We start from the raw sequence: 57671 nt of genomic DNA on the forward strand, positions 1-57671 counted from the left end.
AGCGCTCCTCATCGGTGAGCACCTCGTCACATCCTCTCCGAAACGCCGCGACAAAGATCGATGGTAGACGAAGTCCGTACGCGGCACGACAGTTACCGACATGGATATATTGCTCTTGCCTCGGCCCCCGCGCAGCGCTGTAGGATCCGCCCTCAGAGGGATGCGGACGGCCCACGGCGTCGCGTAGCCGCACGGCCGGACCGGCAGGGATCGGACGTTCGGGGAGGTTCCCTCTTGGATCCGGAGTTCGTGCCACCGGGACTCGACCTCACCCACAACCGACGGGCGCTGGCGACGATCCGGGACGCCATGGAGCAGACCATGGGGCTCGCCGCGAGCGTCCTGGTCCGGATACCCGACACCGCGCAGAAGCTGGCGCTGTCGCGGGAGATCTGGGCGCTGGCCCAGGGTGCCCAGCTCATCGACGAACGGATCGCCACCCTGCGCACCAGCACCTCCGACGGCGTCGTCCCGGACACCGCACGGGTACGCCTGCTCGACCGCGTGACCCGGATCCCCGACCCGCAGCGGCAACGGACGGCGCTGGTCGGGGTCTGCTACCCCGACCTGCGCGACCAGGTGTTCGCGCACCGCTCCCGACTGCTGACCGCCGCCGACGAGAGCACCGTCGAATGCCTCACCGACGTGCTGCACCGCATCGACGTGCTGCCCTACGAGCCCGCCCTCCGGCAGGAGGTCCTGTCCCGGCTGCCGAGCGAATCCGGCACGGACACCCCCTGCCCACCGCTTCCGGTGATCCCGACGCGGCCGGGACGCGATCCCGGCCTGCGTGAGGGCCGGGCGGTGCCCCCGGACGGGCCGGGCCGCTACGGCACCATCCTCTACGACATGGCGTACCGCATCGAGCTGTGCGCGACCGAGGTGTGTGCGGCGGTCCTGGCACACCACCCCGAGGCGCCGTGGGGCCTGCGCTACGACCTCGCCAAGCAGATCCGCGACGAGGCCCGCCACTTCGAGCTGTTCATGCAACGGGCCCACGAGTGCGGGCTGGCCCCCGGCGACCAGCCGGTGCAGTACGAGGTGTGGGACAAGTTCGTCCTCGGCCGCGACCTCGCGGAACGGCTCATCATCGAACAGCGCATCGGCGAGGGCGCGGCGCTGGACAGCGCGGAGAACGTGCACCGTCGGCTCAAGGCCGACGGCGAGGACCACGTCGCGATGGTGTTCGAGTACATCACCGCCGACGAGGTGACCCACGTGGCCAACGGCAACCGCTGGCTGCGTCACCTGTTGGGCAGCGAACAGGCCGTCCAGGAGGCCGAGGAACGGGTGTACCGGCTCCTGGAGGAGAACGACGCCGGAACGCCGTACAAACACCCGATCAACGCCGACGCCCGCCGGCTCTCCGGCTTCAGTACCGCAGAGTTGGCGCGGCTGCGGCGGCGGACCGGGAACGCGGACCACTGAGCGGCGGCGGCGCGTCGGCCGGCCACCACCGCTCCAGCACGCCGGCCACACCGTCCTCGCTGTTGGCACCGACCACCTCGTCGGCGACCGCCCGGACCTCGGGATGTGCGTTCGCGACCGCGAAGGACCGCCCGGCCCACTCCATCATCGGCAGGTCGTTCGGCATGTCACCGAAGGCGATCACCTCCGACCGGTCGACGCCGAGTTCCTCGGCGAGAGCGGCCAGCGCGGTGGCCTTGGTGACACCCACCGCGGAGATCTCCATCCGGGCGTCACCCGAACCGTGGGTCACCACCGCGAGGTCCCCGACCGCCGGCCGCACCAGCTCGAACATCGCGTCCGCCCCGAGCTCGGTGTGCCGCACCAGGAGCTTCACCGCCGGGCGCGCGAGCACCACGGTCAGGTCCACGATGCTCACCTCGGGCAGACCGATGTCCCACCGGGGCCGGTACCCGGGCTCGTGGACGAAGGCGTCACCGTACTCGGCCGCGAAGGCCGCGTCGGGCAGGATCCGCCGGATGTTCTCGGCGACCGCCCGCAGGCACGCCACCTCCATCGGGTACGACCGCAACACCCGCTGCGTCGGTACGTCGTAGAGCATCGCCCCGTTCGCGCAGACCACCGGCCCACGGTGCGCCGTCTCCGCCAGCACCGGCCGCAGCCAGCGCGGCGGACGACCGGTGACCAGAGCCAACGGCGTGCCCGAGCGGGCCACCGCGGCGAGCGTACGACCGGTGCGGGCGGAGACCGTCTCGTCCGGGCGCAGCAGGGTCCCGTCCACGTCGGTGGCGATCAGGCGAGGCGTCATTCGTGCTCCCTCCCGGTCGCCCCGGTGCGTCACAGCCGTCCGGGCAGCACCACGCCGTAACCGGACAGTCGAAGGTGTATCGCACCGACCAGGATGATCGCCAGCCCGCCCAACACGGCGATGTCCCGGGCGGTCATCACCGGGGTGCGGTAGCTGGTCCGGCTGCCCCGCACCGTGAACCCCCGGGCCTCCATCGCCAGCGACATCATCGACCCGTGCCGCAGCGCGTAGACGATCAACGGCACCACCACGGGCAGGAGCTGACGGACCCGGCGTACCGGGTTGCGACTGTCCGCCACGAAACCCCGCGCCGTCTGCGCCTCGATGACGGTGCCGGTGGCGGTGACGAACGCCGGCACCAGGCGCAGCGTGGTGGAGACCACGAACGCCACGGTGTACGGCAGGCGCAGGTGCACCAGCCCGACGGTGACGTCCTCGGTGCTGGTGCACGAGACGAAGAGGGTGCCGACCATCAGGACGACGACGAAACGCAGCGCCGCGGCGACGCCGTACAGCAGCGCCTCCCGGGTGACGGTGACCGGACCCAGCTCGAACAGCGTGGTGGCGCCGTCGATGGTGAACTGCCACAGGACGACGTTGACCACGAACACCAGCAGGTAGACGTTGCGGAATCGGCGCAGGTTGCCCAGGCAGCCGGCGACGGCGGACAGCCCCAGCACGAGCAACCCGACCGCCGCCACGTAGCGGGGGTCGTTGAACGCGAACGGCAGTCCGGCCAGGGCGAGCAGGCCCAGCAGCTTGGCCCGTGGATCGAGGGCGTGCACCGGCGACGAACGGTTGAGATAGAGGCTCTTGTACACGTCTCACCCGCCCACTCGGACGGCGGCGGCGAGTTCGTCGACCGTGAGCGCGTCCACCCGCAGTTCGTCGGCGAGGTCGAGCACGGGTGGCGGCAGCACCGACGCGGCGGCGAGCACGTCGCGACGCCGGAACACCACCTCGGGCGGCCCGTCGAGGACGATACGCCCGTCGGTCATCACGACGACCCGGTCGGCGTACTCGGCGACGAGGTTGGCGTGGTGGGTGACCATGACCACGGTCAGGTCGGCCCGGTTGAGGCGGCGCAGCAGCCGCATGACCGACTGCTGCTGCCGTTCGTCGAGGCCGGTGGTCGGCTCGTCCAGCACGATCACCCGAGGACCCATGGCCAGCACCGCCGCCACGGCCAGGCGCTGCCGGTCGCCCTTGCGCAGCAGGAACGGGTCGGTCCGGCGCAGCTCGGTCAGACCGACGTCGGCCAGCGCGGCCTCCACCCGGTCGTGCACCTCGTCGTCCGGCAGGCCGAAGTTGCGCGGACCGAAGGCGATCTCGTCCGCCACGGTCGCCGAGAAGAGCTGATGGTCGGGATTCTGGAACACGTAGCCCACCTGGCGGGCCACCTCGGCCCGGGGCAGGCCCCGCAGATCCCTGCCCAACACGTCTACCTGCCCCGAATCGGGCACGAGCAACCCACTGAGGACCTTGGCCAGGGTCGTCTTGCCGGATCCGTTACGTCCCATGACGGCGGTGAACTGTCCCTCTCGGATGTCCACCGACACGTCACGCAGGGCCAGCGTCCGACCGTCGGGATACTCGTGGTCGAGGTGCCGCGCGCTGACCACGGCCGGTCCGGGCTCCGCACGCGCCCGGGTCGGCCCCGCCGAGGGGCGCAGCGGCCCGATCAGCGGCACCGCCTCGGCCACGGTGAGAGCGATCTCGGGCAGCCCGAGCCGGTCGCAGACGTCGGCGACCTGTGGCGGCCGGACCCCGTGCCGGCGAAGCAGCGCGGGGTCCCGCAGGACGGTGTCGGCCGGACCGTCCACCACCACCCGGCCGCCCTCCAGCAGCACCACCCGGTCCGCGCCGGGCCCGCCGGGCGGACCCAGCACCGCCTCGGTGTCGTGTTCCACCAGGAGGAGCGTCCGGGGCCGGCCACCCGACCAGCGCGCCGCGCGGATCACCTCGACGCGACTGGCCGCGTCGAGATCGGTGGTCGGCTCGTCCAGGATCAGGATCTCCGGTTCGAGGGCCAGAGCGGCGGCCAGTGCCAGCCGCTGCTTCTGACCACCGGAGAGCGTGGCCGGTTCGCGGTCGCGTAGCTCGGTGAGCCGGAGCAGGCGCAGGTGGTCCTCGACCCGCTGACGCATCTCGGCCGTTGCGACCGCGAGGTTCTCCAGCCCGAACGCGAGCTCCAGGGTCACGCTGGTCGCGAAGAGTTGACTCTCGAAGTCCTGGAAGACGATGCCGATGTGCCGCGCCACCTCGGCGGCGGTCAGCTCGGTGAGATCCCGGTCGTCGAGGTGCACCGTGCCCTCCCGACGCCCCCGGACACTGCGCGGGATCAGGCCGGTCAGCGCCATGGCGAGGGTGGACTTCCCGGCACCGGCCGCGCCCAGCAGCGCGGTGAACTGCTCAGGTGGCAGGTGCAGGTCCACCCCGGTCAACGCCGCGGTGGAGGACCGCCGATAGGTGAAGCCCAGGTGCTTCGCGGTCAACGAGAGGGACATCGTCCCGTCAGAGGAGGAACGAGCCGAGGAGCACCGCCACGAAGGCGACGCCCACGACCGGGGTGAGCAGGTCGGAACCGCCGAGCTGGAGGCCGACGAGCCAACCGGCGATGCCGCCGACCGCGACGAGCGCCGTGCCCAGCAGCGCGCGTGGCCCTCGGCCCGGTGGCTGGTCGAGATCCATGATCTCGTCCCAGGTCACGCCCATCGCGCGCACCCGTCGGTGCAGGAGGAGGTACAGCAGACCGCCGACCCAGTTGCCGATCACGAAGTTGGCGGCCAGGGTGACCGCGACGACCCGGAACGGCACGAAGCCGAGCAGGTCCAGGCCCCAGGCGAGCACGACCGCGCTCGCCGCCGCCGCGACGACACCGATGGCCAGGTAGGTCAGCACCGGGCGGACCCGGTCACCGGCCGGCGCGTCCTCGGTGTCGGCGTCGTACGGCGCCGGGCGTGGACCGAAGCGGGACCAGAGGGTGAAACCGAGGTAGCCGAGCAGGGCGTTCGACAGGAAACCGAATACCGAGCCGAGTGCGAGACTGCCGGTGAACAGGTCACCGACAATGTTTCCGATGCCGAGGCCCCAGGCTCCCGCCGGGCCGAACAGGATTCCGAAAACCATCGGGAAGATGGTGCGGATCGAGAAGCTGAGCACGCCCGGCACCAGATCGATGCTGAACGGCGACAACGCGATGTACGCGGTCGCGTACAGGGCGGCAGTGACGGCCGTGAGGACCACCATCTGCGGGTATTTCCACATCAGGATGCACGACCGCATTGCGCCCCCCTAAGCCGATGGCGACGAACATAACGCCAACGATGATCACCGTCAACGTGTCGCCGTCGGCGCACTTCCGTGGTCGTCAATGAACGCATCGATCAGGTACGATCTCCCGACTGCCCGTAGCAGCGAGGGGGTTCTCGTGGACCGGCCCAGTGTCCTTTTCGTCTCGCTCGACACCGTCCGCGCCGACGTCGCGTACTCCGGGAGGTTCCCGGGTGTGGAGGGGCTCCGCCGCCGGGGCGTCACGTTCCGCCAGGCCGTGTCGTCCTGCCCACTGACTCCGGTCAGCCACGCCACGGTCTTCACCGGGCTGCAACCACCGAACCACGGCGTCCGTCACCTGTTCCGTGAACAACTGCGCGCCGACGTGCCCACCCTGGCCGAACGGCTGCGCGAGGTCGGCTACCGGACCGGCGCCGTCGTCTCCTGTCCCGGTCTCAACAAGTGGTACGGCATCGACCGTGGCTTCGACTTCTACGACGACGAGATCCCGCTGCTGCCCGACGGGCGGGACCCTCTCGCGGTGGGCGACGTGAAGCTGCGCGGGCTGGCCCTCAAGCGGGCGCCGATGGTCGCCGAGCGGGCCGGTGACTGGCTGGCCGAACAGACCACGCCCTTCTTCCTCTTCGCCCACTTCTTCGACGCGCACTGGCCGTACGAGCCGCCGGAGGACGTCGGCGTGGCCGTCGACAACCCCTACGAGGGCGAGGTCGCCTACAGCGACCACTATCTCGGGGTGCTGCTCGACCGGTTGGCCGCCGCCGGACACGACATCGACTCGATGCTCGTGGTCTGCTTCTCCGACCACGGCGAGGACCTCGGCGGCTGGTACTCCAACGACCACGCGGGGGAGCGCGGGCATCCGTACGAGGAGGGGCACGGCTGCCTGCTGCACGACGCCACCCAGCACGTGCCGATGATCTTCTCCGGGCCGGGGGTGCCGGCCGGTCGGGAGTTCCACGAGCAGGTGCGGCTGGTCGACATCATGCCCACCGTCCTGGATCTGCTGGGGCTGCCGGGGACCCCCGGCGACGGCGAGTCCATGGTGTCGTTCTTCCGGGATCTGACCGGCACGTCGCGGCCCGCGTACTCGGAGACCTACTTCCCCGAGGAGAAGCGCGAGGCGAGCGAGTACCGGGACCTGCGGGCGCTGGCCTCGGTCCGCATCGACGGCCGTGGCAAGACCATCTGGCAGCCGGTCGAGGGCGGCGCCGTCGACTGGTACGACCTGACGACCGACCCGGACGAGTTCCACCCCGTCCCGTTGGTGTCCCCGACGGTCGCCCCACCCGCCGTCCCGCCGGTGGTGGACTGAGCGCACGCCACCCCGGGCCGACGAGGACGCCCCTCGTCGGCCCGGGGACCGTCCGTGCGTCAGCCCCCGGCCGGAGACCCCGCCGCGATCTCGAAGAGCATCCGGTCGATGATCCGCCCGTCGGTCTGCTCCACCGCGTGCAACCGGCGGAACTCCGGTGACATGGACCGGTACACCCGGCGGATCGCCTCCCTGGCGTCCTCGTCGATGGCGCCGTTGTCCGACCAGACGTCGACGTCCTCGACCGAGACGTACCTGCGGGTCTCCACCTCCCCGCAGCCCGCCTCGCGCAGCAGTGCCGCGAGGTCGCCCGGCAGGAAGAAGTGTCGACGTACCGGGTTGCGCAGCCGCAGGATCTCGAAGTACTCGTCCCGGTCGTCGGTGCCGTAGGCGCAGAGGTTGATCAGGACGACCCGGCCGCCCGGTCGGGTCACCCGGGTCATCTCGGCGACCGCGGCCGGCAGCTCCATGAACTGGATGCCCTGCCGACAGACCGTGATGTCGAAGGAGTCGTCGGGGAAGGGCAGATCCTCGGCGGGTGCGAGGACGAGGTCGTCCAGCGACGGCCGGGCCTGCTCCGCCATGGCCGCGGTCACGTCGACGCCGACCAGTCGCGACACCCGTCCGCTGAACAGCCGGGAGACCAGGCCGGTGCCGCAGGCCACGTCGAGCACCGCGTGCTCCGGCCGTGGCGTGGTCAGGTCCAGTACGAGGCGGCCGAGTTCGGTGTCCGTGCACCAGGCGCTGGAGCGGTCGTAGCCCTGGGCCCGTGCCGTGAAGTGGTCGACGACGTCCTGATCGCTAATTGTCACTGTTCCCCCTGTCGTTTCCACAATTCGGGACCGGCCGTGCCGGCGTGGGGCCGCCGGGCGGTCGGGCGGGGCGGCGTTGCGGAACCGGCGCAACGCTCCCGAGCGGCCCTGCCGAAGGCTCACTGACATTGACGTTGGACTCTAGACGGGTGATGGTCGACGCGTCTATAGTTCGAACCACCGGGCCTGGTGAGCCAGGTGGCGATACGCCTGGCCAGCGTTAGACGACTATTCGGGATCGCCGATCCCGCACCCTCTCGACCAATTGAACTCCGAATCCGAATCCGGCGGTTTCCGCTCCGGTCGGCAATACTCTCAAACATTCGGGGGAGTGGAACGAAATAATGAGTGCCCTCACCGAGGAATTGTTCGACGAGATCCGCGCGGCGTTCATCGCCGAAGCATCGACCGTCCTGCGTCTGCAGTACTTCGCCCAGGTGTCCGAGATCGAGGGCTCGCTGGACTCCGCTCGGCTGTTCACCGAACTCGCCGAGAGCGCGGCCTGTGTGGCACACGGGCATCTCGACTTCCTACAGGCGGTGGCCGACCCGGCCACCGGACGACCGCTGGGCGACACCGATCTCAACCTCGCCGCCGCGCTGAGCAGCGAGATGGAGGCCGCGACCGTCCGCTACCCCGCGCTGGTGCAGCGGGCCCACGAGGAGGGACTGGCCGACGTCGCGAGCTGGCTGGAGACGCTGCGCGCCCTCAAGCACGCGCACCTGGCCAAGCTGGGCGCCGCCCACGAGGCGCTGCGCGGCGTACCGGCCGCGCCGCTCGGCGAGCCGGTCACCGGATGACCACCGGCCCGCAGACCGCCGATCAGGAAGTGAGCCAGCCGATGGAGTCCACGCAGGCCGCCCCGACGCCGCCTCCGGTACCCGCCGACAGGTACGACGCCAGCACGATCATGGTCCTCTCCGGCCTCGACGGCGTACGCCGACACCCGTCGATGTACATCGGTTCGGTCGGTGTGTCCGGCTGGCACCACCTGGTCAGCGAGCTGGTCGACAACGCGGTGGACGAGGCGGAGGCCGGACACTGCCGCGACGTCGAGGTCGTCCTGCACCGCGACGGCTCCTGCTCGGTCGGCGACGACGGTCGGGGCATCCCCGTCGACCCGCACCCGGAGCAGCACCGCCCGGCGGCCGAGGTGCTGCTGACCACCCTGCACTCCGGCGGCAAGTTCGAGGCCGGTTCCTACCGCACCTCGGCCGGCTTGCACGGCGTCGGACTCTCCTGCGTCAACGCCCTGTCCGAACGGCTGGAACTGGACGTCTGGCGCGACGGTGCCCACCATCGGCAGACCTACGCGCGGGGAGTGCCGACCGGCGACCTCGCACGGGTCGGCGCGTCCGACCGCACCGGCACCCGGATCCGTTTCCTCCCCGACGAGACGGTCCTGGAGACCGCGCAGTTCTCGGCCGCCCTGATCCGCAGCCGGCTGGAGGAGGTCGCCTTCCTGCACCCCGCGCTGACCCTGCGGCTGCGCGACGAGCGCACCGGCGAGGACATCCGGCTCAGCTACCAGTCCGGCGTCGGCGGGTTCCTCCGACACCGGCACCGCGATGCGGTGTGGGTGCACCCGGATCCGCTGGCCGTCCGCCACGAGACCGACGACCTGGCGCTCGACGCCGCCTTCTGCTGGACCGAGGGCTACACCGAGGACATCCAGAGCTTCGTCAACACCGTCCGGACCGACCACCACGGCACCCACGTGGACGGGTTGCGCGCCGCGCTGGCCGAGGTGATCAACGAGTACGCGACCAGCCGCGGCCTGCTCGACCCGACCGCGGGGGAACGGATCACCACGGTCGACATCCTCGAAGGACTGGCTGCGGTCGTGGCGGTGCGGATGCGCAGCCCCCGCTTCGACGGACAGACGAAGAAGCGGTTGCAGAGCAGCGAGGTCGCCGGATTCGTCCGTGCCGCCGTGTCAGCCGAGCTGACCCGACAGTTGGCGCTCGACGACGACCTGGGGCAGCGGCTGGTCAAACGTACGCTCGACTCCGCCCGCGCCCGGCTCGCCGCCCGGCTGGCCAGCCGCACCGCGCAGGTCCGGCGTCGCCGGATCGAGGTCGACTACGCCGTCTACCAGCGCCAGTTCGGCATCCGCTCGCGCAACTGGCACGACTCCTGCTCCTGGCTCACCGACGAGGGTCTGCTGGCCCAGCACGCGGCGCTGTGCGACGTCGCCCCGGACGCCCGGATGCTCGACGTCTGCTGCGGCAGCGGGGTGGTCGGCAACGCCTTCCGGGGCCGCGTCGGCGAGATGATCGGTCTGGACATCACCCCGGAGATGGTGGCGCTCGCCTCCACCCGGCTCGACAAGGTCCACCAGGGCACCGTCTACGACCTGCCCTTCCCGGACGCCAGCTTCGACCTGGTCGTCAACCGCGAGGTCCTGCACCTGCTGCCGAACCCGGAGAAGCCGGTGTCGGAGGTCTTCCGGGTGCTCAAGCCGGGCGGGCAGTTCATCGTCGGCCAGATCGTCCCGTACGCCGACGAGGACGCGTACTGGATGTTCCGGATCTTCAAGAAGAAGCAGCCGCTGCTGTTCCAGATGTTCCGGGAGCCGGACTTCCGGCGGCTGTTGCTGGGCGCCGGCTTCACCGACCTGGCGATGGAGGAGTACCTGCTCTGGGAGTCGATCGACAAGTGGATCGACACCCACGAGACGACCCCTGCGGCCCGCCAGGAGATCTACCGGCTGTTCTACGACGCTCCGGCCCAGGTGCGGGCGGTGCACCCGTTCGAGGTCGCCGCCGACGGATCGGTACGCGACCAGTGGCGCTGGTGCGTGTACTCGGTACGGAAACCGGTGTGTTGACCGGCACCGCGCCCGGGCTCGCCGGCAACGCCCACCTGGCGGACCGGCTGACCGAACTGCGCGCGCTGCGGCGGCCCGTGGTGCGGGACTTCACCGGCCGGGTCCGGGACCTGGTGGTGCTCGCCTCCAGCTCACGCAGTGGATCCAGCATGCTCGCCGAGATGCTGCGCCGTACGCCCTCGTTGCTGCACCTGCGCGCGGAGTTCAACCCGTACCTGCGGTTGGCCGGCCTGGTGCCGCCGAACAGCGGGACCGGCTCCGACCAGCTCGACGCCGCGCACCTGGCCGCCCTGCCGCCCGCCCGCCGCCGGGTCTTCGACGAGGAACTGTCGCTGGACGTCGGCCGACCGGACCCGAGCGTCGGGCCGGAACAGTTCCTCCTGGACGCGGCCTGGCGGTTCACCATCCAGTGGCCGACGATCGAGATCGACCTGGCCGACTGGCTCGACACGGCCCGTCGGGTGCTGGCCGAGCTGTGGTCGCAGCCCGACTTCGACCCCGCCCGCCTGTCGCACGCGGCCCGTTTCCACGCCCGACTGCACGCCGCTCTCGCCGTGCGCGGTGTGTCCGTCCGCACCGGCTACTACGACATGCCGCCGCACCTCGCCGGGCCGCCGTGGCGCCAGGACGTACGGGGTGCGCCCGGTGACCTGCTGGTGGAGGAACCGCCCTTCGTGCTCACCGTGGGCTGGCGCTACGCCACCGCACACGACCTCGCCACCCGCCCGCTGGTGATCAAGACCCCGAGCAACGCCTACCGGCTGGGCTTCCTGCGCGCACTGTTCCCGAACGCCCGGATTCGCGTCCTGCACCTGACCCGCAACCCGGCCGGATCCATTAACGGCCTCTACGACGGCTGGCTCTACCACGGCTTCCACGCCCACCGGATGGACCGGCCGCTGAACATCGCCGGCTACGGGCGGGACCGCCCCGAGGACCGCTGGTGGTGGAAGTTCGACCTGCCGCAGGGCTGGCAGGACTACACCCGGGCGCCCCTGCCGGACGTCTGCGCCCTGCAGTGGCGCTCCTGCCACCGGGCGATCCTCGACGACGCCGCCGCGCTGCGACTGCCCTACCTGCGCGTGCGGTTCGAGGACCTGGTGCGCACACCGCAGAGCCGGGCGGGCGTGCTGACCCGGATCACCGACTGGCTCGGGGTGCCGATGGACGGACCGCTCCGCACGATCGCGGCCGACGGACTGCGCGACCCGGTGGTCGCCACCGCGCCGCCGCAGCCCGGCCGGTGGCGGCGACGGGCGGAGCTGGTCCGCGCGGCGATCGGCGGACCGGAGCGGCGACTGGCCGAGGAGCTCGGATATGACGACGACGAATCCTGGATCTGAGACCACGGCGCCACCGCGCCCCAGCACCCTCGGTGGTGCCGGCTGGTCGCCCCGGCCGACCAGCCACGAGCAGGAGGTGGCGGCCGGTCGGCTCTGGGCCCGCTGCGGCTACCGGTCGGAGTCCGCGCCGCTGCGGGCGGTGCTGCTCGGCTGGCCGCCGGAGAGTCTGGCCCGGATCACCGATCCGGCCACCGCGCTGATGACCGCGCGGGTGGACCTCGGCGCCATGCGCGCGGAGACCGAGGCGGTCGCCGCGGCGTTCACCGACGCGGGCGTGGAGGTGGTGCTGGCCCGCCCGGCGGCGGACACGCCACCGAACTTCGTCTTCACCCGCGACCTGTTCGTCGCCACCCCGGCCGGAGTGGTGGTGGGCCGGACGGCCGCCGCGCAACGGGCGGGCGAGGAACGGCACGCCGCCGCCGCGTTGGCCGCCGCCGGATACCCGCTGCTGGCCACGGTGACGGGCACCGCCACGTTGGAGGGCGCGGACGCGCTGTGGCTGGACCGCGACACGGTGATGGTCGGGGTGGGGTTCCGCACCAGCGCCACCGGGGCGGAGTGCCTCCGCCGCGTCCTGGCCGACCAGGGCGTGCAGGTGGTCACCGTCCGGCTCGGTCCGGGTGTCCAGCACCTCCTCGGCGCGGTGACGTTCCTCGACGAGCGGTTGGCGGCGGTGCACACCGCCGCCGCGACCGACGATCTGCGGGCGCTGCTGCGTTCCCGGGACGTCCGTGCGGTGGAGTTCGCGCCGGACGACGAGCTGCTGCGGCGACGGGGGATGAACCTGGTGGCGCTGGGTCCCCGACGGGCCCTGATGCCGACCGGAGCGCCGGGCATCCGCCGTCGCCTGGAGGCCGTCGGGGTGACCGTCACCGAGGTCGGTGTCGACCAGCACGTCCGGGCCGCCGGGGCCCTGGGCTGTATGACGGGCATCCTGCACCGGGCGGACTGACGGACTGAGCACGGGAGCAGCGACGTGGGAGGCGAGATGACCACATCAGCGTCGGAACAGAACGTCGGCGGGGATCCGGCCGAGGAGCCGCTGATCCGCCTGGAGCGCTGGCACGCCACCTGGCCGGAGGACGACCCGCACGCCAACTTCCGCGACGAGGTCATGCGGTACGGCATGCTGGACCCGCTGGTGACCCTGCGCGGGATGTCCCGCAACCTCGGTATCCCGGTCGGCGTACTCGCCCGCTACGTGCTGGCGCGCTGGGCGACCGGTGGCAGCGAGGGACTGCTGGAGATCGGCCCGGTCATGGTGCGGCGACTGTGGCAGCCGATCGCCGAGGCGGAGGCCACGGACGACGACGCCCGGCGGCTGGCCGCGTACCACCAGGTGCGACAGATGATCTCCTGGCTGAAGGTCCCCCTCGACGACCCGGGCGTCTACCCGGTGGCCGGTGAGACCGACCGGACCGACGACGAGACGTCGCTAGATCGACAAAGCTCGATATAGTTGTCCTCAATCGCCGGGTGTCCCGACCGGACGGCCCGGCGGCGACGACAGGAAGGTCTCAGTCATGCCTCGTGTGCTATCCCTCGCTCCCGAGCTGTACGCCAACGCCACGAACTCCGTCGACCACCGCTACCAGGAACAGATGCGGGAACAGGACAAGACGCCGGTCCCCACCGACCCCACCCTGCCCCGGTTCACGCTGGTCGTCGGCCCCTCACCGTTCACCATGCCGCGTGGTTGGGAGTTCTTCCTGACGTCCCCCTACGAGGGGGCCTCCTACATCTCCACCGTCCTGCACAACGCCGGCTACCCGGTCCGGATCGTCGACGTCCGGTACACGCCCAACCCTCTCCAGGCCGCCTACGACCAGATCATCGGTCAGACCGACGTCCTGGGCATCTGCACCTTCGAGGACAACTTCCCGTTCTGCAACGAGCTGATGGCCATGGTCCGGGACAACGCCCCCGAGATCCCCATCATCTGCGGCGGCTCGCTCGTCACCTCGGTGCCCAACCTGTTCATGGAGCACACCGCCTGCGACATCGCGGTGATCAGCGAGGGTGAGATCACCATCCTCGACCTGATGGAGAGCTACGCCGCCGGCCGCTGGGCACAGGACCTGCCCACCATCCGCGGCATCCTCTACCGCAGCCCGGAAGGCGTCGTGAAGCGCACGCCGCCGCGCGGACAGATGATGGACCTCGACGCGCTGCCCCGGATGCGCCTGGAACTCTGGCCCCAGGCGCAGAGCCCGATGGGCCTACAGCCGCAGATCATCTCCTCCTACAGCCGTGGCTGCAAGATGGACTGCTCCTTCTGCTACCGCACCACCCCGCAGGTGCGTGCCAAGTCGCCGGAGAAGATGGACGCCGACCTGGCCTGGCTCAAGAGCCGCTACGGCATCGAGTTCAGCTTCTTCGTCGACCTGACGTTCAGCTCCCACCGTCGACAGACCATCGAGATCTGCGACGTCATCAAGGACCACGACCTGCGGTGGACCTGTCTGACCCGGTGTGCCGACATGGACAAGCCGCGGATCGACGCGATGCGTGACGCGGGTGCCGACATCATCCTCTACGGCGTCGAGTCCCTCGGCTCCGAAGTGCTGCGCGAGGCCCGCAAGGGCAACTCGGAGAACATCACCGTCCGGGCCATGCGGACCACGTTCGACGGCGGCGTACGGTTCGGTGCCCTGCTCATCGTCGGCCTGCCCAACGAGAGCGAGGAGTCGCTCAACCACATGGTCGAGTTCGCCGAGACGTACAACCACGTCACCCGGGTCAAGTACCTCTCCGCGATGCCCGGCACCACCGTCTACCAGCAGGCGCTCCAGTCCGGCCTGATGCGCAGCGAACTGGACCACGTCAACTGGCTCTCCATCGAGCAGGCCCTGCACGAGGACGAGTTCCTCAACGTCAGTGGACTCTCCGAGCAGGCGTGCCGCGACGCCTACAAGCGCGTCTACGACGCCTACCAGCCCGGCCCGGTGATGGACTTCCAGCACTGGCCCGAGAACTTCACCCACTTCCACCCCAACCCCGACGACGGGCTGACCCGCTCGACCTCGTACGCCGGCTCGGGCTGGCGGGCGCAGGCCAGCTCCGCGGGCGCGCCGCTGGTCCCCGGCTCGGAGCGGTTCACCCTGGACCAGGTGGCCACGCCGGAGGTGGCCGCCGCCGGAAGCAGCCTGATGGCCTGCGGCGCGAAGAAGGTGACCGGAGGACTGGTCACCGCCGGCGCGGCGTGACCACGGACGGCACCGGGCGGAGCGGACGCACCCGGAGCCCGGTACTGATCATCGGCACCGAACGCTCCGGCTCGAACCTGCTCCGCCTGGTGCTGAACGCACACTCCCGCATCGCCGTCCCACACCCGCCGCACTTCATGCGCTACCTGGCCCCGGTGGCCCACTGCTACGGCGACCTCACCGACGAGGACAACCGTCGACGGCTCGTCCACGACGCCTGCCTCCTGCTCGACCGGCACATCTCCCCGTGGCCGCACCGCGTCGATGCCGACCTGGCGGTGGCCCGGGCGAGCCCCACCCTCTTCGGCGTGGTCGCCGAACTCTACGAGCAGTACCGCGAGGCGGAGGGGAAGGCCCGCTGGGGCTGCAAGAGCACCTTCATGGTCGACCACGTCGCCGACGTGCTGGCCGAGTACCCGGCGGCCCGGTTCGTCTGGCTGGTCCGCGATCCCCGGGACGTGGCCGCCTCCGCCCGCCGGGCGGTGTTCGGACACTGCCACCCCTACCTCACCGGGCAGCTCTGGGCCCGGCAGCAGACCTCGGCCGCCGCCGCGCTGGCCCGCCACGGCCCGGACACGGTCCACCTGCTGCGCTACGAGGACCTGGTGCGGCAGCCCCGAGACATGATCACGCAGCTCTGCGCCTGGTTGGGGGAGTCACCGGAACCAGCGATCTTCGCCCACGACCGCACCCCGACGGCCCGGGCCCTGGCCAGCCTCTCGGAGTCCTGGCGCAACGCCGGCCGACCGGTGACCACCAGCAGCGTCGGCACCTGGCGCAGCCGACTGGCACCCGCCGAGGTCGGCCTGGTGGAGGCCGCCGCCGGGCCGGTCATGGCCGAACTGGGCTATCCCGTCGACGCCGTCTGGCCCGCCGTACCACCTCATCCGGCCCTGCTGCGCCTGCGCGAGGGCGTCCTGCGGGCCGGCGTCGAGTACCGGTCGCTGCGGCAGGACCGCAACGCCGTACGCCGGTGGCGACGCGACGCGACCGTACGCTGGATCCACACCCGCGCCCGCCTCGGTGCAAGGAAGGGTCCCCCGCTAACGCCTACGGCATAGCAGGGGACCCCTGCCAACCCTCGACCGAGCCGCCGGTCAGCGTCGCCCGGCGTAGCCCGCCAACACCTCCAGCAGCGCGTCGGCGTGCCGCTCGAACGTGTACTCCCCGCGCCGGGCCAGCACGTCGGCACCGAGCCGGTCCAGCCGCGCCCGGTCGTGCAGCACGTCGGCCAGCTCGTCGTACCCGTCGAAGAGGAAACCGAGCCCCTCCTGTCGCACGATGCGCTCCATGGCCTCCTGGCCGCCGCGCTGCTGCGCCACCGGCAGCCCGGCGGCCAGGTACGGGACCAGGCGGTTCGGTCGGTTCATCCGCTGGAAGCCCACCTCGTGGGTGCCCTGCGCCACCACGTGCATCAACCCGGCGTCGTACCGGGACCACTCGGCGACGAACCGCTCCGGCGGAATGTGGTCGTGCAGGTGCACGTAGCCGCTCTCGGCGAGCCGGGCGTACTCGGCGCGGGCATGCGCATTGTCCACACTCCAGATCGACTGGGCGTTCGGACCGATGTACTTGCCGCCGTAGATGTGCACGTGGACCCGGCGGCGACTCAACGCCGCACACAGCTCCCGGATGTCGGTACGACCCCGGGTGCTGGACACCCCACCGGCCACCAGCAGGTGCGGCTGACCGTCACGCTCGTGCAGCTTGCCGGTCAGGTCGTCGGTGAAGTACCGCGCCGGCAGGTAGTCCGGGTCCAGCAGGTGCGCCGACGCGTCGCTGACCCCGTACGCCCCACGGAAGTAGTCCAGCGACTCCTGGTTGATGTAGATCTGCCCGGCGGTCTCGGTCAACGCCCGTCGCTCCAGGTCGGCCGACTCGCAGAAGTGCTCCTTGTGATGCCGCACCACCGGCCCGACACCGGCGTCGAGCAGCTCGCCGAGCAACTGCAACGACCCGTCCCACACGTTCTTGAGGCTGTAGACCACGTCGACGCGGTGCTCCGCCGCGATCCGGGTCAACTCCGCGCCGGCCGGTCCCGCCGGCAGCCGGTACTGCGGCACACTCGACGGCAGCACGTCCGGCGTGGGCCGCTGGGCTGGTGCCGGCATCGTGACGTACGTCAACCGGTGCCCCCGCTCGGCCAACGTCATGATCCGCTCCGGATACCGGCCGAGCCGCCCGGCCACCAGGATGTTCACGCCGTTCCCTGCGCCGGGATCGAATCCGACCCGCCCGCACCCGAGGCATCGGCCGCCGTCGGTGTGTCGATGCCGAGCCCGGCGGCCACCGTGCACAGGTCCCGCCACGTGGCGTCGGGCAGCACCACCCCGTCGGCCGCCGCCCGGGCGCGCTGCTCCGGCTCACCCGGCACCAGCACCTCGCCGGAGTCCGGATCGGCCGGCACCGCCTTGAGCCGCCGCACCGTCGCCTCGACGAAGTCGTGCAACCGCTCCGGCGGCCCGAACCGGGCCGGGTCGACGGCGAGCACGAACAGGCAACTCGACCGTTCGGCACCGGCGAACCGGTCACCGTCGCTGAGCCCGACGGCGAGCAACTCGGCGATCACCGCGAGCGCGAAACCCTTGTGGCCCCCGAACGGCAACAGGTACCCGCCGGTGAAGAAGTCCTCCACCCGGGTGCTCGGCGCGCCCTGCGCGTCCAGCAGCCACCCCGGAGGCACGGTCTGCGCCCCGGCGGCGCGCGCGATCTGCAACTTCCCGATCGAGACCATGCTGGTGGCGAAGTCCAGCACCACCGGGGGCCGACCCGCCGCGCGCGGAACGGCCCAGGTGACCGGGTTGGTGGCCAGCGCACCGTCGGTCCCGCCGTGCGGTGCCACCTTCCACGGCCCCTGCCCCTCACCGCCGGTCAACAACCCGATCAGACCGGCGTCGGCGATGCGCTCGGACCAGCCACCCAGCCGCCCGGTGTGGTGCGCGTGCGACATCACCACCGCCGCCAGTCCGCTGTGTGCGGCCTTCTCCACCACCAGGTCCACGGCGTACCGGGCGGCCAGGTGACCGAAACCCCCCGCGCCGTCGACCACGGCGGTCGCGGGCGCGTCGTCGACGACGAACGGCCGGGCGGTCGGCTTCAACCGGCCCTGGGCGATGTCCCGCAGGTACGACGGCAGCTTGAGCACACCGTGCGAGCCGTGCCCGGCCAGGTCGGCACCGATCAGCGAGTCGGCGACGATCTCGGCGACGTCGTCCGGCGTGCCGGCCTGACCGAGCAGTGCGATTACCAGTCGACGGAGGTCTTCGACGGCGATGAGGGCCATGGGCGTCCTGTCGGGTGTCGGGTGTCGAGGGCAGACAGCCTTCTTAACCCATCACCGAGCCGTCCGGCAATCAATGTCCGTGAATGACAGTGATCGACGTCGACCGACGCCCGGTCACGCCCGACCGGCTGCCGCCTCGGCCTCCTGCGGGGTGAGCAGCGCCCGGACCCGGTCGGCACCGAGCGCCAGCAACAGGGTCGGCAGCCGAGGGCCGGTGTCCCGGTGCACCAGGAGCCGGTACACGAGACCGAAGAACGCCCGCTGGGCGGCCCGCAGTTCGGGGGTGGGTGCGGTGTCCAGCGGAAGCCCGAGCTGGCGCTTCGGCACCCCGTAGACCAGCGTGGTCAGCCCGTCCAGCGTCCAGTCGTCCGTCAGCCCCTCGGCGAGCAGCCGCAGGCTCTCCCGCTGCACCGGGTCGAGGGAGCCCAGCAACTCCCGGTCCGGCTCGGCGCGCACCTGCGTACGCTCCGCCGGTGCGACGTGCGTGGCCACCCAGTCGGCCGCGCGGTCGAGCCGGGGACGCACCTCGTCCAACGAGCCCACCGGCTCCTGCGGCGTCATGTCGCGCAGGATCCGCAGCGTCTGCGCCTCGTTGCCGGCGGTGATGTCGTACACCGACGCCAGGGTGCGGAACGACATCGGCCGCGCGGTCTTCGGCAGCTCCACCTCCGCGGTGCGCAGCGAACGGTCGAGCACCACCGCCTCGACCTCCGACGCGGTGCCCGCCCGAACCCGCCCCACCAGGGCGTCCCACTCGTCGTAGAGCCGGCTCACCTCCTGGTCGAAGGCCACCGTGATCGACTGGTTCGGGCGACGCCGCACGTACAACCAGCGCACCAGGGCCGGCTCCAGGATCCGCAACGCGTCGTCGGGTGTCGGGGCGGCACCGGCGGAGCCGCTGAGCTTGGCCGCCCCCTTGGTGCCGACGAACGAGTAGCCGCGATAGACCGGCGCCTTGCCGCCGTACACCCGGTCGACCACCTCGCCTCCGACGGTGTAGCTGGAACCGGGGGAGGAGTGGTCCACACCGGCGGCCTCGAACAGGACCTGCTCGTACGCCCACCGCATCGGCCAGTCGACCTTCCAGACCAACTTGCCCGGGTCCTGGCGGTCCAGCCGGGCCCGGTCCGAGTGCCCGCACGCGCAGGTGTAGTGGATCTCCGTGGTCTCGTCGTCGAAGGACACGATCGTGGTGTCGTCGCGCCGACAGACCGCACAGTAGGCCTTGTACGGGTAGTAGGTGTCGTGGGAGGTCAACCCCTCCTCGGACTCGCCCTGGTCGACCTTCGTGCGGTATCTGCCCAGCACCGAGCCGATCAGCTCCCGGGCCCGCATGGCCGTCACGACCTGCTCGCGGTACCGGCCACCGGTGTACATGGCGGTCTGCGAGATCTCGTCGACGACCACACCGAGCTGCCGCAGCGCCGCCCGGAACGGCGTCTTGAAGTGCTCGGCCCAGTTCTCGTGCTCCCCGCACGGGTCCGGCACCCCGGTCAGCGGACGACCGACGTACTCGGCGAAGGAGGGATCGACCCCGGCCGGAACCTTCCGCAGCCGGTCGTAGTCGTCCCAGGAGAGCAGATGCCGGCTCGGCAGTCCGCGCCGACTCAACTCGTCCGCGACGAAGTGCTGGACCATGATCTCGCGCAGGTTACCCAGGTGGATCGGCCCGGACGGACTGATCCCCGAGGCGCAGACGAGCACCGGTGTCCCGGGCCGCCGCTCCCACTCCGCCACCACGTCGTCGGCCACTCGCGCCACCCAGTCGCCGGCATCAACCTCAGCCACCGAACTCCCCTCCAGCCGTGTCGGCCCACCACCTTAGTGCCGACACGCCGCTGTTGTCCGGACGCACCACGAACACGCTGAGTCGTCGGCGCGCCGCACCCGCCGGAGCGGCGGTCGTGCTCAGTAGGAGCCGGATCGGCCCACCGACGGCCGTACGCCGGCCACCCGCCCCACCTGCCGCATGTCGAGATCGCCGGCCGCTGCGGCGACCAGCAACGACTCGATTCCGGCCAGCAGCCGTCGGGCATCCTCGACACCGAGGTACGCGGTGTCCACCCGCAACTGCATCGCGGCCGCGCCCGGCGCATCCGAGACACTGAGGAACACGGTCAGATCCTGCGCGTCCCAGCCGGTCACGTACTCGATCCGGGTGTCGCGGCACAGCGCGGCGAGATCCTCGGCCAGCTCCGCCGCACCGGAGCGCACCTGCGGCAGGCCCGACCACCGCTGCTGCTCCCGCGCATCGTTGAAGAAGACCCCGATCTGCGGCACGAACCCCCGCCGCGCCGCCACCCGTTGCCGCGCCTCGGCCAGCTCGACGGTGTCGTGGTTGCCGTGCTGATAGGTCAGCATGGCCTGCCGGTAGCAGCGGGTGACCAGATCGGTGAACGTACCCGTGCCCACGTCGACCCGGAACAGACCGTTCTGCACCACCGGGCCGATCATCGTCTGTAGCCGACGTTCCACCCGGCCGCCGACGATCAGGGTGAGGAACATCGGGTCCGCGCCGGTGTGCTGGGAGAGCACCGCTGCCTGGGCGGCGAGCAGGACCGCGCTGGTGCTCACCCGCTGCCGGTCGGCCAAGATCTGCGCGGCCACCGCGACGGCCGACGACTCGATGTCGAGCTGCACGATCCGGGGCGTGTGCGGCGGCTCGGACGACGGCGGCACGAGCGACTCGGGCACCTCACCGAGCAGCTCCTCGCGGAACCGTACCGCCCGCCGGCTGCGCCGACGTCCCGGCTCGCTCGCCTCGTAACCGGCCTGATCCAGCGGCTGCCACCGCGACTCGGTCGGCTCGACCGACGCACCCGCGAGAGCGCCGTGCAGCTCCGCCTTGAGCAGGGCCAACCCGGTCGCGTCGACGGCCGCGTGCGAGACGTTCAGCACCAGCGCGGCGGGCGTCTCGTCGGCCAGCACCAGAGCGAAGCGCACCGGCCACTGCCGGGCCAGGTCGAACACCGTCGCGGTCATCGCCGCGACCAACTCCTTGGCGTCCGCTATCACCCGGTCGGGCGCCGCCGACCAGACCGGCACCGTCAGGGTGCCGGACCCGTCCACCTCCTGCCGCAGACCCGTGGCGCCCATGACCAGCCGGGTGCGGAGCACGTCGACGCGCGCGACGACCTCCTCCAGCGCACGCCGCACCCCGGAGACCGTGACGCCGTCCGGAACCAGCACCATCTCGCGCATGGTGAAGCTCTGCGGCTGATCACCCAACCAGTCGATGACGTCCCAGATCTCCCGCTGGGCCCAGGTGGCCGACGCCTGCGCCTGCCGCGCCTGCCGCACCGTCACCACGAGATCGTGGCCGGTTCTCCGATCCATCCCGGTGCCCCCGTTCCGGTCTGGGCGCCGGCACCACCTGTCCGGCGGTGCGGCTTATGGCCGGAAGGTAGCCTATGAAGCCACTTCGGCCAATGTCAATATCGAGGGGCGTCGCGGTGCGCACCGCACCGTCGGGCCATCGACAAAGGGCCATACTGGTTCCGCCCGCGACCGTGGGTGGCCCCCCGACTGGAGAGCGAGATGACTGAGCTGAGCCCCTCCGCCGCGCCGACCGACACCGAACGCCGACTCGTCACCGAGGTGGTCGAGCCCCTTCTCGGATTCACCCCCGACGAGATGAGCCAGGATCTCATCGCGCTGGGCGCCGACAGCATGCAACTGGTCCACATGCTCGCCCAGGCAGAGGACCTCTTCGACGTCGAACTCTCCGCCGTCGAACTGATGGACAACGTCAGCGTCGCCGGACTCGCCGCGCTCATCGACCGTCAACTCGCCTCCGGCGGCTGATCCTCGCCGGACGGACCGTAGGCGCGGGCCTGCATCAGATACAGCTCCGCGTACAGCCCACCACTGGCCAGCAGCTCGGCGTGTGACCCGGACTCGCGCACCGTACCGTCCTGGAGCACCACGATCAGATCCACCATCTGCAAGGTGGAGAAGCGGTGGGAGACGAAGACGGTGATCCCGCCACGCCGCTGCGCCCGCTGGGCCGACTCGGCGTACCGGACGAAGATCGCATGTTCGGCGGCGGCGTCCAACGCCGCCGCCGGCTCGTCCAACGCCAACAGGAGCGGCTCGGTCCGCATCTGGGACCGGGCCAGCCCCAACGACTGCCACTGCCCACCCGACAACTCCTGCCCGTCGGTGAAACCGGTGCCCAGGTAGCCGTCCAGGCCACCCTCCACCGCGTCGACGACCCGCTGCGCCCCCGCCGAGTCGATCGCCCGCCGCACCGACTCCTCGTCGTCGATCCGCTGCACCGCACCGATCCCGACGTTCTCCCGCAGCGTCAACTCCAACCGGGCGAAGTCCTGGAACATCGCCGACGTCCGAGACCGCCACTGCGCGGCATCCACCTCGTCCAGCGCCACACCGTCGACGAGGATCCGGCCCTGCGTCGGCTGGTACAGGCCGTACAGCAGCTTCACCAGCGTGCTCTTGCCCGCACCGTTCTCACCGACGATCGCCACCGTCTTGCCCGCCGGCAACTCGAAGGTGACGTCCCGCAACACCGGCCGGGTGGCTCCCGGGTAGCGGAAACCCACCCCCTCGAACCGGATGCCCTCGTCGAGCCGGGTCGGTGCCGCCGATCCGGACGGCTCCGACACCCCGTCCGGCACCGCGCTGGCGGCCCGCAGCCACTCCAGCCGGCGTACCGTCGTGCCGAACCCCTGGAGCGTGCCGAGCAACCCCAGACCGTTGGCGACCTGGAGACTCACCTGCACCGCGAGCGTCACCGCCAACACCACGTCGCCGACGCTGCCCCGGCCGTCGGCGACGTCCCGGACCACCAGCCAGAGCGCCGCACCATAGCTGAGGGCGAAGAACGCCTGCCCGGCCGCCCGCACCGCCGCCCCACCCGCCTGCGCCCGCCAGACCGTCGACGTCACCCCCGCCATCGTGGCCTGCTGACGGCGCACCAGGTCCGGACCGGTCCCGAACAGCCGCAACTCCTTCACCGACGACGCCGAGGTGGCCACCTGCAACAGGTGCTGCGAACGCCGGATCCCCTCCGCCGTGTCGTCCTTGGCCTGGTCCACCAGCCGCTGCGCCCGCCGCGCCAACAGCACCGGCGGCACCGCCGCCAGCGGCAGCAGGGCCAACCACGGATTCAACAATCCCAGCAGCACCGTCGTGACCACGAGCTGACCGACCACCCCCGCCAGTTGCAGCAGCCCCTCCACCGGCACCTGCATCGGCGAGATGTCGTCCCGCACCACCTGCAACTCGTCGGCGAACCGGGAGTCGTCGAGCTGGGCCAGGTCCACGCTCCCGTTGGCCCGCTCGATCAGCTCACCGTGCAGCTTCAGCTCCATCAGCTCGGCGAGCTCGAAATACTGGAGATGGGCGAAGTGCGCCATCATCAACTCGACCACCAGCACCACGGCCACCGCCGCCGCCAGCGTCACCGCCACGTCCGTGTGCGCCGCCAACGCCGCGTCGACCAGCCGGCCGAGCAGCACCGCCACCATCGGCGAGGCCAGATAGCCGGCCGCGATCATGACCGCGGCCAGACCCGCCCGCCGCCGGTCGGTCCGCAGCGCCAGCACCACCAGGAAACGTGCGGCCCGCCCCAACCCGCTCATCGGCCGGCCTCCGCGTCGACGAACCGGTCGGCCTGCAACCGGAACAACGTCGCGTAACTGCCCCCGGCAGCCACCAACTCGTCGTGTGTGCCCTGCTCCTGCACCACCCCGTCGGCCACCACCACGATGTGGTCGGCCCGACGGACCGTCGAGAAGCGGTGTGAGATGACCACCGTCGTCAACCCCCGACTGATCTCCAGGAACCGGTCGAAGAAGTCGACCTCGGCGCGTACGTCGAGTTGGCTCGTTGGCTCGTCCAGCACGATCATCGACGCCCCCGCGGCGACCTTGCGCATCGCCCGGGCCAACGCCACCCGCTGCCACTGCCCACCGGAGAGGTCCTGACCACCGGCGTACCGGCTCGACAGCGTCGTCCGCAGACCGGCGTCCAGCCCCTCGACGACCTCCCGCGCCCCCGCCCGGTCCAGCGCCGCCCACAGGGGCGACTCGTCGTCGGGGGCGGCACCCGCCGCCAGGTCGACGTTCTCCGCCGCGCTCAGCTCCAACCGGACGAAGTCCTGGAACACCACCGCGATCCGGGACTGCCACTGCGCCACGTCGTACTCCCGCAGATCCCGCCCGTCCACCGTGATCCGCCCCGCGACCGGGTCGTACAACCGGGTCAACAACTTGACCAACGTGGTCTTGCCGGCACCGTTGAGCCCGACGATGGCCGTCGAGCGCCCCGCGGGCAGGGTCAGATCCAACCCCCGCAGCACCTCCGCACCCTGCGGGGCGTACCGGAACCGCACCTGCTCGAACCGCACCTCCCGCTCCGGGCGGTCGGCCGCCGACTCACCGGCGACCGGCGCCGCCAGCGCCGCCCGCGACCGGGCCGACCGCGCGAAGTCGGTCATCGCCTCGTACGACTGGAGCCCGTACTGCGTCGGCACGTCGCTCTCCGGGAAGTGCACCCCGAAGCGGATCGGGATCAGCGCCGCCTGCACCGCCAGCCCCAGTTCGAGCACGCTGAGCCGCCCACCGGCGGCAGCCTGCGCGATCAACACGAAGACGATCGTCGCCCCGACCAGGCCGACCGCCGCGTACCCGAGGAACGGGCGCAGGTTGATCCGCCGCCGTCCCGCCCAGAACTGCCGCAGGTAGTCCAGGTACTCCGAGCGGTGCCGTTCCCGGACCCAGCCGATCAGACCGAACACCCGGATCTCCTTGGCGAACGCCGCCCCCGCCGCCATCGACCGCACATAGGAGGCGTGCCGCCAGGTGGGGAACAGTCCCTTCAGGAACGCGCCGAAACGTCCCAGCGCCCCGCGTTGACCGAAGCGCACCACGAGCGCCGTCACCCCGGCCACCAGCGACGCCCACGGGGAGAGCGCCACCCAGAGCACCACCACCGCCCCGACGAGCTGCCCGTACCGGGGCAGCAGCGCCAACGCACCTGCGGCGGCGTCACCCGGGGTGGGCATGGTCCGGCCGAACGCCTCCCGGGCCCGGCTCAGCCGATCCAGTTCCGTCGCGTCCTCAAGCGCCGAGATCGGCGCGTCCACCAGCGCCGACGTCATCAGGCTACGGGTGCACCAGGCGTCCACCCGCCAGGTCACCAGATGCCCCAACGCCGTCTGCGCCGGCGCGAGCACCTGCTGGAGGAAGAAGGCCAGCGCGGCGAGACCCAACGCGAGCACCGTCGCGCGCCACGCCTGCTCGTCGCCACCGATCGCCTCGGCGAGCCGTTGCACCATCACGCTCGTGGCCACGATGAACCCGATCGGCAGCAGACCGAGCAGGACGTTCACCGCGAGGGCCGCGCCCAGTGTCGGCATGCCCGCATGCGGGAGCAGACGGGCGATGGACAGCCAACGGTCCAGCCGGGATCGGGCACCGCGCCACACCGCCGAGAACCGTGCCATCCGCATCCGAACCTCCGCAGGCATCGTCAGTCGGCCGATCATATCGACGCTCGTATCGATGTGTGGGTGCCGACTTTGCCTCGCCGTACGCCGCCCTGGTCACCGGTCGAACGCCGGGGATCGTCGGCGGGGGAGGGACGGCAGCTCTCGTGGGGCAGGATGTGTCCGTGATCCTGATGGTCCCCGCGAATCCGATGCGCCCACGTCAACCCGACGACCACTTCACGGCGGAGGCGCAGGCGGCACGTGCCCTCGGATTCACGGTGGCGGTGGTCGACCACGACCTGTTGGCCCGAGGCGGGGACGCGCGCCGCGCGGTCGCCCCGGTCCAGGGCCCCGCCACGGCCGTGTACCGGGGCTGGATGCTGCGCAGCGAGCAGTACACCACGTTCGCCGAGGCGCTCGCCGAGCGCGGCGTGATGCTGCGGACCGACGGTGCGCAGTACCGACGGGCACACGAACTGCCCGGCTGGTACGACGCACTGGCCCCGGTCACCCCGGCCACGGTGTGGACCACCCGCGCGGCACAGGCCGACTTCGACCGCGCGCGAGCCGCACTGGGCGCGGGAACGGCGGTGCTGCGGGACTACAGCAAGTCGATGAAGCACCACTGGGACGAGGCGGCGTACATTCCCGACCTCGCCGACGGCGCGGCGGCGTGGCGCGTCGCGCACCGGTTCCTGGAGTTGCGCGACGACGACTTCGTGGGCGGATTCGTGCTGCGGCGCTTCGAACACTTCACCTCCGCCGAGGTCCGCACCTGGTGGGTCGACGGCGAGTGCGTCCTGATCGGACCGCACCCCGACAGCCCGGACGCTGCCGCGACGGCCGAGGTCGACCTGGCCACGGTCGCACCGTTGGTCGCCGGGCTCGGCCTACCCTTCGTCACCGTCGACCTCGCGCTGCGCGCCGACGGCGTGTGGCGGGTCGTCGAACTCGGCGACGGCCAGGTCAGCGACCGACCCTCCACCGTCGCACCGCAGACACTGATCGCGGCCCTGTTCACCCGGGACCGCTGACCGGCGCGTCTCAGCTTCGGGCCACCGACGAGGACCGACGGTCGGTCGGCGTCGCTCAGCGATGCGAGGTGGAACGAAAGCAGTGGAGCGGTGTTGAGCAAGGATGTGAGCATGCTGTGGCCCGACATCATCCGGCGCGCTGCGAAGCTTGGGACTGACCGGGAACTGGTCGGCATGTACCCACGCCGGGCCGATCTTTCCCGATCGATCTTCCGCGAAGCGATCGCGCGTGCCGAATCCCGGTTGTGGTTCGGTGGCTACACCAGCTACTTCGTGTGGCTGGAAGTGCCCGATGGTGCCGCAGTCCTCGCAGCCAGGGCCAAGGCCGGGGCTGACGTGCGATTCCTGCTCGGCGATCCGGACAGTCCGGTCACGGCTGAACGAGACCGGCTGGAAGCGACCCCGCTCACCTTGGCGACGCGCATCGCGATGACACGGGCTGAGATCAGCAAGGTCGACGCAGGGGTGCCGGTCCGGTTGTCCGATCGCCATATCGCCATGTCCGTGTGGATCTTCGATGATGAGGCCATCGTCGCCACGCACATCGGTGCAGGGCTCGGGCAGGACTCCGTGACGCTGCACCTGCGGCGTGCGCAGGACGGCGGAGTGTTCGACCGGTACGTGGAGCATTTCGAGTCGCTGTGGTCCGACGGAAGTCCCGCCGACGCGCAGCGCTGAGGAAAGGCTTTCTGTCAAGCAGGACGAACCGACGCTGGGCTGCGTCAATGGGTGGGACGGCGAGCCGTCAGCCGTCGACGCATTGAGGTGCTAACGACCGAAGGAGGTTCGATCAGTCGGTGATCTTGCCTTACGGCAGGTGTTCGGCGGCGAGCTGCTCGGCCTCGGCCACGAACTCGTCCAGCTCGGTCGGGGTCAGGTTCGACTCAAGGAGAATCTGTCCGAGGACGAAGATCTCGATTCCCAGCACGGCCTCGGCGGAGAGGTTGTCGATCAGTTCCGGCTCGCCCACGGCGGCCCGGATGACGCCCTCCACCTCAAGGGCGGGTGGGGTCGCACCCTCCTGGTACTGGGAGCGAGCTGACGACACGAAGGCGGCTATGTCGGTGGGGGTGGCGTTGGCTCCGAGGTGCCGATGAACCGCAAGGGCGAAAGCGGCCTCGATCAGCCGCAGGCTGCCGGGTAGGCCGTGCTGCCTGATGTCGGCTGCCACGGCGTCGGCGGCTCCCGGTCGGCCCTGGCGAGAGCCCGAATCAGGTCGCGCAGCGGATTAACGTCCACGTCTTCTGAACCTCGCTATCCGTTCGTTGATCACCGCAGTGACCCTATGTGCCGCGACGCCCACCAGGATGCCGAGGATTGCGAGGTTGCCTGCGGCCTCCACAGCGTCGATCTTCGGCCGGGGCGAGTAGCCGATGTCGCAGAACTCGTCGACATCAGTAGCCGCACGACGCGATCAGCGCGGCCAGGTGGTCGAGTCGGGCTGACGTGGACGAAAGCCGGCCGTCGCGGTGCAGGCTGTCGGCCAGCGGCGTACCGCTCCACCAGGCCGGGTCGGTCCGCGACACCCATTCCACCCGCAGCGTCGGGTCGACCAGACACTGCACGCTCGTGATCACGTCGTCGATGCTGCGGAGCACCTCCTCGTCGCGGTCCCGGTCGGGGACCCGGCGGGACAGCTCCAGGACGACGGCGACCGCCGTGGCGATGACGCCGTCCACCCGTTCGCTCGTGTTGGTGGCACCCGCCAGGACCAGTGCGGCGTAGTCGTCGTACGACAGTTGGCGGTCGAACACCGCGCGAAGCAGGAAGCGGCCGGCGTGGGGGTCGCTCCACTCCGGCTCGCTGCGCGTGAGGTAAGCGAACATCTGCCCGGCCCACAGCCCGGCGACCGGGGGATGCGGGCTCCACGGGTCGGTGACGACCGGGGCGGTCACCGCCTCACCCGGCGGTGCGGTGTCGTCGCGGGCGGCCAGTTCACGCCGCAGGAGCACGGACATCGCGGCGAGTTCCCGGTCGGCCCGGCTCTCCGCCCACATCTCCTCCAGCACCCGGTTGGCGATCCCGCGCCGCGTGCTGTGGGAATCGGCCACCCCGAACTCGTGGCGAACGCGTTCCGAGTCGTGTCTGATCCGGTCGGCCACCTGCCACGGACCGACCTGGTCGAGCCAGGTCAGGACGCCTCCCGGGCGTCCCTCGGCGGTCATGGTCTGTTCGAGCGCGTCGAGCACCTCGGGGCGTACGAGCCGCTCTCGTAGCTCGTCCAGAACGGCCTGCCGCTGCGGCCAGGTGTTGGTGGAGAGCCACCGAGCCAGGTCCCGTGGCAGCGGGGGACGGGCCACCGCCCGACTCGCCTCGACCGCTGCGGTCACCAGGTCGGCGGTCGGTCGTTCCCGGAACAACTCGCGCCGACCGCCCGCACCGCGTAGCTCCCATACCGTGTCCAGGGCCACCCGGTCCTTGTCCACCGGTGCCGGTACCCGCCGCACGGTCACCACCGCCGCACGGTCGAGCCACGCCTCCAGTAGCGAGTCGGCGCGCAGCACCGCCACGACCACACCACGCCCGTCCCACCAGGCGAGCCGGTCCACCGCCTGACGAAGCGCCGCGACGACGGCGGCGTGCTGCGGCTGTAGCCGGGGCGTGTTGACGATCACCACGTGCCGCTGCGCTCCCGCCGCCCGCACCGCCTGCGTCAGCGCGGTCAGCGCCGGCTCGTCGCGGGGGCCCGGCGGGGCACCGGCGAACCAGACCCCGTTCACGGAGGTGATCTCCTCGGGCAGCAGCGGGTCGTCCTGGACAGGGGCGGCGACGTCGACCGCCGGACCGCTGTCCGCGCGTACCGTCGACGCGGCGGACGGTGGGGCCGTCGACGTGGACGGCAGGTCGGCCGGTGTCTGCTCCGCGCCGGTCTCGGCCGCGAGGGACGCGACGTCGTCGTATGTGATCACCGCGCCCGGTTCCACGTCCACGTCCGGCGACGCGATGCTCGGCGTACGCGGTGCGGAGCGCACCGGCGAGGCCGACGCGACGTCCAGCGGGGTGACGCTGGGCGTACGCGGCGGCGGTGTCGGTGTGACGTCCAACGACGCCACGCTCGGTGCACGCGTCGGCGCGACCTCCGGGGCAGGAGGGGGCGGTTCCGGTGCCCTGGGCGTGACCGCCTCGACCGGTGCCGGGGCGGGTGGGGCCTCGGTGGTGCGCATCTCGATGTTGCCGACGACCCACCGCCTGCCGTGGGGACCGTTGACCCGGACCACCGCCACGGCGACGACCTGGTATCCGGGTGTGCCGTCCCCGGCGGCCGACTCCACCGGGGTGCCGAACCGGAGGATCTCGCGGCGCTGCGCCGAACCGCCCACGCCCTGACCGTGCGGCGCGTCGACCCCGAGAATCGGCAGCGTCGGACCACCGGTGTTGGTGACGTCCCGCGTCAGGGGGTGGGCGTCGCCGAAGGTCATCGCAGGGATCACCGACCCGGCGACGGTCGTGGTGAAGCTGTCGGTGTTCGCGTTGATGCCGTCGATGGCCACGTTGCGGCTGGAACTCGCAGGCCGTGGGGAGAAGAGCGCGAACTGTAGCGAGGTGCCCGGCCCACCCGCGCGACCCAGTAGGCGGCCCACGGCGGCGGGTTCCAGCATGGTGACCCGGCCCGAGCGGGCGAGGCTGGACAGGCGGACGAAGATGCCCTCCGCCGAGGTGGAGTTGTGCAGTTGGTCGTCGTCGGCCAGGGACGGGTCGACGGACCGGATCGCCTCGGCGAGCTGCGTGACCGCGTCGAAGTCGTACACCGAGAACGGCCGGCTCGGACGCCAGGGCGGGCCGGTGACCAGGGCCCGAACCGATGCCGGGATCTCCAGGTCGACGACGACCGCGTCGGTGGGCGGGGGTACGACGGCGGTCGGGGCGGAGGTGAGCAGCAGCGGCGAGATCTGCCGCTGGTCACCGAGCGGGACACGAGGCGTCTCCGCCTGGCTGAAACGCAACGTGACCAGGGTCGCGAAGGCGTGTGAGGACTCACCGGCCGCGCGGAGCGTCGGCAGGCTCGGCCAGGCCAGCCGGACGAGCCGGCCCGGGGTGCGGAGTCCGTTGATCGCGGCCCGGCCCACCCGGACGACGAGCGCGTCGTCCAACGGCATCGAGCGGACGACGACGCCGAGCGTGTAGGGGACACGGTCGAACTGGGTGGTGGCGATCGTCCGTTCCCAGGTGCGGTACTCCCGCAGCGACGTCGCGGTCTGCACACGTTGGTGCTGGGCACCGATCGAGAGGGCCGGCTGTGCCTGGTGGCCGTGCTGCTTGACCATCGGGGAGAAGGCGGCGCTGTTGGCGACGACCCGGGTGACGCTCTCCTTGCTCGCGCCCGGGGTCTGTAGTGAGCCGCCTTCGCCGGACGAGTGGGCCAGGATGGTGTCCAGGCCCGCGCTGGACGAGGTCGGCCGGCCTCGCCGCGCGGCGAGCTGCGTGGGGCTCTCCACCGGCTGCGCGCGGAACTCGACCTCCACCAGCCGTGGCCCGAGCCACGACCGGTGCACGAAGTGGAACGAGGCGCGGCCCTCCGGGCCGATGTTGATCAGAGTCCGCAGCCCCAGGGTGGACGTGTGGTCGGTGATCCGCGATCGGACCCCCGGCAGGTAGGCGGCGTGGCCGGGGTGGGTCACCCCCGGTGCCTGGGCCTCGACCATCGCGCGGACGTGGCTACGCAACTGCGGGCGCGGACCTCGGGGGACCACCGCGGTGGCCACGCCGAAACCGAGCCTGCCGCGGCCGTGCACGAACCACGAGGGCAGCGTGCGGTCGGCGATCGCGGCAGTCTGCGGGTCGGCTGGCGTGATGCCGGGGATCTGCCGCAACTCCGGATGGTTGAGCAGGTCGTTCTCGACGAGCAGGAACTCCACGGCCTCGGGTACCTCGACCACGACCTGCCACTCGGCGAACGGCCGACCCGCGAGCGTCCCGGCCACCACGTTGCGGACGCCCTTGGTGACCGTGATCAGATAGACGGCCTTCGCCACGAAGCGGAACACCGAGACGTCGTTCTCCGTGGTGACCCGGAACGCCATCGTGTTGTCGGCGAACGTCGTACGGGTGTCGGTCTGTCTGAGGTGGGTGTACGTCCCGGCCGGTACGAACTGCGTGACGCTGCCGTACGAGCCGCTGAGCGTGGCGGGCAGCTCGTACCCGACGCTGTCCTCCGCCGTCTGCGCCGAGCCGTCGAGGGACTGCAGCCAGCTCTCCATGTCCATGACACCGGGTGCGGGCAGGAGCCGCACGTCGGTGAGATAGCCCTCGACCGTCACCGAGATATCGGTGCCGGACACCATGCCGTGCCCGCCGATGTTCTCGGTCACGTACTGGTCGTTGAAGACCTGTAGGGCGTTGGCCACCAGATGGTGCGGGGAGACCGCCGCGTGCGCCACCTCCTGCGCCATGGTCTCCGGTCGGTCCAGCGGCTCGCCGAGCGTCCGTCGCCGCACCCACGCCCATCCGTGCATCGCCGCCCGGCCGAGCCATCGGGCCGTCCGGCCGCCCCACGGCCAGAACACCCGGTTCTCCGGGGCCGGGGCGTCGTCACCGACAACCGCCATCGGCGCGATCGCCTCGTCGACCGGAAAGGCGCCGGGCATGGTGCGCGGCCGATCCGTGTCGGCCGCACCCGGCAGCCTGCGTGCGGGCCGCACCGGCTGCATCTCCAGGTCGCCGCCGACCGGCGGCGGCGCCACGTCGTCGACCGGGTACGCGCCCGGCATGCGGGGGAGTACGGCGGTGGGCGCCTCGGCCGGTACGACCGGAGGGTGTCCGGCGCCGATCAGGGCCTTGACCACCGCACGGATGACCCGGCTGCCCTCCACCCGGTCCACGTACGCCAGGCTGGGCAGGCGCAGCACGCCGTTGCGGTAGATCGTCTCGTCCGGTTGGTCCAGGCTGGTGCGATCCTGAGCGGTGACAGCCCGTGGTGCGGGATCCCGGTGCGGACGGATCTCCACCGGCTCGGCGAGCGTGCGATAGGTGGGTACCGCCAGTCCGAACATCCCGTCGGCCTCGGTCGGCTCGGGTGAGTCGCCGTGACTCCACGAGATCTCCACACGCAACCGCACCGGCACCTGGAACGCGTGCGACCCCTCACCGGTCGGGCTGAGCGCGTACGACTCCTGGCCGAAGCCGATGGTGGTGTCGGTGATGGTGGCGGGCCGGGAGAAGCGGTTGACGCCGCCGGAGAAGCCCTGCACCGGCCGGTCCGTCGCGGTCGTCCCGGCCGGGTTGGTGGAGGAGCCGGCGACGCCACCGTTCCAGCCGAACGGTGATCGGCTTCGTCCCTCACTGGCGGGCAGGGTCGAACCCGTCCAGTTCAGCGTCTGGACGTCGGGCAGGAACAGGACGTGGACGACCCCTCCCTGGGGGCCGTCGGTGAAGCGGCGTTCGGCGACGATGCGGGCCTCGGCGCGTTGGATCTCGCCCCGGACCGGCAGCTCGAACACGATCGGGTAGCCACCCTCGATCATCTCGTCCACGGCGCCGCGCAGCCCGACGCCGGAGCGGGCCACGTCGAGCTTGCGTACGTTCACCAGGCGCTGCACCCTGGTCGCCTCGTCGGTCAGCGCGTCCGACGCCGATTCGTCCTCGGGCGGCAGGAAGCCGTGCCCGGTCAGCCAGGTCTGCACCGCTGCGAACAACGGGTCCGCACCGGTGACCCGCAACGGCGTGGTGGAGACGCCGATCGACCGGAGCTGCGCGATCTCGGGCGGCAGGTAGCGTGGCGTGGTCGGTCGTCGGGTGACGAGGTCCGCGGACGGTACCCGCAGGATCGCCCGGTGCGGCACGCCGGAGCCCAACGGCGTCGCCGTTTCGGGGCGGGCCGCGGCACCGGTCGCGCGGACCAGCTCCACGTCGAGGATCACGTCGACGCCCTGGGGGATCAGCGGCTTGCGGATCCGCAGCGAGTGCGAGGTGCGTGCCCCACCACCCGATCCCAGCGTGTGCGACACCTGATGCCGCGCACCGAGCTGTCCCCGGACGGCACCGCCGGCCGGCTCGCCGCCCGCGTCGGCCGGTGAGGTCGACATGCCGAAGGTGACGAAGCCGTCGACGCCGACCGCGTTGGTGACCTCTGCGGAACCGTCCACCCGCAGGATCCGCAGCACGTGCGACTCCAGCACGGCGTCCTGCGTGGCCGGACCGGTGACCTCCCGGGCGACCAGGGTCGCGCGCATCCGCAGGTATCCGACGACGAACCCGTCGTCGTCGAACAACAGTGGCGACGGATGGCTGCCCACCCAGGCCAACGGGACGTTCGCGCGCAGGCTGTACTCGCCGAAGAACTCCCACAGGTCCCGTCTCGACGCCTCCGACAACGTCGCGAGGTGCGGCCGGAACGACGCCATGACATCGCGGAAGATCAGGTCGGCGTCCGGTACCGACTGCACCCCGAACAGGGGCACGTCGCGCAGGACGTCCAGCGGCGCGGGTACGAGCGCCCCCGCGTCCGGGGGCGTGGGCTCCACCTGATGCGTCGGGAACCACACCGTCAACCGCTCGGGCGGTGGGCTCTCGAGGTCGGTCCACGGGCGGTTCCCGTCGTCGCCCATGCGGAGCTGCCACCGCATCCGGTAGCGGTACGGCCACGACCGTTCGCGGCTGCGCAACAGCGTCAGCGCCTGCACCGCGCCGGTGACCGTCGCCGAGCTCGACGTCTGGTTGTACGTCATGCTCGGCTGGACCGTCAGCGCCACCCGCCGCAGCATGCCGCCGGTGTCCGCCGGCACCGGGTGCGAATAGGTGAACGGCAGGCGTACGGTCCGCAGGTCGCTGGCACCGCCGCTCTCCGCCACCTCCCAGCCGCCGAACGCCCAGCGCTGGAGCGTCACGGGAGGCCCGTCGGGCATCTGCTCGATGTCGGGGTCCGCTTCCACCGCGTCGCCCAGCAGCACCCGCAGCCACGGGGTCCGCTCGCCGTCGGCGGGGCTCGACAGCGGCAGCCCGGTCTCGCTGCGGACCCGGGGCCACTCGGTGAGCAGATAGTCCGAGGTGAGACGCCGTTCCAGATCCGTGCCGAAGGAAGGGTGCGTGCCACGCGTACCGGCCGCCGCCTTCACCTGCGCGAGCAGCCACGCGACGACGGCCTCGGGCACCGGCGCGATGTGCTCGAGGCCCTGCGTGCCGTCGAACCGTGATCCGTACCGCCGTACCGCCTCGGTCATGTCGCGGCGCGGGGAGGCGGGCGTCGGCTCTTCCCGGGATCCGTCCTGTGGCGACGTCAACCGCTGGTTCCTCCCTTCTGTTCCGACGGTCCGTTCGACGGTTCGTCGCCGCAGGGCGCGACCGATCGACTCGGCCGCGCAATGCGATCGAGGAATGGTCTGTCCGCGCCCGACGAATGCAGGAATCACAGCCGAGGCGATGGGGAACGCCGCGATGTCGAAATCGCGGACGGCGCGACCGAGAAACCGTTCCCGGCTGTGTCGTCGAGCTCAGCCGGCGGTGCTACAGAACCGGAACGGTTCGACGAAGCGGCGTCGAATGGGACACCTGCTTGCACTCATGCCAAGAGGCTAGATCCGGCGGCGGTCCGATGTCAGCAGGTGTGATCCAATACACCTGTTAACCTACCGGTTAAGTGGGAGTTGCGGCACGCTGTACCCGTGCAGAGCGCCGGCCCTCAGGCCGCCTGTGGCCCGGAACGGTGCACGCCGACCGGCGCCGACCGCAGGCGGCCTCGCAGACTGCGCGCGGCCGTGCGCAACTCGCGGACGGTGTGCGCGACCGGCGCCTCGCGCAGCACCTCCGGCGACGCCAGTGCGTAGATCCGACGTTGCGGCCAGTTGGCCAGCGGCCGGACCCGGAGTCGGTTGTCGAGGTGGGCCGAGATCGCCAGCTCGTTCATGAGGGTGATGCCGACGCCGCTGGTCACGAGGTTCTGGATCGTGACATGGTCGTCCGCGGTGGCCACCAGGCGGGGTTCGAAACGAGCCGCCGCGCAGGCGGCGAGGAACCGGTCCCGTACCGTCTCCATGACCCACGGCTCGTCGGCGAGGTCGGCGAAGTCCACCTCGTCACCGTCGGACGTCTCCCGGGCCAGCCGGTGATCGGCCGGCACCACGACGCACCGGCGATCGGTCATCAGCGAGACGCGGCGAAGGCCCCGCTCCGCGTCGGCGGTGCCCTCGTTGCTCCAGTCGCACAGCAGGCCGACCTCGATCTTGCCGGACCGCAGGAGTTGTGCGGCCTCGGGCGGTTCGACCTGCTGCACGACGAGTTGCGGTGGGGGGTCCGCGCCGTCGTCCGGTGTGCTCCGGGCGAGTCGGTCCAGCAGTGAGGGGACCAGTGTGGCGCAACTGCTCCGGAAGGCCCCCAGGCGGACGGTGTCGGCCCGCTGCTCGCTCATCGCCCTGATCTCGGACTCGGCGGCGGCGAGTGCGGTCAGCACGATGTCGGCGTGGTCGGCCAGCCGGCGACCGGCCTCGGTCAGTACGATTCCTCGTCCCGCCCGCATCACCAGGGGCGCGCGGGCAGACCGTTCGAGCAGCCGCATCTGATAACTGATGGCCGGCTGGGAATAACCGAGTGCTCTGGCCGCTGCCGTGTACGAGCCGTGCCGCGCCACTTCGGACAGGATGAGCAACTGATGCGTGTCCAACACGAGCTGAAGCATAAAGAGCGCTTATGAATGCTCGGTGACGTTTTGATTGGACGTTCGGCGGCATCGGCCCGATGCTTTCTGCGCAGCCGAATCCGGCTGAACCTCGCTATCACGTGGTGCCCGACGCGGCCCCTCGCGGCACCTTTCGTCTACTGGCCTGCGTGTATCCGGACCACCCGAATCGCACCGGAAATCCCTGAGGAGAGACACCGTGGAACGACCAACCGCCCTGGCTGCTCGCAGCCGTCGTCGGCCCTCCGGTCGACGAGCCGTCGTCCTGGCCACCGCCGTCGCGCTGGCCACCACCCTCGGCGTGACGGCGGGATGCAGCTCCGCCCCTCTGCCGGCGCCGCCCGGGACCGCCGCCGCCGACGGGGGAGCGGGTGGCGAGTCGATCGAGAAGATCCTGGCCGACGCTCCCGTCGCCGATCCGGCCGACCTTCCGGCGGGCAGCCGGATGGCCACCGTCAAGCAGGCGGGCACCCTGCGCGTCGGCGGCACCACCACCGCAGCCCTGTTCTCCCTCAAGGACCCGACCACCGGAAGGGTGACCGGCTTCGACGCCTACCTGTCCCAGCTCCTGGCCAAGTACATCACCGGGACGCCGTCGGTCGAGCTGGTCCAGGTGACGGCGCAGACCCGGGAGCTGTTGCTGCAGAACGGCACCGTCGACGCGGTCTTCGCCACCTACACCATCACCCCGGCGCGGGCTGAGAAGATCAACTTCGCCGGACCGTACTTCAACTCGGGCACCTCCATCCTGGTCAAGAAGTCGGAGACCGGCATCACGAAACCGTCGGACCTGGCCGGCCGGACGGTCGTGACCCAGGCCAACTCCACGGCGGTCAACACCCTCAAGCAGGTGGTCCCGGACGCGAACCTGCTCCTGCTGGAGACCAACGACCAGTGCGTCCAGGCGCTCCGCCAGGGCCGGGCCGAGGCGTACGTGCTCGACCAGGCCATCCTGCTCGGCAACGCGCAGCGTGACCCGGAGGTCAAGGTCGTCGGCCAGCCGTTCACCGAGGACCCCTACGGGGTCGGGCTGCCGCCCGGTGACGCGCAGTTCAAGACGTTCGTCAACGGGTGGCTGACCAAGATCGTCGAAGCGGGCCTGTGGGAGCGGATCTGGAAGCTGACCGTGGGCACCGCGATCGAGGGCGAACCGCCGGCCCCGCCGGTTCTCGGCTCCGCCGCCGGAAGCTGAGCGCGATCCACGTGTCGTACGTGTCGGAGGTGGTTGGGTTCCCGCTGGTCGACGGCGTGCTCAGCCACCTCGGCCGGCTGGGGGCCGGCCTCCTGGTCACCATCGAGCTCACCGCGGCCTCGTTCGCGGGCGCCATGGTCCTGGGGACCGTGGTGGCGATCATGCGGATCGTGCCGGTGCCGCTGCTGAGGGTCTGCGCCGCGATCTACGTGCAGTTCATGCGCAACACGCCGCTGCTGGTCCTACTCGTGCTGTTCGTGTTCGGGCTGCCCGAGATCGGGATCCTGTACGACCTGTTCTGGACGGTCACCACCGCGATGGCGATGTACGGGGCGGCACTGGTCGCCGAGACCATCCGGTCCGGCATCCGGACCGTACCGCCCGGTGAGGCGGAGGCGGCACGGGCACTGGGCATGACCACGGCCCGCAGTCTGCGCCACGTCATCCTTCCGCGCGCCTTCCGCGCGATGGTCCAGCCGCTGGGCAACATCTTCATCGCGATCGCCCTGAGCAGTTCCCTCGCCGCGGCGGTCGGCGTCACCGAACTGACCGGTGAGACCGATCTGATCAACCTGGAGTTCGCCGACGCCGGTCCGACCTTCCTGGTCAGCACGGCGCTCTACCTGATCCTGACCCTGAGCATCGGCGTGGTCACCGGGCTGCTGGAGAAGAGGGTGGCGATCGAGCGATGAGCGTGTCCGAGCAGGCCCTGTTCGACCAGCCGGGTCCCCGGGGCCGGCGATGGATCCGGCTGGCGACCATCGGCACCGCCGTGCTCCTGGTCGGCCTCTTCTGGGGGGCGATCACCGAGTTCCACGCGCACGGCCAGCTCGACCCGGCCAAGTGGACGATCTTCGGGCAGTGGCCCGTGATGGCCTTTCTCCTCCGGGGCCTCGCGGCGACCCTCCTGGCCGCCGGGGTCAGCGCCGTCATCGCCGCGCCGTTGGGGTTCCTGGTCGCGCTCGGCCGGCTGTCCCGGCGACGGGTCATCCGGTGGCCGGCGGTGGCGTACGTCGAGCTGTTCCGCGCGGTACCGATCCTCCTGCTGCTGTTCGCCTTCCTGATCCTGGCGCCCCGCTTCGGGCTGCGGCTACCGATCTTCTGGCAACTGGTCGTACCGATCGTGGTCTCGAACGTGGCCGCGCTGGCCGAGATCTTCCGCGCCGGAATCCTCTCCGTCGACAGGGGACAGACCGAGGCCGGGCTGTGCGTCGGCCTGAGCCCGGCGGCCACCATGCGGCTGGTGGTGCTCCCGCAGGCCCTGCGCCGCGTCGCCCCGGCGCTGGTGACGCAGTTCATCCGCCTGCTCAAGGAGAGCACGCTCGGCTACGTGGTGAGTTTCCTCGAACTCCTCCACGCGGGCCGGGTCCTCGGTGAGTACACCCACGCCCTCATCCAGACCTACCTCGTGATGACCCTCATGTTCGTCGCGGTCAACGGGCTGCTGTCGTGGTTCGCCACGGTTCTACAGCGGCGTGGCTGACCGCCCGCCCTACCCCGGGAGTAGCTCCATGTGTCGTCTGTTGGGTGTGGTCGGCGCGTCCGCCGGTCGCCTGACCGATCTGCTCGCCACCGAACTGCCCGGCTTCACCGAGCTGTCGGCCGAACACGGCGACGGCTGGGGCGTGGCCCACTGGCACGACGGTGAACTCCGCGTCGACAAGGAGCCGACGTCGGCCCGGACCAGCGAGGGATTCACCTCCGCCCTGAGTCGGATCACCACCGACGCGGCCCTGCTGCACATCAGGCTGGCCAATCCCGGTTCTCCGCTCGTCCTGGCCAACACCCACCCGTTCCGGTCGGCGACGGTCGCCTTCGCCCACAACGGTGACTTCTCCCCGGCCGACGCCGTCGACGATCTGCTCGAACCGGCGATGCGCGAAGCGGCGATCGGCACCACCGACAGCGAACGCTTCTTCCTCCTGGTCCGGCAGTTCCTGCACCGCACCGACCCGGTGACCGCACTCAGCTCGGCGGCAGCGGAGGTACGCCGTCGCGCCACCCGGTACAGCGGCCTCAACTGCCTGCTGCTGACCGAACAGTCGCTGTTCGCCTACGCCGACCACGACCCGGAATCCGCCGTCAGCCGACGTCGTGGCCCCGGCTTCTTCCCCCTCAACTACCTCGTCGAACCCGATCGGGTGGTGATCGCCTCGACCGGCTGGGACCAGCCCACCCCGCCCTGGAACCACCTTGACCAACGGCAGGTACTCGAGGTCCGTCGCGCCGATCTGCGGGTCTCCCGGCACCTGACGAGGCCCGAACTGCCTCCGGTCGCGGCCGTGGAGAGCGGCGTCCGTTGAGTACGCGACCGATGCCAGGGTCGCCTCCTCGTTGCGCGCCACCGTGGTCGGCCTGAGGGCGCTGGCAGAATGATCGGATGTCCGCCGAAGCCGCGCACGCCGCGGAGATCCTCGCCGCGCTCGCCGCTCCCGAGCGCCTCCGGGCGCTGGCCGAACTCACCCGCCGCGGTGAGGACGGGCTCACCGTCCACCAACTGGCCGAGGCTCTGGACATCCCCGCTCCGAAGGCCGGAGCGGCCCTCGCCCGGCTGCACGCGATCGGTGTGGTCACCGGCACCGGCGTCTACCGGGCTCGACTCGACGCCCTGCGGGAGAGCGCCGCCGACCTGGACCGTCAGCAGCCCATCAGCCACCTGCTCGTGATCTATCCGGAGCTGCGGAGCTTCTTCGCGCACGGCCGGCTGACCAGCGTTCCGCCGACGATGTCGCGACGGTGGGAGTTGCTGGCCGAGATGCTCGTCCGATTCCTCGACCTCGACGGCCCGTGCGACGAGGACGAGATCAACCGGCGGCTCTCCGCGGTCACCGACGACGTGGCCGGCGCCCGTCGGATGCTGGTCGACGCCGGCTGGTTGGAACGCGACCGTGCCGGCACCACCTACGGCACGTCGCGCACGCTGCCCGGACGCGAACCGTCCGCCTGATCCGACCGACGCGGGAGCGTGCGGCCGGGACGGTGCCGTCCCGGCCGCACGGATGGATCAGATGTTCGAGATGCGGAACACCGTGGTGGCGGTGTCACCGCGCGCCGCGCGGTCACCGGCGGCCGCTGCCTCCTCCGGGCTGGCGCCACGAGCCATCGCCCTGGCCACGGCCTCGTTGCGCTGCTCCTCGATCTTCCGCCTACGCCGCTGGGTGAACCTGCTCCAGATAGACATACTGAAGATCTTCCCGAGCACCGACGATCCAAACCGGTCTGCGGGATATCGCCGGAACTCGCGCGGTTCGCCTCCGGCCGGACGGGTCAGGGGACCGCCACCGCCGCGTCGTTGCCCGGCATCCGGCTCACGCTGGGCAACTGCGGCGCCGTCCCCGCCGAACGGCTGCTCACGCCGCCGGCCGGGCAGATCGCGGTGATCACGAACGTCTGCCAGGCGATGTCGACCGGATGCGCGCCGGGCAGCCCGATCTGGTAGTGGCTGAGGTTGATCCCGGATGATGCCTGGCGCACGCCGTCCCGGCTGTGCAGCGAGTACGTCAGGTGACCGATGACCGCGCCGTCGTGGCCCCAGAACTCGCCGCACGGGGTGGGCAGCGCGTAGATGCCCAGACCGTAGCCACCGGCCTCCGGAACCTCCGGGACCATCGGCACCCGGCTGAGCATCTGGTCGAGGGTGGCCGGACGGAGCAGGTCACCACGGAGCAGCGCCCGGAAGAACGTGTTCAGGTCCGCCGTGGTCGAGATCATCTCACCTGCCGCGCCGGCCCAGCTCATGTTGAACTCGCTCACGTCGCGAGCGCCGAAGGGGGCGAAGTAGGCGCCACCGTGCGGACCGCGGATCGTCGGATCGGTGCCCGGGAAGGACGTGCCGGTCAGCTTCAGCGGTCGGAGGATCCGCCGCTGCACCTCGGTCGCCGTACTGTTGCCGGTGACCGCCTCGATCAGCATCCCGGCCAGGACGTAGTTGGTGTTGGAGTAGCTGAACCGCCCGCCCGGGGCGTTGGTCGGCGGCATGGCCAGGCCCATCGCGACCAGTTCGGCCGGAGCGTACGTGGTGACCTGCATCCGGTCGATCGCCGCGTACGAGTCGATCATCGCGTTGGTGTAGTTGCCGATGCCGCTGGTGTGGTTCAGCAGCATCCGGACGGTGACCTGGGCGCCGAGTTCACCCGGCACCACCTCGGGCAGCCGCTGTCCGATCGGGTCGTCCAGACCCAGTCGGCCCTCGTCGACGAGCTGGAGCACGGTGGTGGCGACGAACGTCTTGGTGATGCTGCCGATCCGGTGACGCATCTGCGGCTGCATCGGTCGCGGCTTGGTCAGGAACGCCTGGCCGACGGCGGCCTGCCAGTCGTGCCGACCGTCGCGCACGGCGGCCAGCGCGCCGGGGACACCGGCTTCGGGTACCGCCGCGAGCGCGGCTCGCAACTCGGCGCGGTCCACCTTCCCGGCGGACGCGCCGGGCTGCGCCACGGCGGAGGCGGGTACGACAGCGATCGTGGCGACCAGCGTCAGGCTGGTGGCCACCACCTTCAGTGTCCGAAGAGTACGAGACATAGAGATATGATCAAGTTGTTCCCATCGGAACGCATCGTGCTCAGGCGCGAGATTCGACTCCCACTGCGGAGTGAGTCGCATTCGACCAGCGGCCTAACGGGCCTCCGTCGCCCGGAGGTCTGCCACGCAGGCGCCGTCACACACGTCGTGTCACGCATCCCGGCCGGTACGGATGTCCCTGGACGACGGGCGGTCGTCCCTGCCCTCCGGGACATCCCGACCACCAGCCTCGGAACGGTCAGGTTCGATGCGGCCCGGCCCGTCCGGTCCCGGTCTTGGGAGGAACACGTGGTGACGACAGCGGCGAAGGGGTCGGGCAGACCGCCCGGCCGATACGGCAGGCCCCCGGGCCGCCGGGGCAAACTCGGACGGTGGTGTGCCGTCGGGATCGCGGCGATGCTCACCGTGACCATGCACCAGACTCCGGCGCGGGCGGTCGAGCAGGTGCCGTTCGACGAGCACACCGTGCACGGTGCGCTCTTCGCTGCCGTGGTGCAGCTCCACGACAACGGTGCCGCCGGGCTCACCGACGCCCTGCTCACCGCTGAACTGCTGGACTGGCGCACGGCGAACCCGAACGCCGACGCCGCCCAGGTCACGGCACACGCTACCGGCACCCGCGCGGCCGTCGCCATGGTGGCGCCCGACGGCAGCGGGGAGGAGCGGTCCCGCTTCGCCCTGGCGATGGCCCTGCTCGCGCGGCTGGGGGAGACCCCGAGCAGCGGCGCGGTGCTCACCGGCCCGACGGTGCGGACCTTCCTGGACAGCACCGTCGGTGCCGAGGGCGCCAACGTCGTACCGGACATGCTGAACCTGGTCCGGGGCGGCTACCAGGACGCCGCGTGGAACGCGAAGTCCCGCGACGTCGTCCGCGACACCTGGATGGAGCTGCACCGGCGGGCCAAGGTGGACGACCCGCTGACCGTCGGGTGGGACGCCGCGTTCACCGGGCGCACCAAGACGGCGGTCCGCACCCCGGTGGACACGCTGCTGGCCACCCGCATCCACGAACCGCGTCCGGACGGCAACGCCGGCACCCTCGGCCACTACGTGCCGCTGACCGCCATCCGGGACGAGCGCGACGACCCGGCCGCCTTCCGTGCGCTGGTGCAGGATCGGGCGTACGCGGCGCTGGCCGTGCTGGACGCGGGCGGACGGGCCCGGGCCGACGAGGTGGTGGCCAGGGCGGCGACGTACCCGCTCAACGGCGACCCGAAGCCGACCTCGGCGGTCATCGACGAGGAGAAGCGCAAGACCGCCGAGAACAAGACCATCTTCGAGGGGCTCGGCTCCACGGTGAGCGTGCTCTCCACCGTGATGGGGTTCCACGACAAGAAGTTCGGCAAGCAACTGGAGACGATCGGCAAGGCGATCGTCACCTCCGTCACCGCCATCAACACCTACATGACCACCGTGCTCGGCCAGGGGCTGAGCACCGCCGCCGTCGCCATGGGCACCGCGGTGCTCACCGGTAACCTGCTCGGCGCGGCGGTGAGCCTGATCGGTCTGTTCGCCGGTGGCGGAGATCCGAACGCCGCCGTGCAGGCCGAGATCGGCAAGCTCCGGGACCAGATCAACCGCCTGGCCCAGGGCATGGACCGGCGCTTCGACCGGATCGAGGCGGCGCTCACCGAGATGTACGGCAACCTGGTCGCCCAGCTCGACGCGCTGACCCGGTCGCTGGACCAGGTGCACGCCAACCTCGGCCGGATCGCCACCCAGTTGCAGACCATCGAACGCAAGGTCGACGCGATGGCGCTCGCCACCCACGTGGCGTTGCAGAACATCGCCCGCGACCCGCTGAACACGGTCATCACCACCTACGTGCACCACAAGGAGATCACCGGGGAACCGATCCCGGACTACATCAACACCTACTTCCCGAAGGCCGAGTCGCCGACGTTCGAGTTCGCCACGCTGCGCGCCGCCGCCGAGGGCACCTTCACCGTCCCGGCCGGGACGAGCACCGCCGACCCGGTCTCGCAACTCGACCTCTTCCTGCCCGAGGGCTCGATCAACTACCTGACCCAGTGGGCCGGTCAGCGGGTCGGCGGCGCCTGGACCACCGGACCGGTGGCCAACGCCGCCGCCTGGAAGACCGCCGCCCGCACCTACAACATCCTGCAACTGCAGAACCCGCAGTACGCCAGGCGGATCGACACCGGGCGGGCCGAGGCGGTGGCCCTGGCCGGTGACGAGATCAACCAGCGGGTCCGGCAGTTCAGCAAGCCGGGCTCCGGCGGCGCCACCAACGCCCTGTTCACCGCGCTGGTCGACGACTACCGCACCGCCATGAACGGCTGGCGGGACCAGGTCGACAACGTCCGCCGCGCGGTCCTCTGGAACGGCAGCGACGCGATCCCCGAGTACGACATGTGGGGCAGCCCGGACCAGCAGATCGCCGCCGGCAACCGGATCAGCGAGACCGGCTCGATCAGCCCCTGCACCGGGACTCTCGGCAACCGTGCGGTGCCGGCCACGCTGCGGCACAACACCCTGCCGAACCCGTTCCAGTTGGCCGCCCACGGCCTGCCGCCCGCCCACCGGCCCTCCTTCACGAGCTGCTACGAGGCGCAGTTCGTCAACGTGGTGGAGAACCCGGGGCCCCGCTTCCACACCACCAGCGGCGACCTGCAGATCACCGTACGGTCCCGGGTGAAGTGGGCCGGCGGCGACTGGCAGCAGGTCCGCAGTGCCACCCGGGTCTTCCCGATCGGCGTCTTCTGCTCCTGGAGCGTCCGCTCGGAGATTCCCGACGGCTACTGCTACGACGAGCGCAAGTTCCTCGACGAGCGGTGGAACACCACCTATCGGACGGCATTCGAGTCCGCCGCGATCCCGACGGTCGACGCCCAGACGGCGACCGCCCGGGCCAAGGCGGCCAGCATGCTCGCCGGCCGGCAGAAGTACTTCTACCGGGTGATGCTGGCCGGCTCCGGCACCGCCGCGCCGGACCCCGGCACCTGGGACTCGGCGAAGGCGATGTGGCAGCAGGGCAAGAAGGTCTCCGACGCGCTGCGGCTGCTGCAGGCGTACACCGAGCTGGGTTGGGGCACTGCCCTGGAGTCCGACGACGGCCTGCGCGGGCTGCTCTTCGGCAGCCACGGCCTGCCGGCCGACTGGGCCCGGCCCCGCAGCGACGCCGACCAGTCCGCCAACCGGCACCTGCACAACGCCATGGCGCAGGCGCTGGCGAACTACGCCGGCTGCACGCAGCACGACGGCTGGGACCCGTGCGGCGGCGACCAGTCCGGGTTCAACCCCCTGGCCAACCAGGGCCAGTACGGTGCCGGCTGCCCGCAGGCCACGAGCGGCGCACCCCGTGACCCGCTCAGCGCGTGCCTGTTCGGCGCCGCCGAGCTGCGTGCCAACCAGCTCGCCGCCCGGTACGGCCACTGGTCGGGACGGGTGCACGCCGGAGCGCACGTCGAAGGGCTGCCGGACGTGACCGCGACGGTCGACATGACCCGTGCGGCCAGCCGGGCGATCCGGTTGGGCTGACCGGGCGGGCCACGATCCCGCCGACCCGGGACATCCGCCCCGGGTCGGCGGGACACCCGCCGGGTGACGATGGGTAGGTCGGACCTTCGTCGACGAACGCGACACCCGCGACGGTGCCACTGTGGACCACGCGCGTGTCTACGCTTCGCGTGATCCTGAGGAGACCCACCATGACCCTGCCCACTCGTACGCCCGACGTCGCCGCCGCCGGCACCGACCCGCGCATCGTGTTGGTGGCCGGCGACGACACCTTCTGCCACGTCTACCGCAACCTCGCCGAACTGCTCGACGAGCAGAGGCACTACGACAAGCTCGACGGCCCGGTGGAGTTCTTCGACCCCACCGGCCGGCAGTTGATCCCGGTCTTCTCGCAGGACTGGCAGTTGATGGAACTGCACCCGTCGCCCCGCCCGGCCGCGCCGGAGGTCCTGCGCGAACGGTTCAAGGCGGTCCTGGCACACGTCGAGCGGTTCGTCCGGGAACGCCCGCAGGTGCTCGGCGACCACCGGATCGACGTCGAGGAGGTGCTCTCCGAGCTGCCCGACTGCGACGCTCCGAACTTCACCGACGTCGTCGACGCGTTGCCGTGGCACTCACACGGCCATCGGGGCAACCTGCTGCACAATGCCATGCACGCGGCGGGCTGGGCTCGCTGACCCGACACCTTTCCGACCGTCCCGGAGGCTCCCTTGTCGCCGACCCCGCCACCAGTGACCGTCCGCCGTCGGGCCCTGGCGGTGGCGGGGACGGTCGCCGCGCTGCTCGTGGTGATCGGCCACCTGTGGAGCCGGGACGCCGCCGCGCAGGGACCGGTCGCGGTGACCGCCAGCATGGCCGCCGCGTTCACCGCGCTCGGCGCGCTGGTGCTCGCCGGTGTGCCGGGCCACCCGGTCGGCCGGCTGATGACCGCGGCCGGGCTGACGTCCGCCGTGGCCGCCCTGTCGTTGAGCTGGACCGGGATCACCCCGGTCGCCTGGGTGGGGCAGTGGCTCTGGTGGCCGCCGTACGGCCTGGTCATCCTCGCCCTGCTGGTCTTCCCCGATGGCCGGCTGCCCGGACGGCGCTGGCGTCCGGTCGCGTACCTGGTCGTCGTCAGCACCGCCGTGGCCACCCTGGCGCTGGCGGTGGCCGCGCTCAGCGACCCCCGTCGGCTGTTGCTGTCAGCGGAGCCGGCCGCCACCGCGCAGGCCCGCACCCTGGTGCAGATCGCCCTGCTGGCGATCGGCGTCGAGGTGCTGGCGCTGCTGGCGGTGTTGGTCTCGCTGGTCGGTCGCTGGCGGCGTGCCACCGGCGAGACCCGCCAACAGTTGGCCTGCCTGCTCGCCGCCGCAGTGTTGTTCCTGCTCGGACTGGTGCTCGACGCGCTCAACCTCTCCGGGGCCTGGGTGCTCATGGTGATCGCCATTCCCGGGGCGATGACCCTCGCCGTGTTGCGCTACCGGCTCTACGGCCTGGAACAGGTGATCAACCGTACGCTGGTGTGGCTGGTGATGAGCCTGCTGCTGATCGTGGCCTTCGTCGCCACCGTGAGTCTGCTGCGTGACCTGGTGCTGCGCGGCGACACCTCGAACGCCTCGCTGGTGACCACCGGGCTGATCGCGGTGACCTTCGAACCGTTGCGGCACCGGGTGCAGCGCGGCGTCAACCGGCTGCTCTACGGCGAGCGCGACGAACCGTACGCGGTCCTGGCCCGCCTCGGGGACCTGCTGGAACGCACCGTCGAGCCGCAGGCCGTGCTGCCGCTGCTCACCCGGACCGTCGCCGGCTCCCTACAGGTGCCCTACGTCGCCGTCGAACTGGCCGCCGACGGCGACCACGACCCGGAGCGGCCCCCGAAGATGCACGCCGAACACGGCCGGCCCTCCGGATCGGTGGAGCGGTTCGACATGGTCACCCACGGCGAGCGCGTCGGCTGGCTGGTGGTGGCCCACCGTACGCCCGGCACCCGCTTCACGCCCGTCGAGCGACGCCTGCTCAGCGACGTCGCCCTGCACGCCTCGGTGGCGGCGGCGACCGCGCGGTTGATCCGTGACCTGCGGGCCTCCCGCGAGCGACTGGTCACCGCTCGGGAGGAGGAGCGCCGTCGGCTGCGCCGTGACCTGCACGACGGGCTCGGTCCCACCTTCGCCGGCATGTCCATGCAGGTACGGGCCGCCCGCAAGCTCGCCACCGACCGGGAGCGACTGGTCGGCATCCTCGACGGGCTCGCCGAGGACCTCCGGACCTGCACCGCCGAGGTACGGCAACTGGTCGACCAACTGCGTCCACCCGCCCTGGATCGTGGACTGGAGTCGGCCCTGCGGGCGGAGTGCCAGCGCTTCGACGGCCCCGGCCTGTCCGTGCGACTGCGGGTGGAGGACGGACTGGAGCGGCTGCCCGCCGCCGTCGAGGTGGCGGCGTACCGGATCGTCGGCGAGGCCCTGGCCAACGTGGCCCGGCACGCCCAGGCCACCACCTGCGACGTGGTGGTCCGCCGGGGCCAGGCCCTGGTCGTCGAGGTCAGCGACGACGGCGTCGGCATCCGCGCCCGCCGCCCGGGCGGCGTCGGCCTGGACTCGATGCGCGAGCGCGCCGCCGAACTGGGCGGCGAGTGCGACCTGGTCGACCGCGAACCGCAGGGCACCCTGGTACGGGTACGACTGCCGGTCCAGCCGGTCGCATCGACCCCCGTTCCGGTGGATGGACCCGGCTGACAACATGAGGCGGGCCGGTCGAGGCGGTCGGGCCGGAAGTGGGGCGAGGAGATGTCCGGACAGGGACGGGTGCTGATCGTGGACGACCATCCGGTGGTCCGCCGTGGACTACGGATCATGTTGGAGGGGGAGAACTGGGTCACCGCCGTGCTGGAGGCCGCCACCTGCGCGGAGGCGATCCGTCTGGTGATGACCGAGCCGGTCGACGTGGTCGCCATGGACGTGGGTCTGCCCGACGGCGACGGTGTCGAGGCCACCCGCCGGATCGTGCGGGACCGGCCGGCGACGGCCGTGCTCATGCTCACCATGGCCGACGACGACGAGGTGGTGAGCCGGTCGCTGCACGCGGGCGCCCGGGGATACCTGCTCAAGGACACCGACCCCGACGTGATCATCGACGCGCTGCGGACCGTGGCCGGTGGTGGACTCGTGCTCGGCCCCCGGGTCGGCCCTCGGGTGCTGGCCGGCCTGCAACGCCGGCCGGTGGAGCTGCCCGCACCGTTCGACCAGCTCACTCCGCGCGAACGGGACATCCTGCGCTACCTGGCGGCCGGCGAGACCAACGCCCGTATCGCCCGCCGGGTCGGGTTGAGCGAGAAGACGGTCCGCAACCAGCTCTCCGCGGTCTTCGCCAAGCTCGGTGTCTCCGATCGGGTCCAGGCGGCCCTCCTCGCCCGCGACGTCGGACTCTAGGCGGACACCACCCGCCCGGCGTCAGCTCAACGTGAAGGTCACGTCGTCGACGTCGAAGGTCGTGACGCCGTTGCCGGCCGTCTCGCTGGCGACGAAGCTGACCGTCGCGGTGCGTTCGGTCGTCGCCGTCCCGGTCGCCATGGCGTACTCGCGCCACTGCGCCCCACCGTCGAAAGCCAGCGAGAACCTCGTCTTCGGCGGTGTCCCGGTGACCGCCAGCCCGACGTTCAGGTAGTCGCTCCGGCTGGTCTCCGTGGTCGTGGTCCGGGCCCAGAACCGGACCGTCAGGTCACAGTCGGCGGGCACGGTGACGGTGGTACGCAGCAGATCCGACCGGGTCACGTCCAGCCCGGCGAAGGTGGCGTAGGCGCGGCCGGAGTGTGCGGGCCGCGCCGCGTCCCCGAGTACGACGATGCGGGGTCCGGCCGTCCAGCCGGTGGTGCCGCGTTCGAACCCCGGGTTGGCGTGGATCTGCCCGGCGCAGGTCGCGGCGGTCGGCACCGGACCGGCGGGCGCGCTGCCCGTGGCCAGGAACAGCAGGGCCGTAGCCGAGACGGTGGTGACGAGACCCCTCATTGTTCCTCCCCGTGTCACAGCATCAATGGAATCGACCCTGCTCGATGGTCGGCGGTGCGTCAAGGCCTTCCCGCACCCGCTCCGCCCGGTGGCCCCACAGCCGTGTCCCCGCTCAGGTGCCCATCACGAGGTCGGCCACCTCGGCGGCGCACCCCCAGGACAGGGTGACCCCCGCTCCGCCGTGGCCGTAGGCGTGCACGAGCCGGCGTCCCGGACTGATCGACGGGTCCACCTCGACCCGGGGGCCGCCGTGGCGGGCCGGACGCAGCCCGATCCGTTCGCCGAGCACCGGGGCGTCGGCCAGTTCCGGCACGAGTGCGACGCAGCGCCGTCGGATCGCCGCCGCGGTGTCCGGGTCGGGCGCGGTGTGCCCCACTCCCGGCTGGTACGTGCCACCGAGGACCACGTCGTGTCGGCGCGGGTGTACGTAGGTGATCCCGGCCGGGTCGTCCTCGTCGCGTACCGAGACGGTCAGGCCCGGGTTCGCCACCAGCACCAGATGCCCGCGCACCGGATGGACGGCCGGGTCGACGGCGAGTCGACCGGCGGCCAGGCCGGTCGCGTTCACGACCGTGGGCGCGAGGTCGAACGCGTCGGTGAGCCGGTCCACCCGGTGGCGTACCAGCCGCCCACCGTCGGCCGCCAGCCGCTGCCGGAGCCAGGCCAGGTACGGCGTCATCTCCACCGTCGGCGCGGTGAACCGCAGCACTGCCGTGTACGGCGGCGTCGCCGGCTCCGCCACCAGGTCCGCGCACGCCGCCGACCACCACGGCGGCCCGGTGTACGGGCCGCGCAGCAGCATCCGGGTCGGCCGGTCGACCACCCCCGGCACGCCGTCGGCCGCCTGGCGGCTCAACTCGATCCGGGTCCGGCGTGCCCAGTCCGACACCCGGGGATCCTCGTCGGTGTGGCTCGGATACCAGACCGCGGCGGCCACCGTGGACACCGTGTCCGCCGGATCGTCGGCCGACAGCACGGTCACCCGTGCCCCTCGCCGCGCGAGGGTGACGGCTGCCGTCATCCCGACGATCCCGCCGCCGACCACCACCACGTCCGTCGCTGCCGTCATCGCTCGCTCCCGTCTGTCGGACCGCCTGTCTCGAATCGTGGCGGCGACGTGGCGGCGACGTCCAAGACGAAGTGGGCCGGTCGGCGATAAGCGGCGCTTATGGTGGCTCCATGTCCGACGCGCCGACCCTGGAAGCCTGGTCCGACCTGCGCCGACTGCGGTACTTCGCGGTGCTCGCCGAGGAACTGCACTTCACCCGGGCCGCCGCGCGGCTGCGCGTCGCCCAGCCCGCGCTCAGCCAGCAGATCCGGGCACTGGAACGTCAGCTCGGCGTGCCGCTCCTGCACCGCACCAGCCGGGGCTGCACGCTGACCGAGGTGGGCGCGCGGGTCGCCGACGAAGCGGCTCGGCTGCTCGCCGAGGTGGACGCGGCGACCGCCCGCATCCGTGGTCTGGTGCGCGGGCGGGGTGGCCGGCTGCGGCTGGCGTACACCCGGTCGGCGCGCGGCGGTCGGGTCGACGACCTGGTGGCCCGGTTCCGGGCCGCCCACCCGGAGGTCGAGGTGGTCCCGGAGACGGCCTGGACGGCACCGAACGTGGCCGGGCTGCTGGCCGGACGGCTCGACGCGGCGTTCGTCCGCCCGCCGCTCGACGAACCGGCGCTGGCCTGCCGGACGGTCGACACCGAGGAACTGCTGCTGGCCCTGCCCGCAGATCACCCACTGGCCGCCGGTCGCCGCCGGATCAGCCGGGCCGAGGTGGTCGACCTGCCGGCCGTGATGTGGCCCCGGGAGAACGGCCCCGGCATGTTCGACCGGACCATCGCGCAGGTCTGGCCGCGCGGCGGCTTCCGGCTCGTCCGGCAGGAGCCGGACGACGAGCAGTTGCTGCGGGCGGTGGCACAGGGCGACGTGGTCGCGGCCGTCCCGGCCGGTCGGGCGCGCGCGCTGCGGATGCGCGGGGTACGCCTGCGCCGCTTCACCGCCCCGACACCCACCGTGGATGTCGCCCTGGCCTGGCCCCGCGACAGCACGAACCCGGCCCTGCGCCGGTTCCTCGCGCTGCTGGCCCAGCCCTGAACCGCGCGAGGAGCACGGCTGTCGCGGTACTACGGCACGCTGCAGGTGTAGAGCACCGCGGTCACCATGCCGAGCGTGCCGGTGACCTGGGTCGACGTCCAGCCACCGGGGCCGTTCGCGACCAGTTGGAAGGTGCCGCTGCCGATGGAGAGCAACCCGCCGGGCACACTGACGCTGGTGGCGGTGGGGCCGAGCGTCCCGCCGCCGGTGAAGCCGCCGGACAGCGACCACGTGAAGCCGCTGCGGGTGAGGCCGCCGACCGGCAGTGTCCAGGTGAAGGTCGGCGGCGTGAGCACACCCGCGCTGCACTGCAGGTTGGTCGGGGGGCTGACGACGCCGGCCTGCAGCGTGCCGCGGCCGTACTCGGTGTCGGTCCACGCCGCGAGCGTCGACTGCGGCGGTGCGAGCACCCCGACCGTGAAGGCGAGCACCAGGGCGGCCGTACCCGCGATCCATCGTCGCCCGGTCCGCGTCCCGGCCCCTCGGAGCGGGATCCGCGCACGTCTCACGGCTGCCCCACCCGGATGCGGCGTCGGCGTACGGCGAGCACGAGCAGCAGGCCGGCGAGCAGCGCGCCAGCCCCGACGGCCAACGGTGTCCGCAGGTCGGGCCCGGTACGCGGAAGCGGACCGACCGTGCCGCCGGCCGAGGCCCGGTCACCGAACCCGGTCGCGGTGACGACCAGGTCCGCCGACCCGGAGGCCGTGGAACCCGCGAGCAGACTCGCGGTGACCAGGACCCACCGTTGCTGGTCGGCGTGCATCGAGCTGATGGTGATCGGTGCCGTGGTCAACCTGGTGGCCGGACCGTCCGCCAGGACCTGCTGCGCCTGGCCGGTGGGGCAGGCGCCCCTCACCCACCGCTGCGGGCAGACGGCGGCCGTCACCTGGAGTCCGTCCGGCCTGGCGGCGAGCGGACCGGAGGCCGACAGCGAGATGGTCACGGTGCCGGGCTGCGGCGCGTGTGCCGAGACGCCCACCTGCCAGGGCACCGGTTCCTCCGGTGCCATGGTGGTCATCCGCGCCTCGTCGCCGATCGAGACCAGGGTCAGGAACCGGCTCCGGATGACGTCCTCGGCGGGGTCGGCGCGGGCCGGGCCGGGTGCCGCCAGCACCGCAGCGGTGACACCGGGTAGCACCGCCACGGCCAGCAGCAGGCATCGCAGGGTCGGACTCGCGTGCGCGCCCGTCTCCCGGTCCGGCGGCGCCCCGTCCGGCCCGGACCGGCCCGGCCGCCGGTGGCGAGCCGGTGGCCGGGGCTCGCCGCGCGGCCAGAAGGCCCAGGTGACGATCGCGGCGGTGCCGATCGTGATCGCGCTCATCGCGTACACGTTCGACACGGTGCGGACCGCGTACCCGAGCCGGGGCGCCGACCACTCGACCCGCCGTACGTGGGCCACCGCGTACGGTGCGGCGTCGTTGGACTCGTTCGCGTCCCCGCGCATGGTGAGCAGGCGCGTGGACCCGCCGCCGTCGGCGATCTCGACCACCCGGTGGGTGATCGGTGCCAGCGGCGTACGGTCGACGGTCACGACGTCTCCCACGGCGACCTCGGACGCGGGGATCTCGCGTACCACCGCCAGTGATCCGGCGGGAATGCTCGGGCTCATCGACCCGGTCTTGAACAGGATGAGCGAGATGTCGAAGAAGAACGCCAGCGGGACGAGGACGACGCACACCGTCCCGCCGACGGCGAGCAGGGTCAGCACCAGGTCGCCGACCCGCGCGAGGAGTCCGCGCCGCTGACGCGCTCGTCCCACCATCCGAGGTGTCCTTTACGTAGACGTGGCAGTGAATTCCCAGGTGACGGCACCGGTGGTGCCCTGGTAGGAGTTGCCGGCGCCGGACTGGACGCGTACCTCGAAGCAGAACCGCAACGAAGGTGTCGCGCCGGCCGGCGCCGTGATGGCCGACGACACCGGCGAGCCCGGAACCGAGGTGACACCCAGATAGCTGGGCCCGACGATCCACGTCGGCGTACCGGTGAACGCGGCGGCGGCACAGGTGGTGCTGGTGGTGGCGGTCCGCACCGCGCGGTACTCCAGTGCCGGCAGCAGGGCACCGGCGTTGTTGGACGAACTGGTCAGCGCGACCGTGCCGCCGACGTTCGTGGTGGCTGTCGTCCGGATGTCGAGGTAGGCGTAGAACGAGACCGAGGGGGACATCGCCGTCGCGTTGAACGCCAGCGTCGCGGCGTTCGCCGCCGGGGTGTGGCTGGCCCAGGTGCTGGACGCGGTCTGTGACTCGGTGCCGAAGACACTGGCCGCGAACGACCCGGTGCCGTACTCGCCGTCGGTCCACGCGGCGAGCGTGGACGTCGTGCCCAGGCCGATGACCAGGGCGGCGGCGAGTACGGCACGGGTTCGGCGGAGCCGTGGTGTCCCGGCCTGCGTGCGACGGTTGACCACGGCCACCACCTAGACGGATTCGGCGAGGAGCTGCCAGGTCTCCGTCACCGACGTGCCCTGCACCAGACCGGAGCCCGCCGTGACGACGAAGCACAGGAACACCGGAGTGCCGGGTGTCGTGGGCGGGGTGCCCTGGGTCAGGTTGAACGACAGCGCGCCGGTCACCGAGTCGAGCGCGGTGCCCTCGGGGACGATCCAGGTCGGAGTGGTGGGTGTCGGAGCACAGTCGCCGAAGGTCGGCACGGTCGCGATGCCGTAGGTGAGGCCGACGAAGGCGGGCGGCGCGGGGGTGGCCGACGCCACCGTGACGGTCGCGTCGTACGTCGTGGCCGCGGTCAGGCGCACCGCGAACGGTGCGGCGACCACGTCGTCCGGGCTCATGTTGTCGAAGCCGGTGCTGAACGCCAACGCCGCCGCCGTGCCGGCTGTCGGGTGCTCGGCGTAGGTGGTGCCGTCCGTGCTGCCCTCCATGCTGAAGCTACCGGCGGTGAACGTGCCCGTGGCGTACTCGGAGTCGTTCCAGGCGGCGAGGGTGATCGTGGCGCCGAGGCCGAGTGCGAGCCCGCCGGCCAGGATCGCCTTGAGCTTGCGATGACCTCCTCGACTGCTCGACTCGCCCGTCGTCATCCCTGTCGGTCCAGTCAATGTGTCCTCCTCGTGCATCCCCGTAGGCGTGCTGTCACGCAGGGACACGATAGAACTCCAATGCGGACAACTCGGGCATAAGTCCCAAAACTTCACGGAGGTGTATCGACCAGCATCAAGTAAATCGAAATCGACTCGCATTGCCGCTAGCATCGCCGGATGGCAACGCGACTCGTGCAGATCAACATGAAGGCCCGGGACGACTCCGCGCTGGGCGGTTTCTGGGCGGCGGCGCTCGGCTGGGGCATCGCCAGCGAGGAACCCGGTGTCACCAACCTCGAACCCGAGGGCGTCGGCTACCCCGACCCGGTCGCCGTCTTCGTCGACCTCGTCGTCTCTGCCGAACCCAAGACGGCGAAGAACCGGGTCCACCTCGACTTCGCCACCACCTCGACGGAGCACCACGCCGAGACGGTCGCGCGCCTGAAGGATCTCGGCGCCACCCTCGCCGACGTGGGGCAGGGCGACGTCGCGTGGACGGTGATGGCCGATCCCGAGGGCAACGAGTTCTGCGTCCTGGACCCCCGACCGGCGCACCGGGACATCGGACCCGTCGCCGCCGTCGTGGTCGACTGCGCGGACCCGCGCGCCATGGCCGACTTCTGGAGCACCGCCACGGACTGGCGCCTGCACGAGGTCACCGACCGTGCAGCGGTCCTGCGCTCCGCTGCGGAGGTGGGCCCTTACCTGCAGTTCCTCCGTACGCCCGACGTGAAGACCGGGTGGAACCGGGTCCACCTCGACGTCCGTCCGTATCCCGGTGACGACCCGCAGATCGAGGTGGACAGGCTGCGGACCCTCGGTGCCACCACGGTGGACGTCGGCCGCGACGATCTGCCGTGGACGGTGCTGGCCGACCCGGAAGGCAACGAGTTCTGCCTCCTCGCCCCCGGCTGACGCACACCCGGGGTCAGTGGCCCGAACGCTCCCAGCGGTCCCGGTGTACCGCTGCCCGCCAGGGGCGGCGCTGCCGCCAGCCGTGCCGTTCCAGATCGGGCACCTGCTCCAGGTGGGTGACCGGGCCCAGGCACAGCCAGGCCACCGGGCGGACACCCGCCGGGATCCGCAACAGATCCTGCACGAACGGCTCCCGGTAGAACGACACCCAACCCACGCCGAGTCGCTCGGCCGTGGCCGCCAGCCACAGGTTCTGGATGGCCAGGCACACCGAGTACAGGCCGGCGTCGGCGATGGCGTGCCGGCCCAGCACCGCCGGGGACCCCCGGTCGGGGTCGTACGTCACCACGACGGACAGCGTCGACTCCAACACCCCGTCGATCTTGATCCGGCTGAACCGGCGTGCCTCCTCCCCGTGCAGACCGGCGGCGAAGACGTCCCGCTCCTGCTGCACGTGACGGTGGAAATCCGCCCGCAGCGCGGGATCGCGGACCAGGATGAAGTCCCACGGCTGCGACAGACCGACGCTGGGCGCGGCATGCGCGGCGGCCAGCACCCGATCGAGGACCTCGGTCGGGATCGGTGCGCCGGTGAACTCACCCCGTACGTCCCGGCGGGCGTGGATGACCTCGTACACATCGTCGAACATGGGCAGCTCCCCGGTCGGCGCGGCGGGCCCGTGCCGGATTCGCACCGGCTTCCCGATTCTCCCCACCACGGGTGGGGCACCTCGCAACAGTTCGTGCCGCCGAGCACCATACCGGACACCGTCGACCGTCGGCGCTGCCGGAAGATCGAGTCACTAGTCTCGGTGTCGTGACCTCCGAGCCCACACCTCTGCGGCAGCTCACCCTGGATCAGCTCCGGAAGCGCACGAGCGAGAAGTGGCGCGCCCACCCGGGCGAGGTGCTGCCGATGTTCGTGGCGGAGCTGGACGCGCCGTTGGCCGGGCCGGTCGTCGACGCGATCACCGAGGCTGTCCGGCGCGGCGACACCGGCTACCCCGCCGGCACCGCCTACGCCGAGGCGTTCGCCGACTTCGCCCGCGACCGGTGGGACTTCGACGGCATCGCCGTGGACCGCACCACGATGGTCCCGGACGTGATGAGCGGCATCGTCGAGGTCCTCGACGTGATCTGCGGCCCGACCGATGCCGTCGTGGTCAACTGCCCGGTCTACGCGCCGTTCTACCAGGTGGTGGGGCGCACCGGCCGCCCCATCGAGGAGGCCCCGCTCGGCGCGGACGGCCGGATCGACATGGCGGTCCTGGACGACGCGTTCCGGCGCGCGGCGGGACGTGGCTCCCGGCCCGCGTACCTGCTGTGCAGCCCGCACAACCCGACCGGCGCCGTGCACACCGCCGACGAACTCGCCGAGGTCGCCGCGTCGGCCCACCGTCACGGTGTCCGCGTCGTGGCCGACGAGATCCACGCGCCGCTGGTGCTGGCCGGGGCGCGGTTCACGCCGTACCTGAGCGTGCCCGGCGCCGAGAACGGCTTCTCGGTCATCTCCGCGTCCAAGGCGTGGAACCTCGCCGGTCTCAGGGCTGCCGTCGCCGTCGCCGGACCCGCGGCGGTCGACGATCTCGCCCGCGTCCCCGCCTGGGTCAACGAGGGGCCCAGCCACGTCGGTGTGCTGGCCCACGTCGCCGCCCTCCGGGACGGCGTCGGATGGCTCGACGCCCTCCTGGCCGACCTCGACGAGAACCGTCGTCTCCTCGCCCGGCTGCTGGCCGAACACCTTCCCACGGTCCGTTACCGCCCCGGTGAGGGCACCTATCTGGCCTGGCTCGACTGCCGCGCCCTCGGCCTGGGCGACGACCCCGCCGCGACCTTCCTCGATCGCGGCCGGGTGGCGCTCAGTCCCGGCCCCGTCTTCGGCACCGGGGGAGCGGGACACGCGCGATTGAACCTCGGCACCACCCCGGAGCTGATCACCGAAGGAGTACGACGAATGGCCGAGGCGCTGACCTGACGCCGGTGGCACTGCCGGCCCGGCCTGACGACGCCCCGGGTTGCTACCGTGGTGAACATGTATGCACCCGCGGA

At 71.4% G+C, this 57671-nt stretch carries 49 protein-coding genes and 1 riboswitch (2 of these 50 only partly in view); of the genes, 25 read left to right on the top strand and 24 right to left on the bottom strand.

The annotated features are described in order from the left end of the window. A protein-coding gene (locus ACIBMZ_RS16535) for a phytanoyl-CoA dioxygenase family protein (RefSeq protein ID WP_396694519.1) crosses the window boundary here: on the bottom strand, positions 1 to 22 show its start. Its footprint begins 734 nt before the window's first position; the window shows 22 of its 756 coding nt (coding positions 1–22); it begins with the start codon at positions 20 to 22; its stop codon lies beyond the left edge, outside the window. A gap of 212 nt (positions 23 to 234) precedes the next feature. On the opposite strand from ACIBMZ_RS16535, the gene ACIBMZ_RS16540 reads away from it, so the two are divergent. Next, positions 235 to 1428, top strand: coding sequence for a DUF455 family protein (locus ACIBMZ_RS16540; protein ID WP_396694521.1), 1194 nt, complete (start codon positions 235 to 237; stop codon positions 1426 to 1428). Here the strand turns inward: ACIBMZ_RS16540 and ACIBMZ_RS16545 are convergent. Genes ACIBMZ_RS16545 through ACIBMZ_RS16560 form a run of 4 tightly spaced genes read right to left on the bottom strand, consistent with a single transcriptional unit; the run spans position 1373 to position 5485 of the window. Next, entirely contained in the window at positions 1373 to 2236 is an 864-nt protein-coding gene (locus tag ACIBMZ_RS16545) for an HAD family hydrolase (protein ID WP_396694523.1), read from the bottom strand. The genes ACIBMZ_RS16540 and ACIBMZ_RS16545 overlap by 56 nt on opposite strands. 29 nt (positions 2237 to 2265) lie before the next feature. Further along, positions 2266 to 3057 (bottom strand): energy-coupling factor transporter transmembrane component T family protein, encoded by a 792-nt coding sequence (locus ACIBMZ_RS16550; RefSeq protein ID WP_396694525.1) that lies wholly within the window; start codon positions 3055 to 3057, stop codon positions 2266 to 2268. 3 nt (positions 3058 to 3060) lie between these two features. Continuing rightward, entirely contained in the window at positions 3061 to 4731 is a 1671-nt protein-coding gene (locus ACIBMZ_RS16555) for an ABC transporter ATP-binding protein (RefSeq protein ID WP_396694528.1), read from the bottom strand. 19 nt (positions 4732 to 4750) lie between these two features. After that, positions 4751 to 5485, bottom strand: a complete 735-nt coding sequence (locus tag ACIBMZ_RS16560) for a QueT transporter family protein (protein WP_396694530.1) — start codon at positions 5483 to 5485, stop codon at positions 4751 to 4753. 181 nt (positions 5486 to 5666) lie between these two features. Between ACIBMZ_RS16560 and ACIBMZ_RS16565 the strand changes: the two genes are divergently transcribed. Beyond that, the gene (locus ACIBMZ_RS16565; RefSeq protein ID WP_396694532.1) at positions 5667 to 6842 is read left to right on the top strand and encodes a sulfatase; all 1176 of its coding nucleotides are present in this window, start codon (positions 5667 to 5669) and stop codon (positions 6840 to 6842) included. Positions 6843 to 6901: 59 nt separating this feature from the next. Here the strand turns inward: ACIBMZ_RS16565 and ACIBMZ_RS16570 are convergent, their stop codons facing one another. After that, positions 6902 to 7654: a class I SAM-dependent methyltransferase gene (locus ACIBMZ_RS16570; RefSeq protein WP_396694534.1), complete on the bottom strand. Its 753-nt coding sequence runs from the start codon at positions 7652 to 7654 to the stop codon at positions 6902 to 6904. 344 nt (positions 7655 to 7998) lie between these two features. On the opposite strand from ACIBMZ_RS16570, the gene ACIBMZ_RS16575 reads away from it, so the two are divergent. The 7 genes from ACIBMZ_RS16575 to ACIBMZ_RS16605 all read left to right on the top strand — a co-directional run bounded on the left by ACIBMZ_RS16575 (position 7999) and on the right by ACIBMZ_RS16605 (position 16094). After that, entirely contained in the window at positions 7999 to 8454 is a 456-nt protein-coding gene (locus ACIBMZ_RS16575) for a hypothetical protein (RefSeq protein WP_396694537.1), read from the top strand. Further along, a complete protein-coding gene (locus tag ACIBMZ_RS16580; protein ID WP_396694539.1) occupies positions 8451 to 10484 on the top strand; it encodes a methyltransferase domain-containing protein in 2034 nt (677 codons plus the stop codon). Before ACIBMZ_RS16575 ends, ACIBMZ_RS16580 begins: the two co-directional genes overlap by 4 nt. Next, complete coding sequence (locus ACIBMZ_RS16585; RefSeq protein WP_396694541.1) at positions 10478 to 11827, top strand: sulfotransferase; 1350 nt, start codon at positions 10478 to 10480, stop codon at positions 11825 to 11827. Before ACIBMZ_RS16580 ends, ACIBMZ_RS16585 begins: the two co-directional genes overlap by 7 nt. Continuing rightward, complete coding sequence (locus ACIBMZ_RS16590) at positions 11802 to 12779, top strand: dimethylarginine dimethylaminohydrolase family protein (protein WP_396694543.1); 978 nt, start codon at positions 11802 to 11804, stop codon at positions 12777 to 12779. Before ACIBMZ_RS16585 ends, ACIBMZ_RS16590 begins: the two co-directional genes overlap by 26 nt. 36 nt (positions 12780 to 12815) lie before the next feature. After that, positions 12816 to 13286, top strand: a complete 471-nt coding sequence (locus ACIBMZ_RS16595) for a DUF6027 family protein (RefSeq protein WP_396694545.1) — start codon at positions 12816 to 12818, stop codon at positions 13284 to 13286. Positions 13287 to 13350: 64 nt separating this feature from the next. After that, positions 13351 to 15033, top strand: a complete 1683-nt coding sequence (locus ACIBMZ_RS16600) for a B12-binding domain-containing radical SAM protein (RefSeq protein ID WP_396694547.1) — start codon at positions 13351 to 13353, stop codon at positions 15031 to 15033. Beyond that, positions 15030 to 16094, top strand: coding sequence for a sulfotransferase family protein (locus ACIBMZ_RS16605; protein ID WP_396694549.1), 1065 nt, complete (start codon positions 15030 to 15032; stop codon positions 16092 to 16094). The genes ACIBMZ_RS16600 and ACIBMZ_RS16605 overlap by 4 nt, the downstream gene beginning before the upstream one ends. A gap of 36 nt (positions 16095 to 16130) precedes the next feature. Here the strand turns inward: ACIBMZ_RS16605 and ACIBMZ_RS16610 are convergent, their stop codons facing one another. The 4 genes from ACIBMZ_RS16610 to ACIBMZ_RS16625 all read right to left on the bottom strand — a co-directional run bounded on the left by ACIBMZ_RS16610 (position 16131) and on the right by ACIBMZ_RS16625 (position 21622). Further along, a complete protein-coding gene (locus ACIBMZ_RS16610) occupies positions 16131 to 17234 on the bottom strand; it encodes a hypothetical protein (protein ID WP_396694551.1) in 1104 nt (367 codons plus the stop codon). Then, complete coding sequence (locus ACIBMZ_RS16615) at positions 17231 to 18316, bottom strand: Ldh family oxidoreductase (RefSeq protein ID WP_396694553.1); 1086 nt, start codon at positions 18314 to 18316, stop codon at positions 17231 to 17233. Before ACIBMZ_RS16615 ends, ACIBMZ_RS16610 begins: the two co-directional genes overlap by 4 nt. Positions 18317 to 18430: 114 nt before the next feature. Continuing rightward, positions 18431 to 20104 carry a lysine--tRNA ligase gene (gene lysS / locus ACIBMZ_RS16620; RefSeq protein ID WP_396694555.1) on the bottom strand — a complete coding sequence of 558 codons (1674 nt, stop codon included), beginning with the start codon at positions 20102 to 20104 and terminating at the stop codon, positions 18431 to 18433. Positions 20105 to 20224: 120 nt separating this feature from the next. Continuing rightward, a complete protein-coding gene (locus ACIBMZ_RS16625; protein WP_396694557.1) occupies positions 20225 to 21622 on the bottom strand; it encodes a condensation domain-containing protein in 1398 nt (465 codons plus the stop codon). 231 nt (positions 21623 to 21853) lie between these two features. Here ACIBMZ_RS16625 and ACIBMZ_RS16630 point away from each other — a divergent pair, with 231 nt between their 5' ends. Further along, positions 21854 to 22120 (top strand): acyl carrier protein, encoded by a 267-nt coding sequence (locus ACIBMZ_RS16630; RefSeq protein WP_396694558.1) that lies wholly within the window; start codon positions 21854 to 21856, stop codon positions 22118 to 22120. Here the strand turns inward: ACIBMZ_RS16630 and ACIBMZ_RS16635 are convergent. Then, the gene (locus tag ACIBMZ_RS16635; protein ID WP_396694560.1) at positions 22099 to 23919 is read right to left on the bottom strand and encodes an ABC transporter ATP-binding protein; all 1821 of its coding nucleotides are present in this window, start codon (positions 23917 to 23919) and stop codon (positions 22099 to 22101) included. The two genes, ACIBMZ_RS16630 and ACIBMZ_RS16635, sit on opposite strands and share 22 nt — an antisense overlap. Beyond that, entirely contained in the window at positions 23916 to 25790 is a 1875-nt protein-coding gene (locus tag ACIBMZ_RS16640; protein ID WP_396694562.1) for an ABC transporter ATP-binding protein, read from the bottom strand. The genes ACIBMZ_RS16635 and ACIBMZ_RS16640 overlap by 4 nt, the downstream gene beginning before the upstream one ends. A gap of 170 nt (positions 25791 to 25960) precedes the next feature. Here ACIBMZ_RS16640 and ACIBMZ_RS16645 point away from each other — a divergent pair, with 170 nt between their 5' ends. Further along, the gene (locus ACIBMZ_RS16645; RefSeq protein ID WP_396694801.1) at positions 25961 to 26803 is read left to right on the top strand and encodes an ATP-grasp domain-containing protein; all 843 of its coding nucleotides are present in this window, start codon (positions 25961 to 25963) and stop codon (positions 26801 to 26803) included. A 93-nt stretch (positions 26804 to 26896) separates the two neighbouring features. After that, a complete protein-coding gene (locus ACIBMZ_RS16650; RefSeq protein ID WP_396694564.1) occupies positions 26897 to 27481 on the top strand; it encodes an XRE family transcriptional regulator in 585 nt (194 codons plus the stop codon). A 130-nt stretch (positions 27482 to 27611) separates the two neighbouring features. On the opposite strand, the gene ACIBMZ_RS16655 is transcribed toward ACIBMZ_RS16650, so the two are convergent. The 3 genes from ACIBMZ_RS16655 to ACIBMZ_RS16665 all read right to left on the bottom strand — a co-directional run bounded on the left by ACIBMZ_RS16655 (position 27612) and on the right by ACIBMZ_RS16665 (position 36398). Then, a complete protein-coding gene (locus ACIBMZ_RS16655; RefSeq protein ID WP_396694566.1) occupies positions 27612 to 27974 on the bottom strand; it encodes a hypothetical protein in 363 nt (120 codons plus the stop codon). A gap of 223 nt (positions 27975 to 28197) precedes the next feature. Further along, on the bottom strand, positions 28198 to 35019 hold the full coding sequence (locus tag ACIBMZ_RS16660) for a hypothetical protein (protein ID WP_396694568.1): 6822 nt from the start codon (positions 35017 to 35019) through the stop codon (positions 28198 to 28200). Positions 35020 to 35417: 398 nt separating this feature from the next. Then, on the bottom strand, positions 35418 to 36398 hold the full coding sequence (locus ACIBMZ_RS16665; RefSeq protein WP_396694570.1) for a LysR family transcriptional regulator: 981 nt from the start codon (positions 36396 to 36398) through the stop codon (positions 35418 to 35420). A gap of 211 nt (positions 36399 to 36609) precedes the next feature. Here ACIBMZ_RS16665 and ACIBMZ_RS16670 point away from each other — a divergent pair, with 211 nt between their 5' ends. From ACIBMZ_RS16670 to ACIBMZ_RS16690, 5 genes are all read left to right on the top strand, one after another. Continuing rightward, complete coding sequence (locus ACIBMZ_RS16670; protein WP_396694572.1) at positions 36610 to 37602, top strand: glutamate ABC transporter substrate-binding protein; 993 nt, start codon at positions 36610 to 36612, stop codon at positions 37600 to 37602. 20 nt (positions 37603 to 37622) lie between these two features. Continuing rightward, the gene (locus tag ACIBMZ_RS16675; protein ID WP_396694574.1) at positions 37623 to 38294 is read left to right on the top strand and encodes an amino acid ABC transporter permease; all 672 of its coding nucleotides are present in this window, start codon (positions 37623 to 37625) and stop codon (positions 38292 to 38294) included. After that, positions 38291 to 39085 carry an amino acid ABC transporter permease gene (locus ACIBMZ_RS16680; protein WP_396694576.1) on the top strand — a complete coding sequence of 265 codons (795 nt, stop codon included), beginning with the start codon at positions 38291 to 38293 and terminating at the stop codon, positions 39083 to 39085. Before ACIBMZ_RS16675 ends, ACIBMZ_RS16680 begins: the two co-directional genes overlap by 4 nt. Before the next feature lie 28 nt (positions 39086 to 39113). Next, positions 39114 to 39905, top strand: a complete 792-nt coding sequence (locus ACIBMZ_RS16685) for a class II glutamine amidotransferase (RefSeq protein WP_396694578.1) — start codon at positions 39114 to 39116, stop codon at positions 39903 to 39905. Positions 39906 to 39982: 77 nt separating this feature from the next. Further along, positions 39983 to 40549, top strand: coding sequence for a DUF2087 domain-containing protein (locus ACIBMZ_RS16690; RefSeq protein WP_396694580.1), 567 nt, complete (start codon positions 39983 to 39985; stop codon positions 40547 to 40549). Positions 40550 to 40606: 57 nt separating this feature from the next. Here the strand turns inward: ACIBMZ_RS16690 and ACIBMZ_RS16695 are convergent, their stop codons facing one another. Both ACIBMZ_RS16695 and ACIBMZ_RS16700 read right to left on the bottom strand, forming a co-directional pair. Then, positions 40607 to 40783 (bottom strand): hypothetical protein, encoded by a 177-nt coding sequence (locus ACIBMZ_RS16695; protein WP_396694581.1) that lies wholly within the window; start codon positions 40781 to 40783, stop codon positions 40607 to 40609. Between the two features lie 86 nt (positions 40784 to 40869). Then, on the bottom strand, positions 40870 to 41994 hold the full coding sequence (locus tag ACIBMZ_RS16700; protein WP_396694803.1) for a serine hydrolase domain-containing protein: 1125 nt from the start codon (positions 41992 to 41994) through the stop codon (positions 40870 to 40872). A gap of 525 nt (positions 41995 to 42519) precedes the next feature. Between ACIBMZ_RS16700 and ACIBMZ_RS16705 the strand changes: the two genes are divergently transcribed. From ACIBMZ_RS16705 to ACIBMZ_RS16720, 4 genes are all read left to right on the top strand, one after another. Beyond that, positions 42520 to 45624: a hypothetical protein gene (locus tag ACIBMZ_RS16705; RefSeq protein ID WP_396694583.1), complete on the top strand. Its 3105-nt coding sequence runs from the start codon at positions 42520 to 42522 to the stop codon at positions 45622 to 45624. Positions 45625 to 45794: 170 nt separating this feature from the next. Then, positions 45795 to 46280, top strand: a complete 486-nt coding sequence (locus ACIBMZ_RS16710; RefSeq protein ID WP_396694585.1) for a hypothetical protein — start codon at positions 45795 to 45797, stop codon at positions 46278 to 46280. A gap of 54 nt (positions 46281 to 46334) precedes the next feature. After that, the gene (locus tag ACIBMZ_RS16715; RefSeq protein ID WP_396694587.1) at positions 46335 to 48317 is read left to right on the top strand and encodes a histidine kinase; all 1983 of its coding nucleotides are present in this window, start codon (positions 46335 to 46337) and stop codon (positions 48315 to 48317) included. A 51-nt stretch (positions 48318 to 48368) separates the two neighbouring features. Next, the gene (locus ACIBMZ_RS16720) at positions 48369 to 49010 is read left to right on the top strand and encodes a response regulator (protein ID WP_396694589.1); all 642 of its coding nucleotides are present in this window, start codon (positions 48369 to 48371) and stop codon (positions 49008 to 49010) included. Positions 49011 to 49031: 21 nt separating this feature from the next. Here the strand turns inward: ACIBMZ_RS16720 and ACIBMZ_RS16725 are convergent, their stop codons facing one another. Further along, positions 49032 to 49586, bottom strand: a complete 555-nt coding sequence (locus ACIBMZ_RS16725; protein WP_396694591.1) for a hypothetical protein — start codon at positions 49584 to 49586, stop codon at positions 49032 to 49034. A gap of 112 nt (positions 49587 to 49698) precedes the next feature. Then, positions 49699 to 50655, bottom strand: coding sequence for an FAD-dependent oxidoreductase (locus ACIBMZ_RS16730; protein WP_396694593.1), 957 nt, complete (start codon positions 50653 to 50655; stop codon positions 49699 to 49701). 110 nt (positions 50656 to 50765) lie between these two features. Here ACIBMZ_RS16730 and ACIBMZ_RS16735 point away from each other — a divergent pair, with 110 nt between their 5' ends. After that, the gene (locus tag ACIBMZ_RS16735) at positions 50766 to 51674 is read left to right on the top strand and encodes a LysR family transcriptional regulator (RefSeq protein WP_396694595.1); all 909 of its coding nucleotides are present in this window, start codon (positions 50766 to 50768) and stop codon (positions 51672 to 51674) included. 29 nt (positions 51675 to 51703) lie between these two features. On the opposite strand, the gene ACIBMZ_RS16740 is transcribed toward ACIBMZ_RS16735, so the two are convergent. Genes ACIBMZ_RS16740 through ACIBMZ_RS16755 form a run of 4 tightly spaced genes read right to left on the bottom strand, consistent with a single transcriptional unit; the run spans position 51704 to position 54726 of the window. Next, a complete protein-coding gene (locus ACIBMZ_RS16740; RefSeq protein WP_396694597.1) occupies positions 51704 to 52183 on the bottom strand; it encodes a hypothetical protein in 480 nt (159 codons plus the stop codon). Further along, positions 52180 to 53436, bottom strand: a complete 1257-nt coding sequence (locus ACIBMZ_RS16745) for a signal peptidase I (RefSeq protein WP_396694599.1) — start codon at positions 53434 to 53436, stop codon at positions 52180 to 52182. The genes ACIBMZ_RS16740 and ACIBMZ_RS16745 overlap by 4 nt, the downstream gene beginning before the upstream one ends. Positions 53437 to 53448: 12 nt before the next feature. After that, entirely contained in the window at positions 53449 to 54081 is a 633-nt protein-coding gene (locus tag ACIBMZ_RS16750; RefSeq protein ID WP_396694601.1) for a hypothetical protein, read from the bottom strand. 9 nt (positions 54082 to 54090) lie between these two features. Further along, positions 54091 to 54726: a SipW-dependent-type signal peptide-containing protein gene (locus ACIBMZ_RS16755; protein ID WP_396694603.1), complete on the bottom strand. Its 636-nt coding sequence runs from the start codon at positions 54724 to 54726 to the stop codon at positions 54091 to 54093. A gap of 159 nt (positions 54727 to 54885) precedes the next feature. Between ACIBMZ_RS16755 and ACIBMZ_RS16760 the strand changes: the two genes are divergently transcribed. Continuing rightward, on the top strand, positions 54886 to 55623 hold the full coding sequence (locus tag ACIBMZ_RS16760) for a VOC family protein (protein ID WP_396694605.1): 738 nt from the start codon (positions 54886 to 54888) through the stop codon (positions 55621 to 55623). Positions 55624 to 55636: 13 nt separating this feature from the next. Here ACIBMZ_RS16760 and bluB read toward each other — a convergent pair whose 3' ends face one another. Beyond that, complete coding sequence (bluB, locus tag ACIBMZ_RS16765) at positions 55637 to 56272, bottom strand: 5,6-dimethylbenzimidazole synthase (RefSeq protein ID WP_396694607.1); 636 nt, start codon at positions 56270 to 56272, stop codon at positions 55637 to 55639. Next, positions 56263 to 56365, bottom strand: a riboswitch (cobalamin riboswitch). It overlaps the preceding gene by 10 nt. A 74-nt stretch (positions 56366 to 56439) precedes the next feature. Between bluB and ACIBMZ_RS16770 the strand changes: the two genes are divergently transcribed. Both ACIBMZ_RS16770 and ACIBMZ_RS16775 read left to right on the top strand, forming a co-directional pair. Beyond that, the gene (locus ACIBMZ_RS16770; protein ID WP_396694609.1) at positions 56440 to 57597 is read left to right on the top strand and encodes a MalY/PatB family protein; all 1158 of its coding nucleotides are present in this window, start codon (positions 56440 to 56442) and stop codon (positions 57595 to 57597) included. Between the two features lie 57 nt (positions 57598 to 57654). Further along, positions 57655 to 57671, top strand: the beginning of a protein-coding gene (locus ACIBMZ_RS16775; RefSeq protein ID WP_396694611.1) for a TetR/AcrR family transcriptional regulator. The gene runs 592 nt beyond the window's last position; 17 of the gene's 609 nt are visible here — the first part of the coding sequence; it begins with the start codon at positions 57655 to 57657; the stop codon falls past the right edge of the window.

Origin of the sequence: Micromonospora sp. NPDC049900 (genome assembly GCF_044461025.1) — a bacterium.
Lineage (GTDB): Bacteria > Actinomycetota > Actinomycetes > Mycobacteriales > Micromonosporaceae > Micromonospora.

Excerpts from the sequence above, each read along its gene's own strand:
- ACIBMZ_RS16640 (WP_396694562.1), bottom strand. The coding sequence starts at position 25,790 with ATGCGGATGGCACGGTTCTCGGCGGTGTGGCGCGGTGCCCGATCCCGG.
- ACIBMZ_RS16725 (WP_396694591.1), bottom strand. The coding sequence starts at position 49,586 with ATGAGGGGTCTCGTCACCACCGTCTCGGCTACGGCCCTGCTGTTCCTG.
- ACIBMZ_RS16645 (WP_396694801.1), top strand. The coding sequence starts at position 25,961 with ATGGTCCCCGCGAATCCGATGCGCCCACGTCAACCCGACGACCACTTC.
- ACIBMZ_RS16710 (WP_396694585.1), top strand. The coding sequence starts at position 45,795 with ATGACCCTGCCCACTCGTACGCCCGACGTCGCCGCCGCCGGCACCGAC.
- ACIBMZ_RS16690 (WP_396694580.1), top strand. The coding sequence starts at position 39,983 with ATGTCCGCCGAAGCCGCGCACGCCGCGGAGATCCTCGCCGCGCTCGCC.
- ACIBMZ_RS16615 (WP_396694553.1), bottom strand. The coding sequence starts at position 18,316 with ATGGCCCTCATCGCCGTCGAAGACCTCCGTCGACTGGTAATCGCACTG.
- ACIBMZ_RS16545 (WP_396694523.1), bottom strand. The coding sequence starts at position 2,236 with ATGACGCCTCGCCTGATCGCCACCGACGTGGACGGGACCCTGCTGCGC.
- bluB (WP_396694607.1), bottom strand. The coding sequence starts at position 56,272 with ATGTTCGACGATGTGTACGAGGTCATCCACGCCCGCCGGGACGTACGG.
- ACIBMZ_RS16735 (WP_396694595.1), top strand. The coding sequence starts at position 50,766 with ATGTCCGACGCGCCGACCCTGGAAGCCTGGTCCGACCTGCGCCGACTG.
- ACIBMZ_RS16595 (WP_396694545.1), top strand. The coding sequence starts at position 12,816 with ATGACCACATCAGCGTCGGAACAGAACGTCGGCGGGGATCCGGCCGAG.
- ACIBMZ_RS16560 (WP_396694530.1), bottom strand. The coding sequence starts at position 5,485 with ATGGTGGTCCTCACGGCCGTCACTGCCGCCCTGTACGCGACCGCGTAC.
- ACIBMZ_RS16685 (WP_396694578.1), top strand. The coding sequence starts at position 39,114 with ATGTGTCGTCTGTTGGGTGTGGTCGGCGCGTCCGCCGGTCGCCTGACC.
- ACIBMZ_RS16635 (WP_396694560.1), bottom strand. The coding sequence starts at position 23,919 with ATGAGCGGGTTGGGGCGGGCCGCACGTTTCCTGGTGGTGCTGGCGCTG.
- ACIBMZ_RS16580 (WP_396694539.1), top strand. The coding sequence starts at position 8,451 with ATGACCACCGGCCCGCAGACCGCCGATCAGGAAGTGAGCCAGCCGATG.
- ACIBMZ_RS16705 (WP_396694583.1), top strand. The coding sequence starts at position 42,520 with ATGCTCACCGTGACCATGCACCAGACTCCGGCGCGGGCGGTCGAGCAG.
- ACIBMZ_RS16760 (WP_396694605.1), top strand. The coding sequence starts at position 54,886 with ATGGCAACGCGACTCGTGCAGATCAACATGAAGGCCCGGGACGACTCC.
- ACIBMZ_RS16590 (WP_396694543.1), top strand. The coding sequence starts at position 11,802 with ATGACGACGACGAATCCTGGATCTGAGACCACGGCGCCACCGCGCCCC.
- ACIBMZ_RS16695 (WP_396694581.1), bottom strand. The coding sequence starts at position 40,783 with ATGTCTATCTGGAGCAGGTTCACCCAGCGGCGTAGGCGGAAGATCGAG.
- ACIBMZ_RS16720 (WP_396694589.1), top strand. The coding sequence starts at position 48,369 with ATGTCCGGACAGGGACGGGTGCTGATCGTGGACGACCATCCGGTGGTC.
- ACIBMZ_RS16600 (WP_396694547.1), top strand. The coding sequence starts at position 13,351 with ATGCCTCGTGTGCTATCCCTCGCTCCCGAGCTGTACGCCAACGCCACG.
- ACIBMZ_RS16680 (WP_396694576.1), top strand. The coding sequence starts at position 38,291 with ATGAGCGTGTCCGAGCAGGCCCTGTTCGACCAGCCGGGTCCCCGGGGC.
- ACIBMZ_RS16630 (WP_396694558.1), top strand. The coding sequence starts at position 21,854 with ATGACTGAGCTGAGCCCCTCCGCCGCGCCGACCGACACCGAACGCCGA.
- ACIBMZ_RS16575 (WP_396694537.1), top strand. The coding sequence starts at position 7,999 with ATGAGTGCCCTCACCGAGGAATTGTTCGACGAGATCCGCGCGGCGTTC.
- ACIBMZ_RS16730 (WP_396694593.1), bottom strand. The coding sequence starts at position 50,655 with ATGACGGCAGCGACGGACGTGGTGGTGGTCGGCGGCGGGATCGTCGGG.
- ACIBMZ_RS16745 (WP_396694599.1), bottom strand. The coding sequence starts at position 53,436 with ATGGTGGGACGAGCGCGTCAGCGGCGCGGACTCCTCGCGCGGGTCGGC.